At 29.1% G+C, this 57,671-nt stretch carries 48 protein-coding genes and 3 pseudogenes (2 of these 51 cut by a window edge); 44 read left to right on the plus strand and 7 right to left on the minus strand.

The annotated features are described in order from the left end of the window. The 14 genes from CRIB_RS00550 to CRIB_RS00610 all read left to right on the plus strand — a co-directional run. Nucleotides 1-168 carry the final stretch of a DNA polymerase III subunit alpha gene (locus CRIB_RS00550; RefSeq protein ID WP_180702651.1) on the plus strand. The gene continues 3,372 nt to the left of window position 1, outside the view, so only the last 168 of its 3,540 coding nucleotides appear in the window; its start codon lies beyond the left edge, outside the window; the stop codon is at nt 166-168. A gap of 201 nt (nt 169-369) precedes the next feature. Next, the gene (gene pfkA, locus CRIB_RS00555; RefSeq protein ID WP_180702652.1) at nt 370-1,329 is read left to right on the plus strand and encodes a 6-phosphofructokinase; all 960 of its coding nucleotides are present in this window, start codon (nt 370-372) and stop codon (nt 1,327-1,329) included. A gap of 18 nt (nt 1,330-1,347) precedes the next feature. Continuing rightward, nucleotides 1,348-3,108, plus strand: a complete 1,761-nt coding sequence (pyk, locus tag CRIB_RS00560; RefSeq protein ID WP_180702653.1) for a pyruvate kinase — start codon at nt 1,348-1,350, stop codon at nt 3,106-3,108. A gap of 431 nt (nt 3,109-3,539) precedes the next feature. Further along, nucleotides 3,540-4,904 (plus strand): 23S rRNA (uracil(1939)-C(5))-methyltransferase RlmD, encoded by a 1,365-nt coding sequence (rlmD, locus tag CRIB_RS00565; protein WP_180702654.1) that lies wholly within the window; start codon nt 3,540-3,542, stop codon nt 4,902-4,904. A 458-nt stretch (nt 4,905-5,362) separates the two neighbouring features. Further along, nucleotides 5,363-5,614: a hypothetical protein gene (locus CRIB_RS12555; RefSeq protein WP_243633539.1), complete on the plus strand. Its 252-nt coding sequence runs from the start codon at nt 5,363-5,365 to the stop codon at nt 5,612-5,614. A 295-nt stretch (nt 5,615-5,909) separates the two neighbouring features. Then, nucleotides 5,910-6,908 (plus strand): PD-(D/E)XK nuclease family protein, encoded by a 999-nt coding sequence (locus CRIB_RS00575; RefSeq protein WP_079764933.1) that lies wholly within the window; start codon nt 5,910-5,912, stop codon nt 6,906-6,908. 15 nt (nt 6,909-6,923) lie between these two features. Next, nucleotides 6,924-7,778: a nucleotidyltransferase domain-containing protein gene (locus CRIB_RS00580; protein WP_180702655.1), complete on the plus strand. Its 855-nt coding sequence runs from the start codon at nt 6,924-6,926 to the stop codon at nt 7,776-7,778. Then, on the plus strand, nt 7,775-8,515 hold the full coding sequence (locus CRIB_RS00585) for a class I SAM-dependent methyltransferase (RefSeq protein ID WP_032541185.1): 741 nt from the start codon (nt 7,775-7,777) through the stop codon (nt 8,513-8,515). Before CRIB_RS00580 ends, CRIB_RS00585 begins: the two co-directional genes overlap by 4 nt. Nucleotides 8,516-8,552: 37 nt before the next feature. After that, nucleotides 8,553-9,047, plus strand: a complete 495-nt coding sequence (locus CRIB_RS00590; protein WP_180702656.1) for an HD domain-containing protein — start codon at nt 8,553-8,555, stop codon at nt 9,045-9,047. Nucleotides 9,048-9,141: 94 nt separating this feature from the next. Then, complete coding sequence (locus CRIB_RS12560) at nt 9,142-9,279, plus strand: GrpB family protein (RefSeq protein WP_243633540.1); 138 nt, start codon at nt 9,142-9,144, stop codon at nt 9,277-9,279. A gap of 9 nt (nt 9,280-9,288) precedes the next feature. Next, nucleotides 9,289-9,726, plus strand: a complete 438-nt coding sequence (locus tag CRIB_RS00595; protein ID WP_279386153.1) for a GrpB family protein — start codon at nt 9,289-9,291, stop codon at nt 9,724-9,726. 44 nt (nt 9,727-9,770) lie between these two features. Then, nucleotides 9,771-10,265: an AAA family ATPase gene (locus CRIB_RS00600; RefSeq protein WP_074441034.1), complete on the plus strand. Its 495-nt coding sequence runs from the start codon at nt 9,771-9,773 to the stop codon at nt 10,263-10,265. A gap of 636 nt (nt 10,266-10,901) precedes the next feature. Next, nucleotides 10,902-11,222 carry a (2Fe-2S)-binding protein gene (locus CRIB_RS00605; RefSeq protein ID WP_071119106.1) on the plus strand — a complete coding sequence of 107 codons (321 nt, stop codon included), beginning with the start codon at nt 10,902-10,904 and terminating at the stop codon, nt 11,220-11,222. Between the two features lie 183 nt (nt 11,223-11,405). Further along, the gene (locus CRIB_RS00610) at nt 11,406-12,341 is read left to right on the plus strand and encodes a phosphoglycerate dehydrogenase (protein WP_180702657.1); all 936 of its coding nucleotides are present in this window, start codon (nt 11,406-11,408) and stop codon (nt 12,339-12,341) included. Between the two features lie 43 nt (nt 12,342-12,384). Here CRIB_RS00610 and CRIB_RS00615 read toward each other — a convergent pair whose 3' ends face one another. From CRIB_RS00615 to CRIB_RS00630, 4 genes and pseudogenes are all read right to left on the minus strand, one after another. Further along, a complete protein-coding gene (locus CRIB_RS00615; protein ID WP_180702658.1) occupies nt 12,385-13,734 on the minus strand; it encodes an APC family permease in 1,350 nt (449 codons plus the stop codon). A gap of 427 nt (nt 13,735-14,161) precedes the next feature. Further along, nucleotides 14,162-14,419, minus strand: a pseudogene (locus CRIB_RS00620) (amino acid permease); the annotation flags it as partial. Nucleotides 14,420-14,836: 417 nt separating this feature from the next. Beyond that, nucleotides 14,837-16,021 (minus strand): annotated as a pseudogene (locus tag CRIB_RS00625) (APC family permease); the annotation flags it as partial. Nucleotides 16,022-16,047: 26 nt separating this feature from the next. Then, nucleotides 16,048-17,385, minus strand: a complete 1,338-nt coding sequence (locus tag CRIB_RS00630) for an APC family permease (RefSeq protein WP_180702660.1) — start codon at nt 17,383-17,385, stop codon at nt 16,048-16,050. Nucleotides 17,386-17,685: 300 nt separating this feature from the next. On the opposite strand from CRIB_RS00630, the gene ligA reads away from it, so the two are divergent. The 9 genes from ligA (at nt 17,686) to CRIB_RS00675 (ending at nt 30,126) form a co-directional block, all read left to right on the plus strand. Then, nucleotides 17,686-19,707: an NAD-dependent DNA ligase LigA gene (gene ligA, locus CRIB_RS00635; RefSeq protein ID WP_180702661.1), complete on the plus strand. Its 2,022-nt coding sequence runs from the start codon at nt 17,686-17,688 to the stop codon at nt 19,705-19,707. A 198-nt stretch (nt 19,708-19,905) separates the two neighbouring features. Further along, nucleotides 19,906-21,255: a ribonuclease PH gene (rph, locus tag CRIB_RS00640; protein ID WP_180702662.1), complete on the plus strand. Its 1,350-nt coding sequence runs from the start codon at nt 19,906-19,908 to the stop codon at nt 21,253-21,255. After that, entirely contained in the window at nt 21,255-21,725 is a 471-nt protein-coding gene (locus CRIB_RS00645) for a metallophosphoesterase (protein WP_180702663.1), read from the plus strand. The genes rph and CRIB_RS00645 overlap by 1 nt, the downstream gene beginning before the upstream one ends. Before the next feature lie 139 nt (nt 21,726-21,864). Continuing rightward, the gene (gene tig / locus CRIB_RS00650; RefSeq protein ID WP_180702664.1) at nt 21,865-23,151 is read left to right on the plus strand and encodes a trigger factor; all 1,287 of its coding nucleotides are present in this window, start codon (nt 21,865-21,867) and stop codon (nt 23,149-23,151) included. Between the two features lie 70 nt (nt 23,152-23,221). Further along, on the plus strand, nt 23,222-23,806 hold the full coding sequence (gene clpP, locus CRIB_RS00655; protein ID WP_180702665.1) for an ATP-dependent Clp endopeptidase proteolytic subunit ClpP: 585 nt from the start codon (nt 23,222-23,224) through the stop codon (nt 23,804-23,806). Between the two features lie 19 nt (nt 23,807-23,825). Continuing rightward, the gene (gene clpX, locus CRIB_RS00660; RefSeq protein WP_180702666.1) at nt 23,826-25,073 is read left to right on the plus strand and encodes an ATP-dependent Clp protease ATP-binding subunit ClpX; all 1,248 of its coding nucleotides are present in this window, start codon (nt 23,826-23,828) and stop codon (nt 25,071-25,073) included. Between the two features lie 346 nt (nt 25,074-25,419). Beyond that, nucleotides 25,420-27,774, plus strand: a complete 2,355-nt coding sequence (gene lon, locus CRIB_RS00665) for an endopeptidase La (RefSeq protein ID WP_180702667.1) — start codon at nt 25,420-25,422, stop codon at nt 27,772-27,774. Continuing rightward, nucleotides 27,774-28,385 carry a ribosome biogenesis GTP-binding protein YihA/YsxC gene (gene yihA, locus CRIB_RS00670; protein WP_180702668.1) on the plus strand — a complete coding sequence of 204 codons (612 nt, stop codon included), beginning with the start codon at nt 27,774-27,776 and terminating at the stop codon, nt 28,383-28,385. The genes lon and yihA overlap by 1 nt, the downstream gene beginning before the upstream one ends. 385 nt (nt 28,386-28,770) lie before the next feature. Then, a complete protein-coding gene (locus CRIB_RS00675) occupies nt 28,771-30,126 on the plus strand; it encodes an APC family permease (protein WP_180702669.1) in 1,356 nt (451 codons plus the stop codon). A gap of 335 nt (nt 30,127-30,461) precedes the next feature. Here the strand turns inward: CRIB_RS00675 and CRIB_RS12565 are convergent. Next, nucleotides 30,462-30,737: pseudogene (locus CRIB_RS12565) on the minus strand (GNAT family N-acetyltransferase); the annotation flags it as partial. Nucleotides 30,738-30,973: 236 nt separating this feature from the next. Here CRIB_RS12565 and CRIB_RS00685 point away from each other — a divergent pair. From CRIB_RS00685 to htrA, 11 genes are all read left to right on the plus strand, one after another. After that, the gene (locus CRIB_RS00685) at nt 30,974-32,050 is read left to right on the plus strand and encodes an ATP-binding protein (RefSeq protein WP_180702670.1); all 1,077 of its coding nucleotides are present in this window, start codon (nt 30,974-30,976) and stop codon (nt 32,048-32,050) included. A gap of 187 nt (nt 32,051-32,237) precedes the next feature. Beyond that, nucleotides 32,238-32,918: a DUF881 domain-containing protein gene (locus tag CRIB_RS00690; RefSeq protein ID WP_180702671.1), complete on the plus strand. Its 681-nt coding sequence runs from the start codon at nt 32,238-32,240 to the stop codon at nt 32,916-32,918. Continuing rightward, a complete protein-coding gene (locus tag CRIB_RS00695) occupies nt 32,911-34,194 on the plus strand; it encodes a GspE/PulE family protein (protein WP_180702672.1) in 1,284 nt (427 codons plus the stop codon). The genes CRIB_RS00690 and CRIB_RS00695 overlap by 8 nt, the downstream gene beginning before the upstream one ends. Before the next feature lies 1 nt (nt 34,195). Further along, nucleotides 34,196-35,296: a type II secretion system F family protein gene (locus tag CRIB_RS00700; RefSeq protein WP_243633542.1), complete on the plus strand. Its 1,101-nt coding sequence runs from the start codon at nt 34,196-34,198 to the stop codon at nt 35,294-35,296. Nucleotides 35,297-35,329: 33 nt separating this feature from the next. Continuing rightward, the gene (locus CRIB_RS00705; protein ID WP_180702673.1) at nt 35,330-35,761 is read left to right on the plus strand and encodes a type II secretion system protein; all 432 of its coding nucleotides are present in this window, start codon (nt 35,330-35,332) and stop codon (nt 35,759-35,761) included. A 433-nt stretch (nt 35,762-36,194) separates the two neighbouring features. Then, nucleotides 36,195-37,229, plus strand: coding sequence for a YecA family protein (locus CRIB_RS00710; protein WP_180702674.1), 1,035 nt, complete (start codon nt 36,195-36,197; stop codon nt 37,227-37,229). Between the two features lie 234 nt (nt 37,230-37,463). Further along, complete coding sequence (locus CRIB_RS00715; protein WP_180702675.1) at nt 37,464-37,841, plus strand: hypothetical protein; 378 nt, start codon at nt 37,464-37,466, stop codon at nt 37,839-37,841. A gap of 133 nt (nt 37,842-37,974) precedes the next feature. After that, nucleotides 37,975-39,570: an NAD(P)/FAD-dependent oxidoreductase gene (locus CRIB_RS00720; protein WP_180702676.1), complete on the plus strand. Its 1,596-nt coding sequence runs from the start codon at nt 37,975-37,977 to the stop codon at nt 39,568-39,570. Between the two features lie 169 nt (nt 39,571-39,739). After that, nucleotides 39,740-41,344 carry a Na/Pi cotransporter family protein gene (locus tag CRIB_RS00725; protein WP_408638563.1) on the plus strand — a complete coding sequence of 535 codons (1,605 nt, stop codon included), beginning with the start codon at nt 39,740-39,742 and terminating at the stop codon, nt 41,342-41,344. Nucleotides 41,345-41,745: 401 nt separating this feature from the next. Next, nucleotides 41,746-43,092 (plus strand): glucose-6-phosphate isomerase, encoded by a 1,347-nt coding sequence (locus tag CRIB_RS00730; protein ID WP_180702678.1) that lies wholly within the window; start codon nt 41,746-41,748, stop codon nt 43,090-43,092. Nucleotides 43,093-43,448: 356 nt separating this feature from the next. Next, nucleotides 43,449-44,528, plus strand: coding sequence for a serine protease HtrA (gene htrA, locus CRIB_RS00735; protein WP_180702679.1), 1,080 nt, complete (start codon nt 43,449-43,451; stop codon nt 44,526-44,528). 70 nt (nt 44,529-44,598) lie between these two features. Here htrA and feoB read toward each other — a convergent pair whose 3' ends face one another. After that, entirely contained in the window at nt 44,599-46,533 is a 1,935-nt protein-coding gene (gene feoB / locus CRIB_RS00740; protein ID WP_180702680.1) for a ferrous iron transport protein B, read from the minus strand. Nucleotides 46,534-46,549: 16 nt separating this feature from the next. Then, the gene (locus tag CRIB_RS00745) at nt 46,550-46,768 is read right to left on the minus strand and encodes a FeoA family protein (RefSeq protein WP_180702681.1); all 219 of its coding nucleotides are present in this window, start codon (nt 46,766-46,768) and stop codon (nt 46,550-46,552) included. Nucleotides 46,769-47,004: 236 nt separating this feature from the next. On the opposite strand from CRIB_RS00745, the gene CRIB_RS00750 reads away from it, so the two are divergent. The 10 genes from CRIB_RS00750 to CRIB_RS00795 form a co-directional block, all read left to right on the plus strand. Further along, on the plus strand, nt 47,005-47,169 hold the full coding sequence (locus CRIB_RS00750) for an aspartyl-phosphate phosphatase Spo0E family protein (RefSeq protein ID WP_180702682.1): 165 nt from the start codon (nt 47,005-47,007) through the stop codon (nt 47,167-47,169). A gap of 203 nt (nt 47,170-47,372) precedes the next feature. After that, entirely contained in the window at nt 47,373-47,996 is a 624-nt protein-coding gene (locus CRIB_RS00755; RefSeq protein ID WP_279386154.1) for an MgtC/SapB family protein, read from the plus strand. Between the two features lie 152 nt (nt 47,997-48,148). Next, on the plus strand, nt 48,149-49,933 hold the full coding sequence (pepF, locus tag CRIB_RS00760; RefSeq protein ID WP_180702683.1) for an oligoendopeptidase F: 1,785 nt from the start codon (nt 48,149-48,151) through the stop codon (nt 49,931-49,933). Between the two features lie 185 nt (nt 49,934-50,118). Further along, a complete protein-coding gene (locus CRIB_RS00765) occupies nt 50,119-51,090 on the plus strand; it encodes a LacI family DNA-binding transcriptional regulator (protein ID WP_071119134.1) in 972 nt (323 codons plus the stop codon). Nucleotides 51,091-51,258: 168 nt separating this feature from the next. Beyond that, nucleotides 51,259-52,242, plus strand: coding sequence for an ABC transporter permease (locus tag CRIB_RS00770; protein WP_286155190.1), 984 nt, complete (start codon nt 51,259-51,261; stop codon nt 52,240-52,242). A gap of 17 nt (nt 52,243-52,259) precedes the next feature. After that, nucleotides 52,260-53,144, plus strand: a complete 885-nt coding sequence (locus CRIB_RS00775; RefSeq protein WP_180702684.1) for a carbohydrate ABC transporter permease — start codon at nt 52,260-52,262, stop codon at nt 53,142-53,144. A gap of 34 nt (nt 53,145-53,178) precedes the next feature. Beyond that, the gene (locus tag CRIB_RS00780) at nt 53,179-54,804 is read left to right on the plus strand and encodes an ABC transporter substrate-binding protein (protein ID WP_180702685.1); all 1,626 of its coding nucleotides are present in this window, start codon (nt 53,179-53,181) and stop codon (nt 54,802-54,804) included. Nucleotides 54,805-54,873: 69 nt separating this feature from the next. Next, nucleotides 54,874-56,370: a glycoside hydrolase family 32 protein gene (locus CRIB_RS00785; protein WP_207204145.1), complete on the plus strand. Its 1,497-nt coding sequence runs from the start codon at nt 54,874-54,876 to the stop codon at nt 56,368-56,370. Between the two features lies 1 nt (nt 56,371). Next, a complete protein-coding gene (locus CRIB_RS00790; RefSeq protein WP_071119137.1) occupies nt 56,372-57,343 on the plus strand; it encodes a carbohydrate kinase family protein in 972 nt (323 codons plus the stop codon). A gap of 205 nt (nt 57,344-57,548) precedes the next feature. Beyond that, a protein-coding gene (locus CRIB_RS00795; RefSeq protein WP_071119138.1) for a phosphate ABC transporter substrate-binding protein crosses the window boundary here: on the plus strand, nt 57,549-57,671 show its 5' portion. 702 nt of this gene lie beyond the right edge of the window; the window shows 123 of its 825 coding nt (coding positions 1-123); its start codon is at nt 57,549-57,551; its stop codon lies beyond the right edge, outside the window.

Raw genomic sequence — 57,671 nt, forward strand, 5'->3', positions numbered from 1 at the left:
ATATCTAATATATTAAAAAGATATCCAGGAGAAGAAAATATATTTTTATATGTAGAGGATACTAAAAAATTATATAAATATAATGATTTTAGTGTAACTATTTCTGATGAATTAATTATTGAACTAAATAATATACTTCCAGAAGGAAATATAAAGATAAGACAGTAGTAATGAAATAGAAAATTAGGATATTAAAATAAAAATTTTATTATATAATAAATATGAAAAAAATGTAAAAATTATGATATAATATTATAAAATAGATGTTTTAATAGACCTAATTTTTTTACTTATAATGGGATAAAAAAATACAATAGGGACTACAAATGTCCCTGTTATATTAATATATATAATATAGGAGGTAAAGCCATGAAAACTATAGGGATATTGACAAGTGGAGGAGATGCTCCAGGAATGAATGCAGCTATAAGAGCTGTTGTTAGATCAGCAATATACTATGGATGTAAGGTTTATGGTATCAACAGAGGATATAAAGGATTAATAGAAGAGGATATACAAGAAATGAATCTATCTTCTGTTGGTGATATTATACATAGAGGTGGAACAGTATTAAAATCTTCTAGATGCGAAGAGTTTAAAACTGAAGAAGGAAGAGCCATTGGAGTAAAAGTTTTAAAAAAATATGGTATTGATTGTCTAGTTGTTATAGGTGGGGATGGATCATTTAATGGTGCTCAGAAATTGAGTGAATTAGGATTTCCAGCTATAGGTATTCCAGGAACTATTGATAATGATTTAGCTTATACTGACTATACTATAGGATTTGATACAACTCAAAATACAATAATAGATGCTATAGGTAAAATAAGAGATACATCTTCTTCTCATGAGAGGGTTAACATAATCGAAGTAATGGGAAGACACTGTGGAGACTTAGCTTTATATGCTGGTCTTGCCGGGGGGGCAGAAACAGTAATAGTTCCAGAAGTAGACTTCAAAGTAGAAGATGTATGTAATAAATTAAAAACTACTCAAAAAAGAGGCAAAAGACACAGTATAATAGTGTTAGCTGAAGGTGTTGGAAATGCTCAAGACTTAGGAAAAGAAATAATAAAAGAGACTGGAGCAGACTTAAGGGTAACTGTACTTGGACACGTCCAAAGAGGTGGTAGCCCAACAGCATTTGATAGAATATTAGCAAGTAGAATGGGAGTAAGAGCAGTAGAACTATTATTAGATGGTAAAGCTGCTAGAGTAGTAGGTATAAGGGACAATAAAATAATAGATATGGATATACATGAAGCTTTATCAATGAATAAAACATTTGATAAAGATACTTATGAAATGGTAAAAATACTATCTATATAATTTAGGAGGAATATATATATGTTAAAAAACGCTAAGAGGACTAAAATAGTTTGTACATTAGGACCAGCATCAGAGAAAGAAGAAGTACTAACTGCATTAATTGAAAATGGATTAAATGTAACTAGAATGAACTTCTCTCATGGTTCACATGAAGAACATAAGGGAAGAATGGATTTGGTAAAGAAGATTAGAGAGAAGTTAAATAAGCCAGTGGCTATATTATTAGATACAAAAGGTCCAGAAATAAGAACTGGGAACTTTGATCAACCAGAAGTATTATTAGAAGAAGGTCAAAAATTTACTATAACAATGAATGATGTTATAGGAAATAAAGAAATATGTACAGTAAGCTATAAAGGGCTTGCAAACGATGTAGTTACTGGGGATACTATATTAATAGATGACGGTTTAGTTGGTCTTAGAGTTGAAGAAGTAAATGGTGATGACATACTTTGTGTAGTTGAAAACTCAGGAATAGTTAAAAATCACAAAGGTGTAAACGTACCAGGAGTAAAAATAAACTTACCTGCATTAACTGATAAAGATATAAGTGATATAGAATTTGGTATATCTCAAGGAATTGATTTTATAGCAGCATCATTCGTTAGAAAAGTTTCTGACGTATTAGCTATAAGAGAAGTTTTAGAGAGAAATAATGCAACAGATATACAAATAATATCTAAGATAGAAAATCAAGAAGGTGTAGATAATTTAGATGATATAATAGCTGTATCTGATGGTATAATGGTTGCTAGAGGGGACCTTGGAGTTGAAATACCAACAGAAGAAATACCTGTAGTTCAAAAGTTAATGATATCAAAGTGTAATAAAGCAGGAAAGCCAGTAATAACAGCTACTCAAATGTTAGATTCTATGATGAGAAATCCTAGACCAACGAGAGCTGAGGTTACAGACGTTGCTAATGCTATATATGATGGAACAGATGCAATAATGCTATCTGGAGAAACTGCTGCTGGTAAATATCCAGTAGAGGCTGTTAAGACGATGGCTACTATAGCTAAAAGAACTGAAGAAACATTAAATTATGATGATTTATTAGAAAAGAATGTTAGAAATAATTCAACTGTTACAGATGCTATAAGTCATGCTACTTGTACAACAGCAGTTGACCTAGATGCTTCTGCAATAATAACATCAACTTCATCAGGACACACAGCTAGAATGGTGTCTAAGTGTAGACCTAAGTGTCCAATAATAGCTACTACAAATGATGAAAAGGTAATGAGAAGACTTGCTCTTACTTGGGGTGTTTATCCAGTTAAAGCTGAAGTAGCAGGAAATACAGATGAGGTTATAGAGAACTCTATAGAAACATCTAAAAATGCAGGATACATAAATAATGGTGAATTAGTAGTTATAACTGCTGGAGTTCCAGTTGGAATAAGCGGAACTACAAACCTAATAAAAGTTCATGTTATAAGTGAAGAAATAGTAAAAGGTATAGGTGTAGGATCTAAAACTGTAGAAGGTAAAGTTCGTATTGTTAAAGGTGAAGAAGATTGCATAGACTTTAACGAAGGTGATATATTAGTTACAACTATGACTGATATAGAAATGAATCCTTATATAGAAAAGTGTGCAGCTATAATAACTGAAGAAGGTGGAATGACATCTCATGCAGCTATAGTAGGTATAAGCTTAAATAAACCAGTTATAGTATCTGCAACAAATATATTAGAATCTGTTAAAGATGGAGAAATAGTAACAGTAGATGCATCTAGAGGGGTAATATATAGAGGATCAACAAGAGTTTTATAAAAAATACAAATATGATTTAGTATTTTTAGAAAAACTTAGATTATACAAAAATTTTAAAATAATATAATTCTTTTAAGAATATTAAGTTAGTCACTAAGTTTATTCAATAAACTTAGTGACTATTTTACGCTTAAGGATATTATAATGCTTTAAAAGATGCGGATAACTTCTGAATATAACTAATATCAATAAACTGGTTTTAAGCGTAAAAAATTTTGAAATGTCTAGCCTATACAGTAGCTCAAAGAGTTGATTAAGTCATTAGCGACATGAGTGAGGTTAAATTTTTATAAAAATATATATTCGAATTAAAGCAAGTGTATATAACTATTAAAAGTAAAGATTTATTTATGTAAGGGCTTTAAAAGCGCTTATTTTTTTGGTAAAATAAAATATTGTATTAAAAAAATAAATGTACGGAGGACTAACCTATGTTATCAAAAAATAAGGAGTACGTTGTAGATATAGTTGATATAGGTCAAGGTGGAGTTGGAATAGGAAAATATGAAGGATTTACTGTTTTTGTAGAGGGCGGATTAATACAAGATAAAGTAAAAGTAAGAATAAGCAAGTCTAAAAAGAACTATGCAGTAGGAGATATAGTTGAAATACTTGAAAAGTCTCCATTTAGAGTTGATAGAATCTGTAGTGATGATTTAAAAGACTGCGGTGGATGTCAAATACAAGAATTAGATTACAATAAGCAACTTGAGTTAAAAACAAATGAGGTTAAGCAAGTTATATCTAGAATAGGAAAATTAGAAAATGTTGAAATACATGAAACTATAGGAATGCAAAGCCCTTGTAGGTATAGAAATAAGGCTCAATTTCCAATACAAAACATAAATGGTTCAACTGCTATAGGGTTTTACAAAAAAAAGAGTCACGATGTTATACCTACTGATATGTGCGTGATACAACATGATATAAATGATAAAATAATAAAGATAATAAAAACTTATATTCAAGCTTATAATGTAAGTATTTATAATGAGATGACTCATACAGGAGTTTTAAGACATTTAGTTACAAAGGTTGGTTTTACAACTAATGAGGTAATGGTAGTTTTAGTAGCTAATGGAACTAAATTACCACATCTAAATGAATTAGCTTCTGTATTACAAGAAAATATACCAGGATTTAAGACATTGGTTCTTAATATTAATAAGGATAAAACTAATGTGATATTAGGAAAAGAAAATAAAGTTATATATGGAAATGGAAAGATAAATGATTATATAGGAGATTTAGTATTTGAAATCTCTCCATTATCATTCTTCCAAGTTAATCCTGTTCAAACTGAAGTTTTATATAATAAAGCATTAGAATATGCAGAGTTAAAGGAAAATGATACTGTATTTGATATATACTGTGGAATAGGGTCAATATCTCTATTTTTAGCACAAAAAGCTACGAAGGTATATGGTATTGAAATAGTTGAAGATGCTATAAAAGACGCTAAAATTAATGCTAAATTAAACAACTTAAATAATGTGGAATTCTATGTTGGAAAAGCTGAAGAAGTCGTTCCTAAAATGTACAGTGAGGGAAAAACTGCAAATGTAGTTGTAGTAGATCCTCCTAGAAAAGGATGCGATGAAAAGGTATTAGATACGATAGTATCAATGAAACCAGATAGAGTAGTGTATGTTTCATGTAATCCATCTACTTTAGCTAGAGATTTAGCATACTTAGATGAAAGAGGATATAAGTGTGTAGAAATACAACCTGTAGATATGTTCCCTCATACAATGCACGTTGAGTGCTGCGCATTGATGTCAAGGGTTGAGAAGTAGGGGTATTCAAAACACTGATAATTAAAGGGTTTCCAGGAGTGAAGGATTTTCTGCCTGATGTCTGGCAGTGCCTTTTAACCTTGGGAATCCTTATTTTTGTTTATGAGGAAATAGGTCAACTGAAAAAATGTGTGTAGGGTTGAGTTGACAGATTAGATAAATTAACAGGGTTGAGGAGACAGGATAGATGGATAATCAGCTCAATTGGTTTATTTCGTAAAAGGATTTTCTATCATTAGTTATCCAGTTGTTCTGCTCATCCATACGTATGACAATTTTAGCAACATGGATAAGTGATCTATTATCATTGCGATGTAGTAAAGAATCTAACACCTTGCCGGAAATGCAGGGTGTTTTTCATATTACTTCTATGAGTCAATACAAATTAGTATATTAGTATTTATAAAATATAAATTAGTGGTATAATTTTCTATAGAGTAATAGCGGAGGTGTAAACTTTGAGTAAGAGCGTGACCTTTACAGTAGATGCAGATGTGTATGAAAAATTCTGCATCGCATTGAATTTAACAAATGAAACAAAAGATGATGCAGTGGAAAGTTGTATGCGTTGGTATATTGCAAAAACTTTTGAAAAGGCATCACAAGCCTATAACCCAAAAACTGTAGCAAAACAGAATGAAGATACAAACAAGGATTTTTACGGAAAAGCAAATCAACGAATCCCAGTATGGGCTATAAAGCCGAATTAATATAACCACAAAATCATTCGTGCTTATTTTAAGGCAGTGGCTGCCACAGGTCGTGCTACCATAAATATGATGGAGCGTTTATGCAGTGACGAAAACAACCCAGAACTGTATGTGCCCACTTTTAAGAATAATTACTCACAGATGAAGTTGGATGGACCTAAAAGTCACGGTAAAGTATTTGAGGATGACGGTGAAACGGTAACAATTTGGCACGAGGTAGAAGATACACTGATGAAATATAAATCGAGTTTTTGTAATTAAAAGGAGCAAAGAGTAAAGTAAAGGGGGTTTGACTTTGAATATAAACAAAATGAAAGATTTATCATATGATGAACTGCGTTCTTTATACAGAGAATTCTTATATAGCCAGAACATTTCAAAGTTAACAATCAATACTGCTTACACAGACACCTTCTACCTTTGGAGGAAAGGGAGCAAAGACCTGTTCTGGAATACAGTGACTGCTACTGATTTCGAGAATGAGGCGAAGAATTCCTTAATAAAGGCTCTTTCTGAGAATTCGACCGGCAATGTTAAATCACTTGTTAATAGTTACTTGTCTCATCTAAGAAGGTTCCGTTTACTCTTAGCTTCTGATGGAGCTGCCGAGCGATCAACGCCCAAGCATGAAAATACTGCTAATCGTACATATACTCGTAAGAAGAAAATGGATGTTGATGTTCCTGATCCATCAATTGAGCAGGTGGAGTTTTATCTTGCTAAGTGGGATGGCCTTGAGAACTACCACCTGCAGGAGGATGCACTTAATAAACTGTTCTTTGAGCTATGCCCGAAGAATACAGACATAATCGATGTTCTTTTGAAGGCATCAACGCTTAATGATTTTTATAGTACGAATATTTTCTCAATCTATCCAGTAGCTAAGCACATATGCGCTTTGGATATTGATGCGAGGCTTAAGGCTGGTGATGTTACTCTTGTTGGAGATATCCAGTATGTACCTATCGGTGATACAGAGAAGAGTTTTTACTCCTTTGCCACAAAGTATTGTAGCCATCACAATCCACTTGATTATCCGATTTATGACAGCTACGTCGATGAGGTACTTCGCTATTTTAGAAATCGTGATAGCTTCTCAGATTTCCAAGATGGTGATTTGAAAGACTATGTTAAATTCAAAGGTATACTGATTGATTTCCGTGCCTTCTATGGCTTGGATAAATTTAGCCTGAAGCAAATCGACCAGTATGTTTGGCAGCTCGGGAAGGATTACTTCCCGAAGAACTACGGAAAGAAAAAGAGAGGAGACAAGTATTTTGTCTTTAATCGATAAAAGGAGTGTGTTCGTATGGTAGATAATGTAATTCAAATAGTAACAGAGAAATTATCTTCTTTGCCTTGCATAGAAGGCATTGTATTAGGGGGCTCACGTGCAAGAGGCACCCATACAGAGGATTCTGATATAGATATCGGAATCTATTACAATTCAGAATCATTTGACCTGACAGCGATTAATCAAATTGCTACAGAATTGGATGATGAGAATAGAAACGACCTTGTTGTACCTCCCGGAGCGTGGGGTGATTGGGTTAATGGCGGCGGATGGTTAGTTATAAACGGGTATCATGTTGACTTGATTTTACGTGATATAAAACGGGTGGAACAAATAATCAAAGATACGGAGCAAGGAATTGTTACTGCCAATTATCAGACTGGGCACCCCCATGGTTATATAAGTGCTATGTATCGTGGAGAATTGGCGATCAGCAAGATACAATATGCTAAGAATGAAAGCTTATGCGAATTAAAAAATCAGGCAGAAATTTACCCTGGTGCTCTAAAGAAGAGCTTGATAAACTTTTTTATATTTGAAGCAGAGTTCTCTTTAATGTTTGTAAAAGCAAATGCGGGAGCAGAGGATAAATATTATATTGCAGGCCATGTTTTTCGTATTATTTCATGCTTAAATCAAGTACTATTTGCATGCAATAATGCTTATTGCATTAACGAAAAGAAAGCTATAAAACTGCTTGAAACTTTTGAATATAAACCTGAAAAATATGCCGAAAGGGTTAATCATATTTTTGAAGTACTCGGTCTTTCACTTTTTGAATGCTACGATATGACCGAGAAGCTTTATAAAGAAGTGAAAAAAATTGCAACGGAGATAAATAACTTTTTAAACGGAGGGGAATTCAGATGAAAGAAAACAAATATGATGATAATATATTTTTTCAAAAATACAGTCAAATGAGTCGCTCACAGCAGGGACTAGCCGGTGCAGGAGAATGGGAAACATTGAGAAAGCTGCTGCCGGATTTTAAAGATAAGCGTGTGCTTGATTTAGGATGCGGCTATGGATGGCACTGTATTTATGCGATGGAACACGGTGCTTCTTCTGTTGTAGGTGTTGATATTTCTCATAAAATGCTCGAGGTAGCCAAAGAAAAAACACATTTTCCACAGGTTGAATATAAATGCTGTGCTATAGAAGATGTGGAATTCCCAGAGGAGAGTTTTGATGTAATATTAAGTTCACTTGCGTTTCACTATGTAGCAGATTATGAGATTTTAGTAAAAAAGATATATAGAATACTGAAGTCTGGTGGTAAGCTAGTTTTTACGGTTGAACATCCTGTTTTTACTGCCTATGGAACACAAGACTGGCATTATAACGAAAAAGGAGAAATACTGCATTTTCCGGTGGATAATTATTATTATGAGGGCAAACGGACAGCTGTGTTTTTGGGAGAAAAGGTTACAAAATATCATAGAACACTGACCACATATCTAAATACACTGCTTTCAAATGGTTTTATAATAAATCAGATTGTGGAGCCGCAGCCGCCGGAAAACATGATGGATATTCCGGGGATGCAGGATGAAATGCGCCGTCCCATGATGCTGATTGTATCGGCGAACAAAAAAGTGGATAGATAGAACTAAAACACCTATAAGGTATAAATGGGGGTAATTTATGTTTAAAGAAAAAATTATTATAGAGATGAAAGAAGTATTCAAAGAAATTCCTTTTGGCATAGAGCATACTCTCAAAGTTTTGAAAAATGCAGAAGATATAATGAAAGGAGAAAATATCGGAGAGGAAGAAAAAGAATTCATTAGTATTATTGCTATACTACATGATATTGGTGCGGTTGAAGCACAAAAAAAATACGGTTCTATTGATGGTGTCTATCAAGAAAAGGAAGGACCAGCAGTAGCGAAAGAAATATTAAAAAAGGTAGGCTATAACAAAAATATTGATAGAATATGCTTTATAATAGGCAACCATCATACTCCAGCTAAAATTGATGGACTTGATTTTCAAATACAATGGGAAGCTGATTTGCTTGAAAATTTAACGGTTATGGATAAAGAAAAAGAACAGGAAAAGATAAAAAAGTGTATAGATGAAAACTTTAAAACAAACACAGGAAAAAGGATAGCTTATAATCGCTTTATTTTAGATTAGTGGTAGATTATTACAGTTATATATTTTATATCGCAAAGAAAAAATAGTAGTTAAGTTTAACCCTAGATAATAAGCAGCAAAGGAGTGCGATAAGATGATATCTAATAATACCTCCATGCCTACAACGGATGATGAGTTGCAAAAGAATACGGTTGGTGAGCTTAAGCCGCACAATGCACCGATCACTCTTGTTGAATACGATTCAAGTTGGCCTGAATTGTTTGAGCAGTAATCGAACCGGATTCATTCAGTACTCGGCAGCAAAGCGTTGCAAATAGAACATGTGGGCTCAACCTCGGTTCCTGGGCTTTGTGCAAAGCCAATCATCGATATACTGTTGGTTGTTAAGGATTCTGCTGATGAGTCATCCTACGTTCCAGTGTTGGAAGCGGCCGGATATGTGCTACAGATTCGAGAACCTGACTGGTTTGAGCATCGTTTGTTTAAAGGACCGGATACTGATATTAATCTGCATGTGTTCAGTTTGGGCACATCAGAGATTGATAGAATGTTACGCTTCCGTGATTGGTTGCGGACTAATGATACTGATCGGGACAAATATGCACAAGTCAAACGAAGCTTGGCAAAGAATAAATGGAGGCATGTCCAGCACTATGCGAATGCTAAAACATCAATAGTACAGGAAATCATGAAAAGAGCGAATGGTAATAATGCTTAAGGAGAGTGTCATGTTTTCTTGGTTTGTTATAGGAGGTTATATCAATGAAAAATACAGTAGATAATTTGTCAAAAAGTAAAGTTATTTTAATGTGCGGCCCTGCGGGAGCAGGTAAATCAACACTAGCAAAAAAATTTGAAAGTACTGGGATGACAATACTATCTTATGATGAAGAATCATTCAAACGAGGTTTGAAAGAACATCCTTTACCTCAGGAGGTTTTAGAAGATATTAAAACCTATCTTGATGAAAAACTAATTTCACTTATCATGCAAAACATTGATATTGTTCTCGATTATTCATTTTGGTCTAGAGAAATGAGAAATGAATATATTTCATTATTAAAGAAATACGACATAGAACCCAAAATCTATTATATAAAGACACCTAAGGAAGTTGTTATGGAACGTATTCGAAAAAGAAACGGAAATCATCAAAATGATATCATATTGACGGAGCAAACAGCTTCCACTTATTATGATCATTTTCAACCCCCAACTGCTGAAGAAGGTGAAGTTATAGTAGTCGAGGGATATTAATATTGTGGTTTTAGGCATGGAAATTGTACTAGATGATAAGTTTTGTCAAATTTTTTGAAAGATATACTTCCAACAAGGGGATACCAGCTTCAGGTGATATCATTATTGTCATCTCAGAGCAGGGGGTAGTATTGATTCAGCCGGAAGAATAAGTGGCGATGCAATGAAGACGATGAATGCATTATTGAAATTGCAGGAAAAGAACTTACTGAAATACGTTATGTTTATTCTTTTGACAACTCTACTCAATCATGATTATGCAATTAGACACGTTATTTTTTATCATGAATGGATATGTTCCCGTCTACCGATAGTGCTAAAAACGCAGTGGATATGTTTCCGAGAACGAACATACTCAAATGACATTCATTCTGTCCTCTCAAGCCATGTTGAGACTGTAGCTAAACTAAGAAGAATATAATTAATATAAGAACCAACTTAACTATTGAGTTTAATAGTTAAGTTGGTTTTTAGATATATTTTATATAAGTAAACACTTAATATAATAAAACTTTTAATAATTTAATATCTTAATAAATATTATGGTACTAAAGTATAATTAAAAAGTTTCAAAGATTGAAAAATATGGTATATTTATATATGCTACAAAATACTAAATAACAAGGAGATTATAAAATGGCTGGAGATAAAATAATTTGTCATTGTAAACAAGTAAGTTACATAGATATAAGAAAGGCAATGATAGCAGGTGCTCGTACAGTACAAGAAATAAAAGATATGACTGGAGCAGCTACTGGATGTGGAAGATGTGTAGGAGAAATAGAAAAAATATTAGCATCAGTATGTGGATGTAAGGGAGTTTCTCTTGAAGATGTAGTAAATGCAGTTAAAAATGGTGCAGAAACTACAGAAAAAGTTGCTGAAATAACAGGAGCAGGTTCAGCTTGTGGAAGATGTAAAGCTCTTGTTCAAAATGTAATAGATATAAAAAGATAGTATTTAATCTAAACAATTGGATAAAATACTATTAAATAAATGTATCTTACACCTCAGATTAATATCATCATAGTTTGCATACATTTATCTTAAATAGATTAAGTCCTTCAATTTTGAAGGACTTTTTACTTTTATAGTAATAATAGCATTATTAAAAATATATTCTTATATAGGGGTGAAATTATGAAGATTTTATTTACTGAAAATTATGGAAAAGAAAAGTTTGATAAAATAAAGGCATTGGGATATGAAATTATATATTGCAATGAGAATATTGTAACCAATAATGAGGATGTAGACGATGCAGATATACTAGTTACATATAATCCATTTAAGAATTTAGATATAAATAAAATGAATAATTTAAAATATATACAGATAACTAGTATAGGAATAGATCATATACCTATAGATAAAATTTTAAATAGAGATATTTTGATTGCTAATAATAAGGGGAGTTACAGTGCACCAATAGGTGAATGTATAGTTATGTATATACTAGAGATATATAAAAATAGTAAAAGGTTCCATGAGCAACAATTAAATAAAGAATGGAAACAAAATTTTTCTATAAGTGAATTACGCAATAAGAAAATTGGATTTATAGGAACAGGAACATTAGCTACAGAAGCTGCAAAAAGGCTACAAGGATTTGATGTTGAAATATGGGGAGTTAATACAACCGGTCACAATAAAGAATATTTTGATAAATGCTTTGAAAATGATGAAATGGATGAAGTATTTAAAACTTGTGATGTAGTTGTAGTTACAATACCGGCAACAAAAGAAACATTAGGTATTATAAATAAAGATAAATTTGAACTTATGAAGAATGGCTCTGTATTTATAAATGTTGGAAGAGGTAATATTATTAACGAAGAAGATTTAATAAGATATATAAATAAGTTTAGGGGAGTTGCCTTAGATGTATTTGAAAATGAGCCATTAGATAAAAATAGTATGCTATGGGAATTTGATAATGTAATTATAACTCCTCACAATTCATGGGTATCTGATAACAATGAAGAAAGAACTTTTAATATGATTTATAATAATCTAAAAAATTATATTGAGAATAAGCCTTTGAATAATTTAATAGACATATCTAAAGGATATTAAATAAAAAAACTACTCACTTTTGTGAGTAGTTTTTTTATTTATATTAAGCAGCTTTATCTATTCCATCTTTAGAATCAGCATACTTCTTAGTCATGTAAGAATAAACAGGTAAACCTATAAGAGTTACGATAACTCCTCCTACAGACATCATTGTACTCTTAGCACCGGCGAAGAATAATTGGTTTAATACAACGAATAATCCACTAAATATAGCTATTAATGGAACTATAGGATATAGAGGCACCTTGTATGGTCTGTGTAAGTTTGGATGAGTTTTTCTAAGTTTCATAACACCTATGAATGTTAAAACATAGAAAGACCAAACAGCAAACATTGATAAATCACTTAATAAGTTAAATTGTCCTGATAATGCATATAAAGCTGCTAATACAGACATTAATAATGTTGCGTTAGCTGGAACACCATTTTTATTTAATTTACCAAATGATACTGGTATAGATTTTTGTTGTCCTAATGTATAAATTATTCTTGGTCCAGTTAATAGGTATCCATTTATACATCCGAATACAGATATTAATATACCAATAGTTATTATTTTACCACCTATTGGTCCAAATAATTCAGTTGCAACAACTGAAGCAGGAGAAGCATATTGAGCTAATTCGTTAGCTGGTAATACCCAAAGATAAGCTAAGTTTATAACTACATATACTGCCATAACTAAAGATAAACCACCAACTATTGCTTTCGGTAAATCTTTTCCTGGATCCTTCATTTCACCAGCTATAGCACCAACATTTATCCATCCATCGTAAGCGAATAATATAGCAACTAATAATTGGCCGATTACTCCCGTAGGGCTTATACCTTCAGCAACTAAAGGTTGTACTACAGGATTATCTCCTCCACCTTTTATAAATCCAAATACTATTATTAATATAAGAGGGATTAATTTACATATTGTTGATACAGTTTGTATTGCACCACTTGTTTTAGAACCAAAAGTATTTAATACACCTATTAATAATATAACTCCTACTGTCATAGGTATTACTAAAGATTCATTACCTAATAATATAGCAGCTTGTTGACCAAACATAACTGATATAGCAGCTATTGTAGCTGGGAAGAATAATACAGATTGCATCCATCCAGTTAAGAAACCAAGTTTTTTACCGTATATTTCTTCTATATATACCATCATTCCACCTGTTTTAGGTATTGCAGCTGATACTTCTGCTGCAGTAAGTCCAGCAGTTATTGTCATGATACCTGCTAAAACCCATGCTATCATTCCAAGTCCTGGTGCTCCACCAGTTATTTCATAAACTGCTTGTGGTTTAAAAAATACTCCACCACCTATAACCATACCAACAACTGTTGATAAAGCAGCAGCAGCACCTAAGTTTTTTTGAAGTTGTTTATTCTCCATTTATTTAGATTCCTTTCTTTTGTTAAATTTTTATATTTATAAGTATATTATCTATTATAACGCTTTCATGAAAAAATTCAACGTTTTTTCTTCTTTTTACGACAAAAAATACGATATTAAATTCAATATTAAAATAAATTAAATAGAATTTGCTTAAAATAAGCATTTTAAATACTTTAGTATAAAATAAATGTAAAAAATTCCATAATTTTAAATATATAATAATATGCTAAAAATATAATTAATATTAAAAGATATTTTTTGCATATTATAAGTATCTAATAAAAGTATAGATAGAAGTTATAATATTATTTGTAATAATTTTAAAATTATGCATAAAATAGAACATTTCTAAAGAATATTGCTTAATATAAATAAAAAAACTACTCACTTAAGTGAGTAGTTTTTTTATTTATATTAAGCANTTACCGTATATTTCTTCTATATATACCATCATTCCACCTGTTTTAGGTATTGCAGCTGATACTTCTGCTGCAGTAAGTCCAGCAGTTATTGTCATTATACCTGCTAAAACCCATGCTAACATTCCAAGTCCTGGCGCACCACCAGTTATTTCATAAACAGCTTGAGGTTTAAAGAATACTCCACCACCTATAACCATACCAACAACTGTTGATAAAGCAGCAGCAGCACCTAAGTTTTTTTGAAGTTGTTTATTCTCCATTTATTTAGATTCCTTTCTTTTGTTAAATTTTTATATTTATAAGTATATTATCTATTATAACGCTTTCATGAAAAAATTCAACGTTTTTTCTTCTTTTTACGACAAAAAATACGATATTAAATTCAATATTAAAATAAATTAAATAGAATTTGCTTAAAATAAGCATTTTAAATACTTTAGTATAAAATAAATGTAAAAAATTCCATAATTTTAAATATATAATAATATGCTAAAAATATAATTAATATTAAAAGATATTTTTTGCATATTATAAGTATCTAATAAAAGTATAGATAGAAGTTATAATATTATTTGTAATAATTTTAAAATTATGCATAAAATAGAACATTTCTAAAGAATATTGCTTAATATAAATAAAAAAACTACTCACTTAAGTGAGTAGTTTTTTTATTTATATTAAGCAGCTTTTTTTGCTTCTTCTTTATTTTTATTCATATAAGAGTAAACTGGTAAACCTATAAGAGTTATAACTAATCCTCCTAAAGCGATCATAGTATTAGTTATTCCAGATAAGAATAATTGGTTTACTACAACAAATCCCCCAGCCGCTATAGCTATTATTGGAACTATAGGGTATAGAGGTACCTTGTATGGTCTGTGTAAGTTTGGTTGATCTTTTCTAAGTTTTATAACACCTATGAATGTTAATGTATAGAATGCCCAAACTGCGAATACAGCTAAGTCAGTTAATAAGTTAAATTGTCCTGATAATGCATATAAGCATGATAATATTGCCATTGTGAATGTTGCATTAGTTGGAACTCCATTTTTACTTAATTTACCTAATGCTGCAGGTAAATTCTTTTGTTCACCTAAAGTGTAAACTATTCTTGGTCCAGTTAATAAGTATCCATTAAGAGCACCAAATACAGATATTAATATACCTACAGTTATAAATTTACCACCCATTGGTCCAAATAATTGCTCAGCAACTGCTGAAGCAGGAGAAGAGTATTGAGCTAATTGATCAGCTGGTAATACCCAAAGGTAAGCTAAGTTTATAACTACATATACTGCCATAACTAAAGATAAACCACCAACTATTGCTTTTGGTAAATCTTTTCCTGGATCCTTCATTTCACCAGCTAAAGCACCAACGTTTATCCATCCATCGTAAGCAAATAATATAGCAACTAATAATTGTCCGATTACTCCCATAGGGCTTATACCTTCAGCAACCATAGGTTGTACTATAGGGTTATTTCCTTGACCTTTTATAAATCCAAATATCATTATTAGTATAAGAGGAAGTAATTTACCTACTGTTGATATAGTTTGTATTAAACCACTAGTTTTAGAACCAAGAGTATTTAACACAGATATTAATAATATGATTCCTAATGCAATAGGCATTGATAAAGATTCATTACCTAATAATCCAGCAGATTGTTGTCCGAACATAACTGCTAAAGCAGCTATTGTAGCTGGGAAGAATAATACTGATTGCATCCATCCAGTTAAGAAACCAAGTTTTTTACCGTATATTTCTTCTATATATACCATCATTCCACCTGTTTTAGGTATTGCAGCTGATACTTCTGCTGCAGTAAGNTGCTTAATATAAATAAAAAAACTACTCACTTAAGTGAGTAGTTTTTTTATTTATATTAAGCAGCTTTTTTTGCTTCTTCTTTATTTTTATTCATATAAGAGTAAACTGGTAAACCTATAAGAGTTATAACTAATCCTCCTAAAGCGATCATAGTATTAGTTATTCCAGATAAGAATAATTGGTTTACTACAACAAATACACCAGCCGCTATAGCTATTATTGGAACTATAGGGTATAGAGGTACCTTGTATGGTCTGTGTAAGTTTGGTTGATCTTTTCTAAGTTTTATAACACCTATGAATGTTAATGTATAGAATGCCCAAACTGCGAATACAGCTAAGTCAGTTAATAAGTTAAATTGTCCTGATAATGCATATAAGCATGATAATATTGCCATTGTGAATGTTGCATTAGTTGGAACTCCATTTTTACTTAATTTACCTAATGCTGCAGGTAAATTCTTTTGTTCACCTAAAGTGTAAACTATTCTTGGTCCAGTTAATAAGTATCCATTAAGAGCACCAAATACAGATATTAATATACCTACAGTTATAAATTTACCACCCATTGGTCCAAATAATTGCTCAGCAACTGCTGAAGCAGGAGAAGAGTATTGAGCTAATTGATCAGCTGGTAATACCCAAAGGTAAGCTAAGTTTATAACTACATATACTGCCATAACTAAAGATAAACCACCAACTATTGCTTTTGGTAAATCTTTTCCTGGATCCTTCATTTCACCAGCTAAAGCACCAACGTTTATCCATCCATCGTAAGCAAATAATATAGCAACTAATAATTGTCCGATTACTCCCATAGGGCTTATACCTTCAGCAACCATAGGTTGTACTATAGGGTTATTTCCTTGACCTTTTATAAATCCAAATATCATTATTAGTATAAGAGGAAGTAATTTACCTACTGTTGATATAGTTTGTATTAAACCACTAGTTTTAGAACCAAGAGTATTTAACACAGATATTAATAATATGATTCCTAATGCAATAGGCATTGATAAAGATTCATTACCTAATAATCCAGCAGATTGTTGTCCGAACATAACTGCTAAAGCAGCTATTGTAGCTGGGAAGAATAATACTGATTGCATCCATCCAGTTAAGAAACCAAGTTTTTTACCGTATATTTCTTCTATATATACCATCATTCCACCTGTTTTAGGTATTGCAGCTGATACTTCTGCTGCAGTAAGCCCAGCAGCTATTGTTATTATACCTGCTAAAACCCACATTAACATTCCAAGTCCTGGTGCACCACCAGTTAAAGTGTAAACAGCTTGAGGTTTAAAGAATACTCCACCGCCTATAACCATACCAACAACTGTTGATAAAGCAGCGGCAGCACCTAAGCTTTTTTGAAGTTGTTTGTTCTCCATTTTTTGATTCCTTTCTTGGTTAAATTTTTATTTTTTATAATCACATTAACTATTATAACGGTTTCCAGATAAAATTCAATACTTTTTTTCTGCTTTTAGCGACAAAAAAAAACATAAACAAAACGTTTTAGTAAATAAAAATAAGCCAAAGTAGCTTTTAACTTATATTTTAAAAATTTTTAAGATAAGTAGATGTAAAAAATTTCTACAAATCTAAACCTAGAATGATATACTAAAAAATATAATAAAGTAATAAAATGGCAATACTAAAAGAGATCTATAATTATGAGGTGATATAATATGAATGTAGAAAAAATAATCAATGAATTAATAGATAAAATAAATTATCATAATGAAAAATATTACAATGAAGATAGTCCAGAGATATCAGATATAGAATATGATAATTTAGTAAAAGAGTTGATTAAATTAGAGGAAGAAAATCCACAATTTAAGAGGATTGATTCTCCAACTAATAGAGTTGGTGGAAAGGCACTAGAAAAATTTAACCAAATAACACATAAAATACCAATGTTGAGTTTATCTAATGCATATTCATATTCAGACTTAAAAGACTTTGATAAAAGAGTAAGAGATATGGTAAATGAAGATATTGAATATGTAGTTGAATTTAAGATAGATGGTTTATCAGTGGGTATTACATATGATAATGGAGAGTTTCAATATGGAGCAACTAGGGGAAATGGAGTTATAGGAGAGGATATATCTAAAAATCTAATGACTATTAAAAACATACCTCTAAAAATAAATGATAATGATGAGATAGTTGTAAGGGGAGAAGTATACATATCTAAAGAAGATTTTAAAAAGGTAAATGAGCAACAATCAGAACAAGATCTTCAAGGATTTGCAAATCCACGAAATTTAGCAGCAGGATCTCTTAGACAGCTAGATCCAAAATTAACAGCTAAAAGACCATTAGACATATTTATATTTAACTTAGAGTACTCACAAAACAATCAATTTAAAAGTCATAGTGAGTCTTTAGAATTTTTAAGTAAATTAGGATTTTCTGTGAGTCCAAATTATAAAGTATGTAAAAATATAGATGAAGTAATTGAACACATTAAATATTGGACAGAAAATAGAGAAAACTTAGAATTTGAAATAGATGGAATGGTAATAAAAGTAAATAGTTTAAAGCAAAGAGAATCTATGGGATACACAGCAAAAAGTCCAAGATGGGCTATTGCATACAAATTCCCGGCAGAAAAGAAAAAAACAAAAATAATAGATATAATAGTAGAAGTAGGAAGAACAGGTACTATAACTCCTACAGCCGTTTTAGAACCTGTTAGACTAGCTGGAACAAGTGTAAGCAGAGCGACATTACACAATGAAGATTATATAAAAGAAAAAGATATAAAAATTAATGATACAGTATTAGTTCAAAAGGCAGGAGATATAATTCCTCAAGTACTAGAAGTAATAAAAGAAGAGCGTACAGGTGAAGAAGTAGAATTTAATATGCCAGATAAATGCCCAGTTTGCTCAGAGCCAACAGTAAGATTAGAAGGAGAATCTGCTGTAAAATGTATAAATATATCTTGTCCAGCTCAAATAAGAAGAGGAATAATACACTTTGCATCTAGAGATGCTATGAACATAGATGGACTAGGAGAATCTATAATAAGTTTATTATTAAATGAAAATATAATAAATGATATATCAGATCTATATAAAATTAGAAAAGAAGATGTGGTAAACTTAGAAAGAATGGGTGAAAAATCAGCTACTAATCTTATAAATGCAATCAATAAATCAAAAGAAAATGATTTATGGAGATTAATTAATGGGTTGGGTATTAAATTTATAGGAACAAAGGGAGCAAAAATACTTGCTAATAGTTATAAAGATTTAGATAAAATAATGAATACTACAGCAAGTGAACTTGTAAATCTAGAAGAGTTTGGTGAGACTATGGCAAATAGTGTAGTTGAATTCTTTAAAGAAGATAAAAATATAAAAGTAGTAGATAAATTAAAAGAATATGGACTAAATACTAAAGTTATAGAAAATGAAAATAATGATATAAATAAAGTATTTGAAGGAATGAAAATTGTTTTAACAGGTACTCTTCCTACTTTAAAAAGAAATGATGCAAAAGAAATGATAGAGTCAAGAGGAGGAAAGTCAACATCAAGTGTAAGTAAGTCAACAACTTTCGTATTAGCTGGAGAAGAAGCAGGATCAAAGCTTACAAAAGCTAATGAATTAGGTATAAAGGTGATAGATGAAGATACATTTATAGAACTTTGTAAATTATCATCTAAAGAAGACGTAGAAAGTAGATTAAAATAGTATTTAGAAAATATATAGAATATAGACTCAAAATATTAAGAATATTAAATATATATCTAGATGCTTAAATATGGAAAAATCCTAACTACTTATGATAATATTATAACTATAAATATAAATTAAAATTATAAAGTAGTTATAAAAATATATAAATTTAATATATAAAAGTATTAGATAGATTTAAGTGAGGTATTATAAATGGCAAGAATTGATAACAGAAAGAATGACCAAATTAGAGATATAAAAATTACTAGAAATTATACAAAGTATGCAGAAGGGTCTGTGCTTATAGAGATGGGATCAACAAAAGTTATATGTACAGCATCTATTGAAGATAAGGTACCTCCGTTTTTAAGAAATACAGGAACTGGTTGGATAAATGCTGAGTATTCGATGCTTCCAAGATCAACGCATCAAAGGAAGGTAAGAGAATCATCAAGAGGAAAAGTTGATGGTAGAACACAAGAAATACAAAGATTAATAGGTAGAGCAATAAGATCTGTAGTAGATTTAACTAAAATAGGGGAAAGAACTATATGGGTCGACTGTGATGTAATACAGGCCGACGGAGGAACTAGAACTGCATCTATAACAGGAGCTTTTGTAGCGGTAGTAGATGCTATAAATAAGTTATATAAATCAAAAGCAATAAAGCATATGCCAATAACAAATTTTGTATCAGCTATAAGTGTTGGTATAGTTGAAAAAGAACATTTACTAGACTTATGCTATGAGGAAGACTCAAATGCACAAGTAGATATGAACGTAATCATGACTGATAAAGGTGAATTTGTTGAAGTTCAAGGTACAGGAGAAGAAAGACCATTTTCTAGAGAAGATTTAAATAAACTATTAGAGCTTGGAGAAAAAGGAAATAAAGAATTAATAAAAGCTCAAAGAGAAGCTTTAGGTGAGATTGCAGATGAAATACTTGGAGTAGAATATGGTGATGAAATTGTTATAGCTACTAATAATGCTCATAAATTAGAAGAAATAGGGGATATACTTAATGATTTAGATTATAAAATATACTCTTTAAACGATGTAAATTTAGGTGGAATTGAAATTGTTGAAGATGGAAAAACTTTTGAGCATAATGCTTTAATAAAGGCTAGAACTATAGCTAAGAAGACTAAAATGATAGCTATATCTGACGATTCAGGTTTAGAGGTTGATGCTATAGGAAAAAAACCAGGAATATATTCAGCTAGATTTGCTGGAGAGAATGCTACTGATGAAGAAAATAGAGAAAAATTAATTAAATCTTTAAAAAATATACCAATGAGCCAAAGAAGTGCAAGATTCGTATCTGCCATAGCAGTTGTTTTCCCTGATGGAAAAGAATTTGTAGTAAGAGGAACTTGTGAAGGTCATATAGGATTTGAGGAAAAAGGTAAAAATGGATTTGGATATGATTCATTATTTATAGTTGATGGATATAATAAGACATTTGCAGAGATACCATCTTCAGTTAAAAATGCTATAAGCCATAGAGCTAATGCTTTAAAACTTATGAAGATTGAGTTCAAAAAAAGGGTAGCTAAGTAATGAAGATAGGTATATTAAGTGATACACATATGATTAAGGATTGTATTGACAAGACGATACCATACTTAAAAGAGTGCGATTTAATAATTCATGCAGGTGATAATTTTTCGGACTCTAAGTATATACATAATATGACTAAAGTTGGAATTATGGCAGTAAAAGGTAATTGTGATTTTGATAACGTAGAAGATGAACTTATATTTGATGTAGAAGATAAAGTAATATTTTTATGTCATGGTGATAAATATAATGTAAAGTATGGACTTGATGAAATAGAAGCTAAGGCTAAAAGCATAGACGCTGATATTGTTATATTTGGTCATACACATACTCCATTAAACCTTAAGAAAGATAATATTATATATATAAACCCTGGAAGTGTATCTTTACCAAGGGGAGTGGATTATAAAAGTTTTTCTATAATTAACCTTGAAAATAATAATATAAGAATAGAGCAAATAAGATTATAGGAAGTATTGAATTGTCTATGTTTATGAAATTTACCCAGTACTTGTAAATAAAAAAACTTATATGATATAATATGTGCTATAATTAAAGAGTTAAACTATATAAATCATTACATAACAACAATATAGGAGGAATAAACTAATGAAAGCAGAATTAGTAAAAAAAGAAGGTAACAAGGTTACTTTAAAAATAACTGTAGATAATAATAAATTTGAAGAAGCAGTAAATAAAGCATACAATAAAACTAAAGGTAAATATAATATACCAGGATTCAGAAAAGGTAAAGCTCCAAAAGTAGTTATAGAAACTCAATATGGAAAGGGAGTATTCTACAACGATGCTATAGATATGTTATTCCCAGAAGTATATCCAGAGGCTATAAAAGAATTAAACATAGATCCAATAGATAGACCAGACTTAGACATAGAAGAAATAAGCAAAGATAACGGATTAGTTATGGTTGTAAATGTTGAAGTTAAGCCAGAATTCGAATTAGGAGCTTACAAAGGTATAGAAATATCTAAAGTAGACAATACTGTAAGTGAAGAAGATGTAGAAGCAAGATTAAACGAAATGGTAAACAGAAATGCTAGATTAACATCTGTTGAAGGTAAAGCTTTAGAAAATGGAGATACAGCTGTTATAGACTTCGAAGGATTTGAAAATGGAGTAGCTTTCGAAGGTGGAAAAGGTGAAAACTACAACTTAGTTATAGGTTCAAATACTTTCATACCAGGATTTGAAGATCAATTAGTTGGTAAAAAAGCAGGAGAAGAAGTAGAAGTTAACGTTACTTTCCCAGAAACTTACCATGCAGAAAACTTAGCTGGAAAGCCAGTAGTATTCAATGTTAAAGTAAATGATGTAAAGGTTAAAGAAGTTCCAGCTTTAGATGATGAATTCGCTAAAGATACTACTGAATTCGAAACTTTAGCAGAGTTAAGAGCTGACGTAAAAACTAAGTTAGAAGAGCAAGCTAAAAATGCAGCAGATGCTGAAATGAGAAATGCTTTAGTTGAAAAAGTTTCTGCAAATACAGAAGTAGAAGTACCAGAAGCTATGGTTCAACATCAAATAGATAATATGTTAATGGAACTTAACTACCAATTACAATACCAAGGATTAAACTTACAACAGTTATTAGAAATGACTGGAAGAGGTTTAGAAGAGTTAAGAGAAGAAAGAAGAGCAGATGCAGAAAGATTAGTTAAGTCTTCTTTAATATTAGAAGCTATAGCTGAAAAAGAAAATGTAGAAGCAAATGATGCAGATATAGATGCTGAATTAGAAAAAATGGCTGCTATGTACAATATGGAAGTTGAAAAAATAAAATCTTCATTAAGAGAAACTGATATAGAAGATATAAAAGGTCAAATAAAAATAAGAAAAACACTAGACTTATTAGTTGAAAATGCAACAATAGCTTAATATTACAGTAGCCTTTTAGGCTACTGTAAATTATATATAGAATAAATAAGATATTTAGGGGGTATAGCAGATGGCATTAGTACCTGTAGTTGTTGAGCAAACAGGAAGAGGAGAAAGATCTTACGATATATATTCAAAACTTTTAAAGGATAGAATTATATTTTTAGGTGATGAAGTAAATGATGCTACAGCAGGGCTTATAGTAGCACAGTTATTATTTTTAGAATCAGAAGACCCAGATAAAGATATACATTTATATATAAACTCACCAGGAGGAAGTATAACAGCAGGTATGGCTATTTACGATACTATGCAATACATTAAACCTGATGTAAGTACTATATGTATAGGAATGGCAGCATCTATGGGAGCATTCTTATTAGCAGCAGGAGCAAAAGGTAAGAGACTTGCCTTACCAAATAGCGAAATAATGATACACCAACCATTAGGTGGAACAAGAGGTCAAGCGACTGATATAGAAATACATGCTAAAAGAATCTTAAAGATGAAAGATACTTTAAATCAAATACTATCAGAAAGAACAGGTCAACCATTAGAAAAAATTCAAATGGATACTGAACGTGATAACTTCATGTCATCAACAGAAGCTAAAGAATATGGTTTAATAGATGAAGTAATTACAAATAGACCGTAGATAGAAAGAGGTGCCTAATATGTCAAAAAATGAAGACAAAAGACAGTTAAAATGTTCATTCTGCGGCAAGAACCAAGAACAAGTCAAAAGGTTAATTGCGGGTCCAAATGTTTATATATGCGATGAGTGTGTTGAACTTTGTGACGAAATAATACAAGAAGAAATAGAGGAAGTAGTTGAGGAAGATACTACATCTTTACCTAAGCCAAAGGAAATGATGGAGATATTAAATGATTATGTTATAGGTCAAGATCAAGCTAAAAAAGCTTTGTCGGTAGCTGTATACAATCATTATAAAAGAATTTACAATAAAAAAGCTAGTACTAAGGATATAGAGATACAAAAGAGTAATATATTATTATTAGGTCCAACTGGTTCAGGAAAAACTTTACTAGCTCAAACTTTAGCAAAAACATTAAATGTACCTTTTGCTATGGCGGATGCTACATCACTAACAGAAGCTGGATACGTTGGAGAAGATGTTGAAAATATTCTTTTAAAACTTATTCAAGCCGCTGATTTTGATATAGAAAAAGCCGAAAGAGGAATAATATATATAGACGAAATAGATAAAATTGCTAGAAAATCAGAAAACCCATCAATAACAAGAGATGTTAGTGGAGAAGGTGTTCAGCAAGCACTATTAAAGATATTAGAAGGAACTGTTGCTAATGTACCACCTCAAGGTGGAAGAAAACATCCACATCAAGAATTCTTAAAGATAGATACTACTAATGTATTATTTATATTAGGTGGAGCTTTTGATGGAATAGAAAAAATAATCCAAAAACGTGGTGGTGAGAAAACACTTGGTTTTGGAGCTAAAATAGAGAGCAAAAAAGAAATAGATTTAGGAAAGATATATGCACAAGTTCTTCCTGAAGATTTATTAAAGTTTGGTATAATACCAGAATTTATAGGAAGAATACCAGTTGTAGCAACATTAGACTTACTAGACGAAGATGCATTAATGCAAATTCTTAAAGAACCTAAAAATGCTTTAGTAAAACAATATCAAAAATTATTAGAGCTTGATGATGTTGAATTAGAGTTTAGAGATGATGCACTTAGAGCTATAGCTAAAAAGGCGATAGAAAGAAATACTGGTGCAAGAGGTCTTAGAAGTATAGTTGAAAGTACTATGATGGAGTGTATGTATGAAGTTCCTTCTAGAGATGATGTTAAAAAGGTTATAGTAACAAAAGAAGCTGTAGAAGGAAAAGAACAACCTATTTTAGTATCTAAGGATGAAGAAGAAACTGCATAATAAAAAACAGCCTATAAATTAGGCTGTTTTTTATTAGATAATTATGAAATTTAAAATTTTACTATGGAATTAATTGAACATAGATAAGTTTTTATAATAGACAATAATTATAATATAATTTGTAATAAATGATAAAATAGATATATACTATTACTAATAAGCCCTTAAAGGGCTTTATTAATTTGTGAAAATTAAAATATAGTGTATAATAAGGAATGAAGAGTTTATACCTTATAAAATAAGGGCAATATATATTATAGATTATTATTAATGTTGAAAATTAAGAGTTGTAAATATATAATATATAAAGCAATAAAATCTAGCACTTTAATAAGGAGTGATATTGGTGGAACAGAATTATACTAAGATAGAACATGAATTACCGTTAATTCCACTTAGAGGATTAGCGATATTTCCATATATGATATTAAACTTTGATGTAGGTAGAGAAATTTCATTAAAAGCTTTAGATGCAGGGGCTTTAAATGATGATTTAGTATTCTTAACTTCTCAAAAAGAAGCTGAGACAGATGAACCCACTATAGACGATTTCTATCATGTAGGAACAATATGTAAAATAAAACAGATGATTAAATTACCAGGAGATACAGTACGTGTATTAGTAGAAGGTATCTCAAGAGGTAAAATAAAAGAAGTAGGAATGAATGAAGAAGAAGGCTACTTTAAAGCAATTATAGAAGAAGTTGCATATGATGTGGAAAATGCAGATGAAGATGCTGAGGTTGAAGCATTTGTAAGAAATGTTTTTGACGCTTTTGAAGAGTACATAAATATAGGAAATAGAGTTTCTCCAGAAATATTAATATCTTTAGCCGACATAGATAATATAGATCGTTTTATAGATACTATAGCTGCAAACATATACTTAAAACCAAATCAAAAGCAATCAATACTAGAAGAGTTTGATGTTAAGAAAAGATTAGAGTTAATATATACTATATTATTAGAAGAAATAGAAATATTAAAAATAGAAAAGAAAATAACTTTAAGAGTTAAAAAGCAAATGAATAAAGTTCAAAAGGAATATTATTTAAGAGAACAACTAAAAGCGATACAAAAAGAATTAGGAGATGAGGAAGATATAAACTCTGAAGCTGATGAATATAGAGAAAAGCTTAATAAAATAAAAGCTCCTAAGGAAACAAAAGAAAAAATAGCGAAAGAAATAAATAAATTCTCTAAAATATCTCCTATGGCGCCAGATGTTTCTGTTAGTAGAACCTATTTGGACACGGTATTCTCATTACCTTGGAATAAAGAAACTAGGGATAAGATTGACTTAGAAAAAGCTAAAGAAATACTAGATGAGGAACACTATGGTTTAGAAAAAGTTAAAGAAAGAATATTAGAATATTTAGCTATAAGAAAATTATCTAAGTCATTAAAAAGTCCTATTATATGTTTAGTTGGACCTCCAGGTGTTGGTAAAACATCGATAGCTAAATCAATAGCAGATTCTTTAGGAAGAAAATTTGTAAGAATCTCTTTAGGTGGAGTTAGAGATGAAGCTGAAATTAGAGGACATAGAAGAACTTATGTTGGAGCGATACCAGGTAGAATAATAAATGGATTAAAAGAAGCTCAAACTAAAAATCCAGTATTTTTATTAGATGAAATAGATAAAATGTCTTCTGATTATAAAGGTGATCCATCTTCTGCAATGCTAGAAGTATTAGATCCAGGTCAAAACAAGGAGTTTGTAGATCATTATGTAGAAGTACCTTTTGATTTATCGAAAATATTATTTGTTACTACTGCAAATAGCTTAAGTACTATACCGAGACCACTATTAGATAGAATGGAAATAATAGAGGTGTCTGGATATATAGAAGAGGAAAAACTAAACATAGTTAAAAAGTATTTACTTCCAAAACAATTAAAAGAACATGCTTTAGAAGCAGATTTTATAAAAATGGATGATGAAGTTATAAGAGATATAATAGATTCGTATACAAGAGAAGCTGGTGTAAGAAATTTAGAAAGAACTATCGGTAAAATATGCAGAAAAGTAGCTAAAAAATATGTAGAGAATCCTTCTTTAGAAGAAGTGATTGTTACTAAAGCTGATTTAGATGAATATTTAGGAAAAAATAGATATAGACATCAATTAGCAGGTACTAAACCAGAAGTTGGTATTGTTACAGGACTTGCATGGACAGCTGTTGGTGGAGAAACTTTAACTGCAGAGGTTAATGTTTTAAAAGGAAAAGGACAAGTTGTTTTAACAGGTAAGTTAGGAACTGTTATGAAGGAGTCTGCTCAAACTGGTATATCATATATAAGATCTATAGCAGATAGATTTGATATAGAACCTGATTTCTATACTAAAAATGATATACACATACATCTTCCGGAAGGCGCAGTACCAAAAGACGGACCATCAGCAGGTATAACTATGGCCTTAGCAGTACTTTCAGCATTAACTAATATACCAGTAAGAAATAATGTTGCAATGACTGGAGAGATAACTTTAAGAGGAAGAGTATTAGCAGTTGGTGGTATAAAAGAAAAATTATTAGCTGCTCATAGAGCAGGAATAACAAAAGTATTACTTCCAAAAGAATGTGAAGCAGATTTAGAAGAAATACCTCAAAATGTAAAGGAACAAATGGAATTTGTGCTTGTTGAACATATGGATGAAGTGTTAGAACATGCATTATTAAGGAATGGTGAACAATAATGAAAATAAGAAGCTCTGAAATAACAATGAGTGCGATAAATAGATCTCAATATCCAACTGATGGAATGCCTGAAATAGCGTTGGTTGGAAGATCTAATGTAGGAAAATCATCTACAGTAAATACGCTATTAAATAGAAGAAATTTTGCAAGAACTAGTCAAACTCCAGGTAAGACTAGAACTATAAACTTCTATCTTATAAATAAAGAATTCTTCTTTGTAGACCTTCCTGGTTATGGATATGCTAAAATAGCCAAGTCTGAAAAAGACAAATGGGGAGTTATAATGGAAAGATATTTACAAGATAGACCTGAATTATGTGCAATATTCTTACTTGTAGATATAAGACATGAGCCAACCAATGATGATGTTATGATGTATGAGTGGATTAAACACTTTGGATATAACTGCGTTGTAATAGCGACTAAGGCAGATAAAATATCTAGAGGTCAATATCAAAAGCACTTTAGTATCATAAGAAAAAAATTACAATTAGAAAAAGATGAAAAAATAATACCTATATCTTCTTTAAAGAAAACTGGAGTAGAAGAAGTATGGGATGAAATAATAAGACAGTATAGAGAACATGGTTATGAAATAACTGTAGATTAAATTAACAAAGGAGTAGTAATTTACTACTCCTTTATTAATTTAATATTTTGCGCTATCTATCTTACTAAACATATTGAAATTACTATATAAAGTTTTTGAACTATAAAAGTATAGTTTTACTAGGTTCTAGTGTTTTCAATAATAATATTTAACTAGCACAATGAATTAATTTAAATCTGATTATAAAATAGATATAGATTTTTTTATAAACTAAACATAAATAAAAATTATGAATTAAACAATAATAGGATATTGCAAAGCTAAAGTTATTAAAAAACTTAAAAAAAAATATTCAGTATATTGAAAGTTTGCTGATATAATAGTAAAATATGAAAAAATAAGTCAATTAAAGAAATTTATATAAATTTATAAGGGGGTGTATTTAATGAATGAAAATTCAAATCAACAACTAAGAAAAACTATAGGTTTTAATGCAGCACTTTCTACAGTAGTTGGTATCTTAATAGGATCGGGTGTATTTTTCAAACCACAAGCTATATATAGTGCAACTCATGGAGGTCCAGGTTTAGGACTTTTAGCATGGCTAATAGGTGGGCTTATAACTATTGCAGCAGGGTTAACTGCAGCAGAAGTATCAGCAAGTATAATAAAACCAGGTGGTTTAATTGTATATTTAGAAGAAATATATGGAGAACGTATAGGATTTTTAACAGGTTGGATGCAACTAATATTATTCGTACCAGCAATAGTTGCAGCGTTAGGTATTATATTTGCCCAAGAATGTGTTAGTTTATTAGGTTTAAATAATGACTTATATGTTATAGCAATTGCTATAGGAGTAATAGTTTTTATTGTTTTATTAAATTCATTAGGAGCAAAATTTGGCGGAGCGATTCAAACTGCATCTACTATATGTAAATTATTACCCCTAGTAATTATAATTATATGTGGATTAATGAAAGGTGACTCAGCTGCACCTATGATAACTCCTTTAGTAGGAGAAGGATCTAATATTATATCAGTATTATCTCAGGTTCTTATAGCAACTTTATTTGCATATGATGGATGGATATATGTTGGAACATTAGCTGGAGAAATGAAAAATCCATCTAAGCATTTACCAATGGCTATTGTAGGAGGAATATCCTTAGTTATGGCAGTTTATCTTATAATAAATGTAGCGTACTTAAGAGTTGTATCAGCATCTGAGATGGCATTAGTAAGTGCACCAGCAACATTAGTTGCAAGTAAATTATTTGGATCTATAGGAGCAAAATTAATAAGTATAGGAATATTAGTTTCTGTATTTGGAACATTAAATGGATTTATATTAACAGGAGGAAGAATTCCATATACCATGGCAAGTGAAAATAGAATACCTTTCTCTAATATATTTAGTAAATTAAATACTAATGGGGTGCCATTAAATGGAACTTGGTTAATAGTAGGTTTATCAATTTTATACTCATTATCAGGTCAATTTAATTTATTAACTGATTTAGCTATATTTGTTATATGGATATTCTATACAATGTTATTTATGGGTGTTATGAGACTTAGAAAAACTAAACCACAAATGGAAAGACCTTATAAGGTTCCATTATATCCTATAATTCCTATAGTTGCTATTATAGGTGGTTTATTTGTAGTGATAAGTACATTAATAACACAACCTAAGAATTCTATAGTAGGATTAGTAATAACATTAATAGGATTACCTGTTTATGAATATATGAAGAAAAAGAATTCAAATAAAAATAATAATGAAATATCAGCATAGTAAATGGAGTACCTTTTAATATTTTTATATTATAGGTACTCTTTTAAATTAATCTCTAAATATGGACATGATTATTTTATCATAATATTTTCCATCTTTAAAAATTTTATTTTTTAATATACCTTCAACTACAAATCCACATCTTTGAGCAACAGATGTGACCAAAGCGGTAGCGAGTGTCATATTGTTGGCGACATGAGTAAATCGAATTTTTTATAAGATTTTATAGCCCTTTCATTAAATGAAAAAGTACTTAGTCTTATTTTATTTATATTCATATTATTAAATATAAAAGTTACTAAAGTTTTCATAGCATCAGTATCATATCCTTTACCCTAATAGTCTTTATCTCCAATCATTATTCTTACTAAAGCAATTCTAGATAACCAATTTACATTTTGTATTCCACATCTACAAATATACTTGCCTGTTTCTATATCTTCTATAGCAAAATTATATTGACCATTATCATTTGATTTTTGAGATTTTATCCAAGATTCTTCCTCCGAATATGTCATAGGAAATGTGATATTTGTAACCAATAATTTTTTCAATTCTCTATCATTAACAAACTTTGTTGCTAGAGGAAGGTCTTCTTCTTTATAAGCTCTTAAACAAACTCTTTCTCAACAGTATATATAATTCACCCCATATTCAAAATTTATATAATTGTATATGAGAGAAAAATACTAGTAAATAATATTAGCAAAATTTTATAAGTTATTTTTTTATTATAGATAAATAAATTGAAATGATTAATAAATATAAAATAAGAGTAACAAATTGAGATTATATTTAATATTTTAGAATAGATAGAGAATTTAGGAGGTTTATAGGAGGTTTATATATGGAAGGTAAAATAAGAAAGATATTTCCAGGAGCAAATACAGCTAATGGTTCATTTAACTTTTTTGATAATATAATTCAAAATGATATAAATAGAATATTTTGTTTCAAAGGTGGGCCAGGAGTAGGAAAATCATCATTAATGAAAAAGATAGCTCAAGAATTTATTGATAGAGGATATGATGTTGAATTACATCATTGTCCATCGGATCCAAGTTCGTTAGATGCTTTACTAATAAAAAAATTAGGAGTAGTTTTATTAGATGGAACTTCACCTCATATTGTAGATCCTAAAGATCCAGGAGCTATTGATGAAATAGTTAACTTAGGTGAATTTTGGAATGTAGATAATTTGGAAAAAGATAAAGATAAAATAATAGAAGTTGGAAAAGATATTAGTGCATCTTTTAGAAGGGCGTATAAATTTTTAAAATCTGCAGAGCCAATATACCTTGATATAGAAGAGAAATATAAAAATTCTATGAATTTTGGAAAAGTTAATTTATTAGTAGATGAATTTATAGAAAAATTATTTAAAGAAACTTCTAATTCTGGGCAATATAAAAAGGAGAGACATTTATTTGGCACAGCTATAACACCAATTGGTCATATAGATTATACTGATAGTATACTTAGTCAAGTTAAAAAGGTGTACTATTTAGATGGCGAAATAGGTACTGGGAAAACTACATTCTTAAGAAAGATATATGAGAAAGCAGTTCAAAAAGGTATGAGTGTAGAAGTATACCATTATCCATTAATTAAAGAAAAAATAGAAACTATAATAATAAAAGATTTAGATGTAGCTATAACAGTAAGTCATATATTTGAAGATAGAGAAAAGATAGATCTTAATCAATTTATAGATAAAGATAAGTTATCTAAATATCAAGAAGAAATAGAGTTTGATAAAAAGATTTTTAATGAGCTAATAAACTATGCAATATCAAATTTAAAAAAGGCTAAATCTAAACATGATATAATAGAAGCATGCTATGTACCAAATATGAATTTTGATGAGATAGAAAAATTAAGAAAAGAGTTAGTAAAAAGAATATTAAAATATGAAAATAAATAAAAGTAAGAAAATGAATTAAACATATAATAGTTTTATAAAAGGCTATGTTAGATAAATTAGTTACATAGCCTTTTATAAATATAAGTTTATAATAAAGTATAATTCAAATATGAATTTATTCTAATTCTTTCTAGATAATATTTATATTTGAAAAATAGAATAATATAAAATATAAGAGGTATAGAGTATGAAAAGGAATTATATGTCTATAATATTTATTGTATTTATAATAGGCCTATTAATTGGAATTTTAATTAAAGATTATAATAAACAAGTGTCTTTATATGTAAATAAGGACAAGTTTATTAAGAATGAGATAAAAAGTACTCAAAAATCTATTAAAGTTATGGGTAAAGAAAAAGAAAAAATAGAGAAAGAAATAGAAATTTTAAAATCAAAAAATCAGAATTCAAAAGTAGCAAATCAAGTAAATACGTTAAAAGAAATTTTAGGATATATTGACGTAAAAGGAAGTGGTTTACTAATAAATATAGATGCAATTAATGATGAAATGGGAAATATAGCAAACTCTATAGATTATAATAAAATTTTATTAAATATAGTTAATGAAATAAAAGTAAATGGAGGAGAGTACGTATCTATAAATAATCAGAGACTAAATCAATATTCAGAAATTTCTTTAGCAGGAAACCATATAAATATAAATTCTACACCAATAGCACAACCATATAATATTAATGTAATAGGAGACGTTGATAAATTAACTGATTATATTAATAAAAAAAATACATATCTAGATAGCATAGGAAATAATTATCAATTAAGAGTAGAAACTAAAATCGAAAAAAATATAACTATAGAAAAATTGAATATAATAAATAAATTAGAGAATATAGAAGGTGAATAATATTATATTAGAAAAACATACATTGCCTGTTTTAAAAAATGATAAATTTTTAAAGATGAATAAATTATTAACTGGTCAAAAGATTAATAAGAACCTTGAATTAGAACATACCGAAGAATATAAAAGTGTTACTTCAAATTTACATGAAGATTATGCAAGAATTCAATTTAGAGAAATCTTAACAAAAGCTATTTATAAAGGCGCAAGTGATATACACATAGAACCATTTGAGGATGAGATACTGATAAGAATTAGAGTTGATGGTCAATTAAGCAAAATACTGACTATATCTATGGAATCATATTCATTTTTATTAACGGTTATAAAATTGGATTCAAATATGAATATTACAGAGAAAAGATTACCTCAAGATGGTAGGATGGAGAAAAAAATAGATGATATCATAGTAGATATTAGAACATCAACAATACCAACAATATATGGAGAAAAGATAGTTCTTAGAATATTAAATAGGAAATCTCTTATAAAAGAAAAATCTGAATTAGGATTTTCAAAACAAGCTATAGAAAAAATAGAAAATATAATAAATAAGAAATCAGGAATATTATTAGTAACTGGATCAACAGGAAGTGGAAAGACAACTACAGTTTATTCAATATTAAATGATTTATTAAATAGTAAGAAAAATATTATGACAATAGAAGACCCAGTAGAGTATAAAATAAAGGGTATAAATCAAATACAAGTGAATGATAAAATAGGTTTAACATTTGAAGTAGGTCTTAGATCTATACTTAGACAAGATCCTGACATTATAATGATTGGAGAAATTAGAGATGAGGAAACGGCAAAAATAGCAATAAGAGCTGCTTCAACAGGACATTTAGTAATAAGTACGATGCATACCAATAATACTATATCATCAATTAATAGGCTTATGGAAATGAAATTACCACCGTATTTAATAAGTTCAACTCTAATAGGAGTAATATCACAAAAATTAGTAAAAAAGATATGTAATAATTGTAATCATGGTATTGTTATAGAAGATGGTTTATATGACGAAACACATACTAATATGGAATTAGTATGTGATAAATGTGAAGATACGGGATATTATGGAAGGACTGCTATGTATGAAATTTTAGAGATAAATGAAAATCTAAAACAAGATATAAATAATTGGACTAATAATTGGAACATATCGAATAGTACACTGAAAGATGAAATGATAACATTTGAAGATAGTGCCAAATATTTAATTGAAAATCATATAACTACACAAGAAGAATGTAGCCTACTAGAGGGTATATAATATGCAAAAAACTAAATATATGAATAAATATAATATCACAAGTAAATCAAATTTAAACAAATCTAATCAAAAAATAAAATCTAAAGAACTAAAGGTACTATGTAAACAAATGAGCATATTACTAAAATCAGGATGTGAAATCACAAGAATACTACATATACTCCATGGACAATCAAATAAAAAATTGAAAAGGGCAATAGAAGAAGTTTCTATAAATATTCAAAATGGCAATAATATAACCGAATCATTTGAAAAAACAAACTTATTTTCAAGTTTTTTCATAAACATGATACGAGCAGGAGAGTTAAGTGGAAATCTAGACAAGATTATGAATGATTTAGCTAAATACTATGAGAGTGAAGAAAATCTTAAATCTAAGATTGTTAATATATCCATATATCCAATAATTTTAATAATAATGTCTATGGTATCAGGATTTTTTATATTAGTATTTATAATTCCTAATTTTGAAATGATATTTGAAGCTAATGGTATAAATCCACCATTATTAACTAAGATACTTATAGGTACATCAGTTTTTGTTAGAGAAAAATATCTATATATGTTTTTCATATCTTTGATTTCAATATTATCAATTTACTATCTAATCAAATATAACTCAAGAGCAAAGTATATTAAAGATAAATTAAAGTTAAAAATGCCTTTTATAAATCAAATGATGACATTGCTAGTTACAACTAGATTTTGTAGAGCACTAAACATATTAGTTGAAAGTGGTGTTCAAATCGTAGATGCTATAGATATATCATCTAGAGTTGTAGACAACATTCTAGTATATGAAAAACTTTCAATATCAAGAGATTATATAAAAAGAGGAAATGGTATAAGCTACTCTATAAGTAAATCAGAAGTTTTTTCGAATTCATTTATATCAATGTTAAAAATAGGAGAAGAAAGTGGTAGCTTAGATGATACTTTAAGTGTAACTAATGATTTCTATAGTGAGGAATTAAACATAAAAATTGAAAAAACTATGAAATTAGCAGAGCCTATAGTAACAGTAGTCATAGGGCTAGTTATAGGATTATTTATAATTGCTATGGTTATACCGATGTTTGATGCAATAAATTCAATACAATGATATAAAAAATTAAATATTTTGAGGAGAAATTATATGAAGTTTAAAAGTTTACAAAAGAAAAAAAGAGCGGGATTTACGTTAGTAGAGATGGTTATAGTAGTTACTATATTAGGAATTTTATCTGGAATAGGATTTATGCAATTTGGAAATGTACAGGAAACATCAAGAAAAAATGCAGATTATGTAGCAGCAGCTAATCTAGCAACAGCAAGCAGCTTGTATATCAGTGAATATCCTAATGATGTACAATTCAGTAAAGAAGAGGATGTAAAAAATATAGAAGTAAGTACTTTAAAAAATAAAGGATATATAAATTATGAGCCTACATCTCAGAGCGAAAGAAAAAGATTTGATATAAAATTATTAAAAAGTGGCGAAATACAAGTATTATCTAATGGTAAAACATTTTATCCTAAACAAGAAGAAGCAGAAGATAAAGCGAATAATCCAGATGATACGAAATAATTAAATTAACTCGTTGTGCTAGTTAAATATGATTATTGAAAATACTAAAGCCTAATAAACTATACTTTTATAGTTCAAAAACTTTATATAGGAATTTCAATATGTTTAGTAAAATAACTAGTACAATAGATTAAATAATATATATTATAAAAAATAACAAAATCTAATATCAAAAATTATATTAATTATAGTAATTATAAAAAACTATGACATATTTAATCATAATTTATATTAATTTACTGAAAAAAACAAAGAGGATTATAATATCTTAGCATAGAAAGTTTATAATTGAAGTAGAACAAAGCATTATGCCAAAACTTAACACTATACATAAAAATAAGAAAATAATATGATAAATATAGAATCATTTAATAAAAAATGGTATAATAATAAATTGTACTTTTAAATTAAAAACAAAGGAGTGAAACTCACATTGCTAGGGAGAAACGAGTTATGCCCCTGTGGAAGTGGCAAAAAATATAAAAGATGTTGTTTAAATAAAGATGTTGTAGTAGACAGAGCGGGTAGAAAAGTTGGCACAGCTCAAAAACAATATTCAGAATTATATACTAGAATATATGAGTATTCAAGACAAGATAAGTTTAAAGAAGAATATGAAAAAGCTAAAGAAATGTTTTATATAATAGATGATGAAGCATTAAACTCAAAGTTTGATAGATTCTTCAATACTTACTTTATACAAGATCATATAATGGAAAGTAAAAAAGTTATGACAGTTGCTTTCTATGAAGATAATAGAGATAAAGTTAATACAAATGAAGTTAAAATATTAAGAAACTTATTCGAATCATATGTAAGTGTTTATGAAGTTAAGGAAGTACTAGACGGAAAAATACTATTAAAAGATTGTTTAACTGAAAGAGAAGTTTATACAGAAGATGTAAAACTACTAGCAGATTTCAAAGTAGGAAGCTCTATGATAGCTAGAATAGTAGATGTTGAAGATACTAGTATATTAATAGATATAACTATAAGTATATCAGATGCAGTTAAAGATGTTATAGTTAATGATATAAAAACTTTATTTGGTCAATATGAAGATTTATATAAAGATATGAAGACTTTCTTAATACATCATACTCATATACTATATAAATATATGCAACAATTATTAGAACCAAGTATAGCTGAATATTTAAAGAAGCAAAAAGAAGAAAAAATGGATAAATTAGCTGAAGTAGCTATTACTGAAGATGATTGTAAAGTATGTACAGTACTTAGACAAAATGTTGAAGCTGAATATTTAAATTCTTGTATAGATTTCTGGAATGAGTTTAAAGAAGCTAACGGAGAAGTAAAAGGTTCTGAAAATGGATGGGCTGCAGCAGTAGAATATCATATAAAAAAGGTTGCTGGACAAGTTATAACACAAGCTCAAATATCTAAAAAATATGAAATAAGCCCAAGTACTTTAGGAAAGAGATATAAAGATTTAAAAATATCTTAATTTTTACTATGAAATTTAGGAGTTATATATTAATATGATTCCTAAATTTTTTTTATTTAATCTATTTTTGAATTTTAATAAATTATAGTTTATAAATCGATTAAATTTAAAGATATTAAATAAAGTAACGTCATTTTGTAATTAAATTTTATAAAATCTTAAAAAAAGGTTTTAATATATGCGAATAATGTATAAAATAGTAGATATATAAAAAGAATAGAAAGAGGTATAGTTATGAGTCTTAGTTTAGGAAATGCAATAGCGGTATCAACAAACTTTATAAAATCTAATCCAGCAGTGCCGGTATACAAAGGAGAAGAAAATCCAAATAACTTATATGCTGTTATATATCATATAGAAATAGGATATAGTGAAGTAGCATCTCAAAAAACTAAACAATACATAATAATAGATTATAAAGAGTTTAACTTAAATATAGATGAAAAGAATGAATTAATAGATATAGCTAAACAGTATTGTGAATCTAAATATATACCAAATGATGAGCAATTAGAAATAGCTCTTTTAGATAATGAAGAAGCTGAAAATTTCTTAGAAAAAGTATTCAATAATATGAAGGTTATAAGAGGACTTATAACTAAAAAAGACTAATATATAAATTTATGTGAAATTTTGAATGGGTATAAAAAAAGAGAATATAGAGCTGATGTTTATAGAAAGCTAGGTTTATATCCTAGCTTTTATATTGCTTAAAAAATAAAATATGTGCATAAAGGAGAAAAAAATGTTAAGAGTATCAAACTTGAAATTAGGTATAGATGAAGATATTTCTTCATTAAAAAAGCTTATACTAAAGAAACTTAAAATAAAAGAAAATGAACTTATAAAGTATTTTGTATATAAAGAATCTATAGATGCTAGAAAAAGAGGAAAGATAGATTTTGTATATACAGTTGATGTAGAACTTAAAAATGAAAAGAAAATTTTAAAAAATTCTATAAAAGATGTTGTAGAAGTAAAACAACGTAATTATATAAGTATTGAAATGGGAAGTCAAAAACTAAAAAATAGACCTGTAATAATAGGAAGTGGTCCGGCAGGTCTATTTGCAGCTTTATTATTAGCACAAAGAGGATTTAATCCAATAATGCTTGAAAGAGGATTAGATGTAGATAATAGAACTAATGATATAAATGATTTTTGGAATAATAGAAAGTTTAAAAATAATTCAAATGTACAATTTGGAGAAGGTGGTGCAGGTACTTTCTCTGATGGAAAACTTACAACTAGAATAAAAGATATTAGATGTAGAAAGGTATTAGACGAGCTAGTTAATTTTGGTTCTCCAGAAGAAATATTATACTCTCATAAACCTCATGTTGGAACTGATATATTAAAAAATGTAGTTAAAAACATAAGAAATGAAATAATTAGACTTGGTGGAGAGGTTAGATTCAATACATTAGTTACAGATATAATAACTGAAAATGGAAGTATAAAGGGAGTAGTTGTAAATAACAATGAGACTATAGATTCAGAAGTTGTTATATTAGCTATAGGTCATAGTGCTAGAGATACTTATAAAATGCTTTATAATAGAGGGGTGACAATAATTCAAAAACCATTTGCTATAGGTGCTAGAATAGAACATCCCCAAGAGTTAATAAATAAATCTCAATATAAAGAATTTTATAATCATCCAAGACTTGGGGCTGCAGATTATAGATTAATAGAACATACATCAAATCTTAGAACCGCATATACTTTCTGTATGTGTCCAGGAGGAAGCGTTATAGCATCTGCATCAAATGAATTTGAGGTTGTAACAAATGGAATGAGTGAGCATGCTAGGGATAAGGTAAATGCAAATAGTGCATTTTTAGTAAATGTAGTACCTTCTGATTTTGGAAATAAAGATCCACTTGCAGGGGTTCATTTCCAAGAAAAATATGAGAGACTTGCTTATGAATTAGGTGGCAAAAACTATAATGCACCAGTTCAATTAGTAGGAGATTTTTTAAATGATAAAGTATCTACATCTTTAGGAAATGTAGAGCCATCATATAAACCAGGATATACATTTGTTGATTTAAGAGAATGTTTACCAAAATTTGTTACTTCGACTATGAAAGAAGCATTACAAAAGTTAGATAATAAGTTAAATGGATTTGCAATGCACGATGCTGTATTAACTGGAGTTGAGACAAGATCATCAGCTCCGATAAGAATTGTTAGAGATGAAGAAACTTTACAATCTATAAATACTAAGAATTTATATCCTTGTGGAGAAGGTGCTGGATACGCAGGTGGAATTGTTACAGCAGCAGTAGATGGTATAAAGTGTGCAGAGAAGATTATAGAAAAATATTCTAGTCTATAAAGGAAAAATTAAACTAAACTTAATATAATTTTAATGTATTTATAATATTTAACATAATCTTAACACAAAATTTGTAGAAAATTTGTTAAAATACAATAGGACTACATATTAATAAGTTAATCATCGTATATCAAGGAGGATAAGAAAATTGGATATAGCAATAGGTATTATGGGTGGACTTGGTCTATTCTTATATGGTATGAACCTTATGGGAGATGGCCTTCAAAAGTCAGCAGGGTCAAAACTTAAAAGAATAATAGAACTACTTACTAGCAATGTAATAATGGGTGTTTTAGTTGGTATGGTAGTTACTATGGTAATACAAAGTAGTAGTGCTACTACAGTAATGGTAGTTGGATTTGTTAATGCAGGAATAATGAGCTTACCTCAAGCTATAGGTGTTATAATGGGTGCTAATATAGGTACAACTATAACAGCTCAGTTAGTATCATTAGATGTTGACTTCCTTGCTCCAGTGGCATTAGGAATAGGTATAGTTATATATATGTTCTCTAATAAACCAAAACATAAGCATATAGCAGAAATACTTATAGGATTTGGTATATTATTCACTGGTATGGACTTCATGAAAGATGCGGTTAAGCCATTAGCTGGATACCAAGGATTTACAGATATGTTATTAAGCTTTGGGCACCATCCAATATTAGGAGTATTAATGGGATTCGCTATAACAGCAATAGTACAAAGTTCAAGTGCTTCAATGGGTATGTTAATAGCTCTTGCTTCTCAAGGATTAATACCTGTTACAGCAGCGTTACCAATATTATATGGTGAAAATATAGGTACATGTGTAACTTCATTAATTTCTAGTATAGGTGCAAGTAGAAATGCAAGAAGAGCAGCTATAATGCACTTAACGTTCAACGTATTAGGTTCTATTATATTTATGTTTATATTAAGTAAGCCTATAGTAGCTATAGTTACTGCTATAGACCCAACAGATGCAGCTAGACAAATAGCAAATGCACATACATTATTCAATATAATAAATGTTATAATACTATTACCATTTAATAAGTTAATAGTTAAAACTGCATTAAAATTAGTTCCTGAAACTAAAGGTGAACAAGATGATGATGCTAAAGTTGTTAAATATATAGATGATAGAATGATAGAGACTCCATCAATAGCATTAGCTAATATAGTAAAAGAAACTCTAAGAATGGGTGAAAAATCTAAAGAAAGCTTAAATGCAGCTATGGATGGAATTATAGATAAATCTAAAGAAAAGATTGAATTATCATTTAGAAGAGAAAAGCTTATAAATGAATTACAAAAGCTAATATTAAACTACTTACTTAAGTTATCTAAAGCTTCATTAAATGAAGATTCAAGAGATACTGTAGATGCTTTATTCAATACAGTTAATGATATAGAAAGAATAGGAGATCATGCTGAGAATATAGCTGAATTAGCACAAGATATAGCGGACTCAGAAATGTCTTTCTCAGATGTGGGTATAGGCGAACTTAAAGATATGTATAATAAAGTTGTATCGACGTATACATATGCATTAGAAGCTATGAGGACATCAAATGTTGAGTTGGCTTGTAAGGTTATAAAGATGGAAGAGCAAGTAGATATGATGGAAAAATCATGCAGAGCAAACCATATGAATAGATTAAACAGTAGCTCATGTAGCATAGAAAGTGGAGTTATATATTTAGATATAATATCTAACTTAGAAAGAGTATCTGACCATGCTGTTAATATAGCGCAACAAGTTATTGCAGGAAGAATAGTAAATAAATAGTTATAGGATAAAAAGTTGTCTCGTTTGGGACAACTTTTTTTACGCTTAAATATATTATAATACTTAAAAGATATTGATAACTTTGGAATTTAGGTAATATCAAGATGCTATTTTTGAGTATAAAAAAGATTTTAAGTAACAGATAAGCTGTTGATGACATAAAGTGTTTCACCGACATGTTGCTCAAGTGAAGTGAATTTTTTATTTGTATTTGATAAATGATGTATTAATCTTAAAATCAATAAAGACATTTAATTTTAAGATAATTATCTTTTAATAAAAGTGATTGTTAAATAAAAATAAAAAATAAATTAATTAATGAAATCGATTTAATTTTATGATTATATAGTGGAAATTTATGTTATAATTTTCTTATACTAAAGAAGAAAAGAGGTAGGATTATGGGAAGTGTTAAATTTGATTATAGTAAAGCAATAGGTTTTATAAGTCAGAAAGAAATAGATTGTATGCAAGTTTATGTAGATCAAGCTCATAAAATGATTCATGAAAAGACAGGACTAGGAAATGACTTTTTAGGATGGGTAGATCTTCCAAAAAACTATGACAAAGATGAATTTGCTAGAATAAAAAAAGCAGCAGAAAAAGTAAAATCAGATTCAGATGTACTTTTAGTTATCGGTATAGGGGGATCTTATTTAGGGGCAAGAGCTGCTATAGAAATGGCAAGCCATTCATTTAGAAATAATTTATCAAAAGAAGATAGAAAATCTCCAGAAATATACTTTGTAGGACAAAATATAAGCTCTACATATATGATGGATTTATTAGATGTAATAAAAGATAAAGATGTATCTATAAATGTTATATCAAAGTCAGGAACAACAACAGAACCTGCAATTGCATTTAGAATATTTAAAGATTTCTTAGAAAATAAATATGGAAAAGAAGAAGCAAGCAAAAGAATATATGCAACTACAGATTCATCAAAAGGTGCACTTAGAAAATTAGCAGATGAAGAAGGGTATGAAACATTTATAATACCTGATGATGTAGGTGGACGTTTCTCTGTATTAACACCAGTAGGATTATTACCTATAGCTTGTGCAGGTTTAGATATAGATGCGATGATGCAAGGTGCAGCTGATGCTTGTGAAGAATTTAAATCATCAGATTTAAAGACTAATGATAGTTATCAATATGCAGTAGTTAGAAATGCATTACATAGAAAAGGAAAAGATATAGAATTATTAGTAAATTATGAACCTCAATTACATTATGTAGGAGAATGGTGGAAGCAGTTATATGGAGAAAGTGAAGGGAAAGATAATAAAGGTATATTCCCAGCTTCTGTAGATTTCTCAACAGATTTACATTCTATGGGTCAATATATACAAGAAGGTAAGAGAATATTATTCGAAACAGTTTTAAATGTAGAAAATGCTAAGAGAGAAATAACTATAGACGAAGCTGATGTAGATTTAGATGGATTAAACTACTTGGCTGGAAAAACTGTAGATTTTGTTAATAAGAAGGCATTCCAAGGAACTTTATTAGCTCATACAGATGGTAATGTTCCAAACTTAATAGTTAATATTTCAAAATTAGATGAATATAACTTTGGATATCTTGTATACTTCTTTGAAAAAGCTTGCGCATTAAGTGGATATATATTAGGTGTCAATCCATTTGATCAGCCAGGTGTTGAGGCATATAAGAAAAATATGTTTGCTTTATTAGGTAAACCAGGATTTGAGAAGGAAAAAGAAGAATTAGAAAAAAGACTTTAGTAGTTAAGGTTAATTTAAGAATAAGCTAATATAATGAAATCATCAATAAGATAATATATCTAGTTGATGATTTCATTTTTTACGTACAAGGAAATTATGATATGAAATTTTTTCTAGATAACCTATTAACATAAGTAATATCAGTAACTTTATAAACGTAAAAATGACATTTTGAGCAACGGATGTATCCGTAGCGGTAGCAAGGATATATCGTTGGCGACATGAAGTGTTTCGCCGACACGTCGCTCAAGCGAAGCGAATTTTTATTTGTCTAATATTTATTGTTATCAAACAATAAATATTGTAAATAATAAGTAATAATATCTAAGTTAATTAAGTTAATTAGGAGGGTATTTATGGTAAATAAAAGAGGAATTGGTTTAACAGTACTTGTATGTATAATAACAAGTATACTTACTAGTTTACTTACCATAGTAGTTATGAAAAATAATATGGTGAGTAGTAATCAAAGTTCAAGTTCAAAAGAAATAGTAGTAAATGATAGTGGTAAAAGTCAAAATATATACCATGCAGTTAGTGATAAAGCGATGCCTTCTGTTGTAGGGATAACAACAACAACTATAAGTAGCAATAATATATTTGCAATACCAACTCAATCAGAAGGTGTTGGAACAGGTGTTATAGTTGATTCAAAAGGTTACATACTTACAAACTCACATGTTGTATCTGATGGGCAAGCAGTAGATGTAAAAGTACTATTTAACGATGGTAGTACTACACAAGGTAAGGTTTTATGGAATGATGCAAAGTTAGATTTAGCGGTAGTTAAAGTTGATAAAACAGGATTAACAGCTGCTGATTTAGGTGATAGTGACCAGGTAAGAGTAGGGGATATAGCAATAGCAATAGGAAATCCACTTGGTCTTGAATTCCAAAAGTCTGTTACACAAGGTATAATAAGTGGATTAGATAGAACAATTCAAACAGAAAAAGAAACTATGACAGGACTTATGCAAACTGATGCAAGTATAAACCCAGGAAATAGTGGAGGACCATTATTAAATGAAAAGGGTCAAGTAATAGGTATAAATTCAGCTAAGGTATCTTCAGCTGAAGGAATCGGATTCTCAATACCTATAAATACAGCAAAACCTATAATTGAGCAAGTTATAAAATCAGGAAATTTTGAAAAAGTTACTTTAGGTATAAAAGGTTTAGATGTAACTACATTTGAATCTGCAACAGGAACTGATTTAGCAGCAGATAAAGGTGTGTATATAGCTGAAGTTGTATCAGGTACACCAGCTCAAAAAGCAGGTATACAAACAGGAGATGTAATAGTTAAAATAGGAGACAATGAAACTCCAACTATGACAGATCTTAATAAAGCTTTATATAAATATAAATCTGGTGAAAGCACTAAGGTAACTGTAAATAGAAGTGGTAAAGAAGTAACAGTAAATATTACATTCTAATAAATAAAATAAAAGCTCATCTATTAGATTAAAATAATCGATAGATGAGCCTTTTATTTAACTAAAATTATTATTGTGCATCTTTAGATTTTTCTTCTACTTGAATAGAACACGAACTTTGACTACTACAGCTAGAACAATTACTACAACCAGATGATTTTTTATTAAACATTTTTAAAAGTATAATTGTAGCAACTAATAAGATGATGCCTCCTATAGTAAGTTCGGCTAAAGAATTATTGTTACCAGAGAATATAGCACCACCGATAATTCTAACTATAAATGCGCAAATCCAAGCAAGAGTAAATTGATATATAAGTGATATAAACATCATTTTATTTCCATATTCTTTTCTCATAGTAGCAAGTGCTGCTATACATGGAGTATATAATGCACAAAATACTAAGAATCCATAAGCTGTAACACCAGTAAACACTGTTGGTAAAACAGTATCTAAGTTACCATAAAGAACTTGCATAGTAGATATAACTATCTCCTTAGCACCAAGACCAGTTAATATAGAAACCGAACTTCTCCAATCACCAAATCCTAGTGGTGCAAATAAAGGCGTCATAAGTTTTCCTAAGTATGCTAAAAAACTATTATCCATATTTTCTGTAAATCCATTAAAATTAAATGATGATAATAACCATATAGCAACAGACATTGCGAACATAACTGTTACGACTCTTATTAAAAAACCTTTAGACTTATTCCAAGTATTTTTTAATAATGCACTTAATGTAGGTAATTTATATTCAGGTAATTCTAGTATAAATGGTTCTATATCAGTTTTAAAAGATGTTTTATTTAAAACTAAAGCTACTAATATAGCTACTACTATTCCAAGTAAATATAAAGAAGTAGTAACAAGTGCGGCATTTTTAGGGAAGAAGATAGCAACAAATACTGCATATATAGGTAACTTGGCACCACAAGTCATAAGTGGTGAAATAAGTGCTGTTATTTTTCTATCTTTTTCACTTTCTAAGGTTCTTGTAGCCATTATAGCTGGAGATGAGCAACCAAGCCCCATAACCATAGGTATAAATGCCTTACCAGATAAACCAACTTTTCTCATTATATTATCCATTAAGAAAGCAGCTCTAGACATATAACCACTATCTTCAAATAATGATATACCAAAGAATAATGTAAATATTAATGGGAAAAATGGTAAAGTACCACACACACCACCTAATACACCATCAACAATAAGTGACCTAAACCAAGGGCTAGAATTTACTAGTATACCATCAATTGGATTTGATATATAGGTTTCTATTATACCACCTAAGCCATCTTGTAAAGGGCCGCCAACCCAATCAAAGGTAAATTTGAATAATAGTAATAGAGCACCTATAAAAATAGGGTACGCTAAAAATGGGTTTAAAACTATATTATCTATTTTATCACTTAGAGATATTTTTTTATCTGAACTGGTTTTTATACATTTAGATAGTATATCTTCTAATTTTTTATATGTTTGAGTTTCATTTCCAAAATCTATATTATAGTTAGTACTTTTTCCTAATGAGTTCTTTATCTCTGATGATATTTTATCAATTCCATTTTTTTTCTTAGCTATTATAGGAACTACAGTAACTCCAAGTTCCTGTGAAAGTTTATCTGAATCAATAGATATACATTTAGACTCAGCAACATCTAACATATTAAGTAAAATAATAATAGGCTTATTAAATTTCATAAGCTGAGTTGTTAGATAAAGATTTCTAGATAGATTAGATGCATCTACAACATTAACTATAACATCCACATCTCCATTTTCTAAAAACTCTTTTGATACCTTTTCCTCATTAGAAAAAGTATCCATAGCATATATTCCAGGTAAGTCAACTATCTTTATATCATTTCCTAAAAAGCCTTCTTTTTTATCAATAGTAACACCAGGCCAGTTACCTACATATTGGTTTGAGCCAGTAAGTAGATTGAAAACTGTTGTTTTACCAACATTAGGGTTACCAAATAAAGCAACATTAATCATGTCATACCCTCCAATCTTATTTTAGTAGTATATTCTTAGCATCAGATTTTCTAAGAGCAAGATCGAAGCCTCTAAATCTAACTACAATTGGATCTCCTAAAGGAGCAATTTTTTTTATTTCTATTTCTGTATTAGTTATGCATCCTAAAGCTAATAATCTCTTAACTAATTTTTCATTTCCATATATATTATCAATGATACCCTTTTGACCTATTTTTAAATCGCAAACAGTCATAATTGACACCTCCTAATGAAATTCATTATCAAAAAGATTATAACAATAATAAATTTAAGTGTCAATCAATGTCAAGTATAGAACAGATGAGGAGAAGCATATAAATGTATTGGACTCTTAAAATAAAATTATATTTTATAAATATTTATTTTGGAGCTAAGATTATTGACATAGTATGTAAAAGTTTGTTACTATATAAACAAATAAAGAGATAAATTGGTGACCGTGGTGATTATATGGCAAATATTGAATTAGAAATGTTAAAACAGGAAATAGATGCATTGAGAGAACAAATGCATGCATATATGGAATATCCAGAGATTTTTAGAGATGAAATATTAGAATCAAGTATCAAAATTGATATATTAATAAATAAATACATGGTTTTAACCAGTAAATAGTCCGCATTAGTGGACTTTTTTTTATTGAAAGTAAAATTGTAAGGTATAATTTTAGGACTATAAATAGCAATTAAGATTGGTAATATATTATTTATTTAAGCATATAAATTTTATATTAAATACTTCTTTACAAATGAGCTTATATAAATAGATAGGAGGTAATTATTATTATAAGTAATGAGGCTATAATAATAAGATTAATAATTGCTTTAATTATTGGGGGATTGACTGGATTAGAAAGAGAAAAATCGCATCAATTTGCAGGATTTAGAACTCATATATTAGTAGCAGTGGGTTCATGTATAACATCTATAACATCATTATTATTATTTGTTCAATATGGTTCACAAACTAGTATCGATCCAGCTAGATTAACAGCTCAGGTATTATCAGGTATAGGTTTTTTAGGAGCTGGAGCAATTTTGAAAACATCAAATGGTATAAGAGGATTGACTACAGCAGCAGGTATTTGGGCTACAGCTTGTATAGGTATAGCAATAGGATATGGATATTATGTATTAAGTATTTGTGCATGGTCATTGGTAATGATAACTCTTTATATTTTAAAAAATATCGATAAAATAATTTTTAAGAAAAAGCAAACAATATTTATTGTAAAGGTAGATAGTATAAATATTATAACTATGTTATATAATATATTTCAACAATCTCAAATTAGTGTGAAAAATATAGATATAGAAAATACAGAAGGTATATATTGGAAAATAAGTTTTTTTGTAGTATATGATAGAAGAATAATATTAGACGAACTTGTAAATGAACTAAATAACTCAAAAAATATAATTAGTGTAGATTATTTACATTAAAATAATATAAAATAAGATATAGCCATAATTAAATTAGAGGTGCATGAATTAAAAAAGTGTAAAAATTATAAAAGGTTAATCTTGTGATTTACCTAAAGAAGTTATTGAAATGGTAAATCTTGATAATAAAATTGCCTATAAGGAGAGATAATATGGGAATAGATAGAAAAAATATAGATGATAAATACAAATGGAAAATAGATTTAATGTATTCAAGTAAAGAATCTATTGATAAGGATATAGAAAATATAAAATCTTATATAAATGAAATAAAGCAATATAAGGGTAAATTGTCACAAAGCAAAGAAAATCTATACGAAGCACTTAATATATACGAAAAAGCTTCACAACTATTACAAAATTTATATGTGTACACACATATGAAGCAACATGAAGATACTAGGATAAATGAAAATCAAGCGATGGCAACAAAAACAGATATGTTATCTACAGAGCTATCTACAGCATCATCATATATGGTTCCAGAAATAATATCTATAGATGAATCTAAGCTTAAAGAATATTTAGAAGATGAAAAATTATCATTCTACAAGAAATATATAGATGAGATACTAAGGGAAAAGCCTCATACATTATCAGAAAAAGAAGAAGAGATATTAGCTGCAGTTTCAGATTTAACATCAGTCCCTGAAAATGCTTATGATATGCTATCTTATGCTGATATGGAGTTTCCAGAAATAGAAAATGAAGATGGAGAAATTGTTAAATTAACTCACTCTAATTTTTCAACATTTTTAAAGAGTAAAAATAATAGAGTTAGAAAAGATGCATTTGATGCAATGTATAAAACATATGATAAATATAAAAATACTTTTGCATCTATGCTATACGGAGGTATTAAGTCAGAAATTTTTTATTCAAAAGCTAGAAAATATGAATCTGCTTTATACGCATCTTTATTCCAAGATGATATAAGCGTTGATGTTTACAACAACCTTATAAAAGCAGTTGATGAAAATTTAGATACATTAAATAGATATGTAGATATCAAAAAGAAGTTTTTAGGATTAGAGGATATACATATGTATGACTTGTATGTTCCTTTAACTGAAAGCTTTGATATGAAAATACCTTATGAAGAAGCACAAGAAATAGTACTAAATGCATTAAAACCTTTAGGTGAAGAGTATTTAGGATTAATAAAAAGAGCTTTTGAAGAAAATTGGATAGATGTTTACGAAAATGAAGGAAAACAAGGTGGAGCTTATTCTTGGGGAAGTTATGATTCACATCCTTATATATTAATGAATTATAAGGACGACCTAAACTCTTTATTTACATTAATACATGAGTTAGGACATTCTATGCACAGTTATTATTCTAAGAAAACTCAGCCTTATCTATATTCAGGTTATAAAATATTTGTAGCCGAAGTTGCATCTACATTAAATGAATTGCTTTTAATAAATTATTTATTAGAAAAAGCAGATTCAAAAGAAGAAAGAGTATATCTTCTAAATTATTACTTAGAGCAGTTTAGAACAACTGTATATAGACAAACAATGTTTGCTGAGTTTGAAAAATTAACTCATGCTAGTGTAGAGGACGGAAATCCTCTAACAGCTAAAGAATTTAACAATATATACTATGATTTAAATAAAAAATACTATGGAAATTCAACTGTAGTTGATGAACAAATTGCACTAGAATGGGCTAGAATACCTCATTTCTATTCAAATTTCTATGTGTATAAGTATGCTACAGGATTCTCTGCAGCAAGTGCATTAAGTCAAAAGATATTAACAGAAGGTAAAGTAGCTGTTGATAAATATATAGAATTTTTAAAGAGTGGAGGTTCTGATTATCCACTTAATCAATTAAAAGCAGCTGGTGTTGATATGGAAAAGAAAGAATCTGTGGATAAAGCGCTAGAAGTATTTAAAGAATTAGTAGATAAACTAGAAAAAGAATACTAATCAAAAAAATAGCTAAAAGGTTTAAGCATTATACTTGTAGTGACCATTTAAGATTATAAAAAATAGTTGTAAAATATTATTGAATTTGAAATTTATATATTTATAAAAGCTATAATGACATAAATTTACATGTATGTTATATTAATAATATACATGTAAATTTATGAGTAAAGGTAGGAGATAGGATGGCTACAATGAAAGATGTTGCCAAGAAAGCAGGTGTAGGACTAGGAACTGTATCTAGGGTAATAAATAATCATCCTAGTGTAAAAGATGCAACCAGAGTAAAAGTACAGAAAGCTATAAAAGAGTTAGATTATTCACCTAATATAATCGCTAGAAATCTAAAAGTTTCACAGTCAGAAACTATAGCATTAATAATTCCAACGATATGGCATCCATTTTTTTCCGAATTTGCTTACTATGTTGAAGAGAATGTATCTAAAAGAGGATTTAAGCTAGTGTTATGTAACTCAGATAAAAATTATCAAAAAGAAGTAGAATATCTAGAAATGTTAAAACAAAATAAGGTAGCTGGAATCATAGCTATAACTTACAATGATATTGATAATTATGTTTCTAGTAATCTACCAATAGTAAGTGTAGATAGACATTTTAGTGAAGATGTAGTGTATGTTACATCAGATAACTATAATGGTGGTAAAATGGCAGTGAATAAGTTAATCGAAAATGGATGTAAAAAATTAGCATTTATAGGAACGACGTCTACAAGACCAACGGATGTAAAAAATAGAAAAATTGGATTTAAAGATGAGTGTATCAGACAAAGTATTGAATATACTATATTTGACGAAAAAGAGCCAGTTGAAAATTTAGAAAAAAAGATAGAAAATTATATTGATGAAAATAGGGACATAGATGGTATATTTGCTATAAATGATTTTGTGGGTTTAACTATAATAAAAATACTAGGAAGAAAAGGAATTAAAATTCCAGAGGATATAAAGATTATAGGCTATGATGGTGTAAAAATGTCTACAGAACAAGAGTTTTTGATATCAACCATAAGACAACCAGTTGAGAGAATGGCTAAGTGTGCAGTAGATTCAATATTTGATATACTTGAAAATAATATTGAAAATAAAAGAAGAGTATTACCAGTAACTTATGTAAAAGGAAGCACAACAATTATTTAAAATAAAATAAATAATAAGATTAAAATTTATTGACATCGTTTTCTTGTAGTGTTAACATATAAATATAAATGAAACGTTTCCAGGAAATTGAGCTTATTCTAAATTAGAGTGAGCCTTTATTTAACAATTAAATGGAAACGTTTCAAAAAGGGGATTAGGGAGGGAATTATGAACAATACAGTAGAGATGAATTCAAACTTGATAGAAGAAAATGACACCAATGAAAAAAAATTAAAGAAAAAATCTAAATATAAGAGTAAGCTTTCAAAAATAAAAGAACAAAGACAACTATATTTGTTACTTTTACCTGCTTTTATTTTAACTATAGTATTTAAATATATACCTATGTATGGAATACTTATAGGTTTTAAAGATTACAACCCGTTATATGGAATTACAGGTAGTGAATGGGTAGGATTTAAACACTTTATGAAGTTTTTAACATCACCAAATTTTATAGATATATTTATGAATACATTAAAGTTAAGTATATTTAGCTTGATAATAAGCTTTCCAATACCAATTATAATTGCAATAATGTTAAATATGGTTAGAAGTAAGACAAATAAGAAAAATATACAACTTATTTTATACGCACCAAACTTTATATCTGTAGTAGTAGTAGTAGGTATGTTATTTATATTATTATCGCCAACAGGGCCTATTAATCAATTGGTTACTATATTTACTGGTGAACCGATTATGTTTATGTCAGATCCTAAGTATTTTAGAACTATATATATACTAAGTGGTATATGGCAAGGCGCTGGATGGTCTTCAATTATATATGTAGCTGCACTTGCAAATGTAAGTCCAGAGCTTCATGAAGCAGCGCTAATAGATGGTGCAAATATATTCCAAAGAATAAGACATATAGATTTACCAACTTTAAAGCCGTTAATGGTAATATCATTTATATTAGCAGCAGGTGGAATTATGAGTATAGGCTTTGAAAAGGCTTATCTAATGCAAACATCGATGAATATACCAACTTCAGAGATAATAGCTACATATGTATACAAGCAAGGTTTACAAGCCGGTGATTATGGTTATTCAACAGCTATCGGATTATTTAATACAATAATAAATGTTATATTACTACTTACAGTAAATAAAGTTGTAAAACATATAAATGAAGGTGAAGGGTTATAAGAAAGGGGGGAATTTATATGAGAGTATACAATAGTAAATTAGATAGAATTGTATATAAGTTAAATGGAATTTTGATGTGTGGGGTAGTTATATCTATATTATATCCACTTATATACATACTAATAGCATCGTTTACAGATCCAACAACATTACTTAATGAAGGTATTAGTTTTAATTTTTCAGAGTGGACCTTAGAAGGATATATAACTATATTATCAGATCCTGCAATGATTAAAGGGTTTGTAAACTCATTTATATATTCCACATTATTTGCACTTATTAGTGTATCTACATCTATAATGGCAGGATATGCTTTAGCACAAAAAGAGTTAGTAGGAAGACGTTTTATATCGAATATATTTGTAGTTACAATGTTCTTTGGAGGGGGACTAATACCAACCTATCTATTAATAAAGGGCTTAGGGATGTTAGATACTATATGGGCCATAATTTTACCTGGAGCTGTAAATGTATGGAACATAATTCTTTCAAGAACGTATTTCCAAAGTTTACCTAACGAATTAAAGGAGTCAGCTAAAATAGATGGAGCGAATGATTTACAAGCATTTACAAAAATAATATTACCGCTTGCAAAACCTATAATATTAGTTTTAGTATTATATGCATTTGTTGCTCAGTGGAACTCATATTTTGATGCAATGATATATTTAAAAAATGATGATTTAGCACCACTTCAATTAGTGTTAAGAAGGATACTTATACAAAATGAACCAATGCCTGGTATGATATCTGATCAATTAGCTCTAGCAGAGTTAAAGAGATTATCAGAAATGATAAAATATGCAGCAATAGTAATATCGAGTTTACCGCTTATGATAATGTATCCATTTTTCCAAAAGTATTTTGAGGAAGGTGTAATGGTAGGATCGATAAAAGGTTAAGTTTTATATATAAATTATTAGGGGAGTGTTAAAAATGAAAAAACCAAAAAGATTGATAGCTTTAGTATTAGCAACAGGATTAGTAGTAGTTTCATTAACAGGATGTTCTTCATCTAAAACAGGAGATGCTGTAGGTCTTGGAAGTCCAGCCTATAATCTTGAAAATGTAGAATTTCCATTAAAAGAACAAGTAACACTAAATATAATGACTCAAAGTTCACCATTAGCACCACAAGACCCAAATGAAAAATTAATATATAAAAGATTACAAGAAAAAACAAACTTAAAAATCAACTGGACAAATTACACTTGGGATGAGTATGGAGAAAAGAGAAATCTAGATATAGCAGCAGGAGATATACCAGATGCTATACTTCATGCAGGTATGAGTGACTATGATTTACTTAAATATGCTGACCAAGGAGTAATAGTTCCCATAGAAGATTTGATAGATAATTATATGCCTAATTTAAAAAAGGTGCTTGATGAAAATCCAGAATATAGGAAAATGATAACAGCTCCAGATGGTCATATATACTCATTTCCATGGATAGAAGAACTTGGAGATGGTAAAGGAAGTATACAAACTGTAGATTGTACTCCATGGATAAATAAAGCTTGGTTAGATGAATTAGGATTACCAATACCAACTACTACAGAAGAATTACAAACAGCATTAAAAGCATTTAAAGACCAAGATCCTAATAAAAATGGTAAAGCAGATGAGATACCAATGTCATTTATTATAAATGATGGTCAAAATGACCCAGCATATTTATTTGGTTCATTTGGACTTGGAGATAACTGGGATCACACTATAGTTGATAATGATGGAAAGGTAATATTAACAGCAAGAGAAGAAGGATACAAAAATGCTATAAATTATTTACATGGTTTATATAAAGAAGGGTTAATTGATGCTGAAGCATTTGAACAAGATTGGAACACATATCTTGCTAAAGGTAAAGATAAGAGATATGGATTGTATTTTACTTGGGATAAAGCAAATATAACAGGTCCAGGAGATGATTATGTATTATTACCACCACTTAAAGGACCAGATGGAACACAAAATGTAGCTAGAACTAATGGTATAGGATTTGATAGAGGTAGAATGGTTATAACAACAGCTAATAAAAACTTAGAATTAACAGCTAAATGGATAGATGAATTATATAATCCAATACAATCAGTTCAAAATAACTGGGGTACATATGGTGATGATAAACAAGCTAATATATTTGAATATGATGAAGAAAACAACATGTTAAAACATTTAGATTTAAATGGAGCGGCTCCACATGAAGTTAGACAAAAATCAGAAGTTGGAGGACCTTTAGCTATACTAAATGAGTATTATGGAAAAGTTACTACTATGCCAGATGATGCAGCATGGAGATTAGAACAAATAAATACTTTAGTACCGTATATGTATGCAGAGAATATATATCCTAGTGTATTTTTCTCTAAAGAAGAGTTAGATAAGCTATCAACAATACAAACAGACTTATTTGATTATATAAATAGAATGAGAGCTGAATGGATAGTAAATGGAAAAGCAGATAAAGATTGGGACGCATACTTAAAAGAATTAGATAGACTTGGATATAGTCAATGGTTAGAAATAAAACAAGCAGGGTACGATAGAACAGCTAAATAGATAATAAAAATAAGGTCTGATAATTTAGTTTCAGACTTTATTATTTAGAAATGAGGGGGAGAAAATAGAGTGAGTGTAATAGTTAAAGAAGATAAATTAAAACAAGCTAATTCTTATGTCAAAAATAATAGAGAAAAAGTTGATAATACATACAGACAAAAGTACCATATAATGCCACCAATAGGATGGATGAATGATCCTAATGGATTTTCATATTACAATGGAGAATATCATTTGTTTTATCAATATAATCCATACAGTTCAATGTGGGGATCTATACACTGGGCACATGTAAAAAGTAAAGATTTAGTAAATTGGGAATACTTAGATATAGCTATAGCACCAGATGAAGCTTATGATATAAGCGGATGTTTTTCAGGAAGTGCAATAGAAAAAGATGGAAAGCTGTATTTAATGTATACTGGGAATCAAGACCCAGGCGGATTTGAGAACTTAAGACAAGTTCAATGCATAGCAGTATCAGAAGATGGAATAAACTTCACAAAATATGAAAATAACCCTGTAATCGATAGTACAAAGTTACCTAAAGAAGCAATAATACAAGATTTTAGGGACCCTAAAGTATACAAAAAAGGAGATAAATATTATTCTGTAATAGGATCTAGAAACCTTGATGACAGTGGACAAATATTATTATATAGTTCTGATGATTTATTAAATTGGAATTATGAAGGTAATATACTTCAAAGTAACAATGAATTTGCAAAGATGTGGGAGTGTCCAGATTTATTTGAATTAGATAATAAAGATATTCTTATTATGTCACCTCAATTTTTAGAACCTAGAGGAAATAAATATTGGAATCTACATTCAAGTTCATATATGATAGGAAATTTAGATTATAAAAATAATAAATATAACTTAGAAAAAGTTGAAGAAATTGATTATGGATTTGATTTTTATGCACCACAAACATTAATTGACAATAAAGGCAGAAGAATAATGATAGCTTGGATGCAAATGTGGGATAGAAAATTCCCTACTAATGAATTAGGTCATAATTGGGCAGGATGTATGACTATACCAAGAGAGTTAAAATTAGTCGATGACAAGTTATATCAATTACCAGTGGAAGAGCTTAAAGTTTTAAGAAAGAATGAAGTAAGTTATAAAGATATAAATATAAAAGATAATAAGAGCTTAGAGGGAATAAAAGGACAATGTATAGAACTAGAATTAGAAGTTGATATGAAGAACTCTAATGAGTTTGAAATACTTTTAATGAAAGGTAATAATCAAGAAACATCAATAAAATATAATAAAATAGATGAATTATTAGTTTTTGATAGAAGTAAAAATGGTAAGGCTTTAGGTGGAGGCGAAAAGGAAGTAAGAACTTACAGACAAACAGAAGCAAATCTTATTGATAATAAATTAAAGTTAAATATATTTATAGATAGAATGTCTGTTGAAATATTTATAAATGATGGAATAAAAACTATGTCGTCGACAGTTTATCCAGATAAAGATAGTGATAATATAGAATTCTATTGTGATAAAGAAGCTATATTAGATATTAAAAAGTGGGATATGGAGGTTAAGTAACATGCCAAAGGTATTTACTATTGGAGAAGCGCTTATAGACTTTGTTCCCATTGAAAGTGGAAAAGGATTAAAAGATATATCAGGATTTAAAAAATTACCTGGAGGTGCACCAGCAAATGTATCAGCTTGTGTTGCTAAACTTGGAGGAGAAAGTGCATTTATAGGAATGCTTGGAGATGATGGTTTTGGTGATTTTTTAGTTGAAACACTAGCATCTGAGAATGTAGACACAAGCTATATAAAAAGAACTACTAAAGCTAATACAGGTCTTGCATTTGTAGCATTAAGTAGTGAAGGAGAAAGAGAATTTTCTTTTTACAGAAATCCAAGTGCAGATATGTTACTTAGTGAATATGATATAGAAAAGTCTTGGTTTAAGGATGGAGATATACTACATTTTTGTTCAGTGGATTTAATAGAATCTCCTGTTAAGTATGCTCATAAAAAAGCTATAGAGTATGTAAAGTCAGTAGGTGGACTGATATCTTTTGATCCTAATGTTAGAAAAAATCTATGGAATGATTTAGATGAATGTAGAAAAACTATAAATGAATTTATACCATATGCTAATATATTGAAAATTAGTGATGAGGAACTTGAATTTATAACAGAAATGAATAATGTAGAAGAGGCCATAAAGTCATTGTTTGTTGGTGATGTAGAAATTATATTGTATACAAAAGGAAAAGATGGGGTAGATATATACACTAAAGAAAAATATATAAGTGTAGATGGATTTAAAGTTGAGTGTATAGATACAACTGGTGCAGGTGATTCATTTATAGGAGCTTTTTTATATAAATTATCACGAGAAGAAGTAAATCTAAAAAATGATAATCAATTAAAAGATATAGGTATTTTTTCAAATAAAGTAGCAGCACTTACAACTACAAAATTTGGAGCAATAAGTGCTTTACCGAATATAGAAGATGTGAACAATTCAGAATTAGAAGTTAGTTTCTCTTTAAACTAGATTAATACTAAAAGGCTATTATGAGTAAATTAAATTACTTTATAATAGCCTTTTAGTATTCTTATATTTACACAATCTTAACATTATTTACATTCACTTAACCAATTCATAATATTCATTTAACAAAATAATTGTAATATTAAATTGTAAAGATAAGGAATTAAACAATTTGAAATAAATTTTAAATTTAATGGAGGAATGTAATATGTTAAATAAGAGAGTAGCAACACTTTTAATAGGGACTATATTAATGGGATCATTAGCGGTAGGATGTGGTTCATCAGATAGTTCAAATTCAAACAAGATTACAATATCAGGATCAACATCA

Source organism: Romboutsia ilealis (assembly GCF_900015215.1).
In the GTDB taxonomy this organism is placed as follows: domain Bacteria; phylum Bacillota; class Clostridia; order Peptostreptococcales; family Peptostreptococcaceae; genus Romboutsia; species Romboutsia ilealis.

Bases quoted from the DNA above. Each gene is read 5' to 3' on its own strand.
- feoB (WP_180702680.1), bottom strand. From the start codon at position 46,533: ATGATTAATGTTGCTTTATTTGGTAACCCTAATGTTGGTAAAACAACA.
- clpX (WP_180702666.1), top strand. From the start codon at position 23,826: ATGTCAAAAAATGAAGACAAAAGACAGTTAAAATGTTCATTCTGCGGC.
- CRIB_RS00700 (WP_243633542.1), top strand. From the start codon at position 34,196: ATGCAAAAAACTAAATATATGAATAAATATAATATCACAAGTAAATCA.
- CRIB_RS00605 (WP_071119106.1), top strand. From the start codon at position 10,902: ATGGCTGGAGATAAAATAATTTGTCATTGTAAACAAGTAAGTTACATA.
- CRIB_RS00720 (WP_180702676.1), top strand. From the start codon at position 37,975: ATGTTAAGAGTATCAAACTTGAAATTAGGTATAGATGAAGATATTTCT.
- tig (WP_180702664.1), top strand. From the start codon at position 21,865: ATGAAAGCAGAATTAGTAAAAAAAGAAGGTAACAAGGTTACTTTAAAA.
- ligA (WP_180702661.1), top strand. From the start codon at position 17,686: ATGAATGTAGAAAAAATAATCAATGAATTAATAGATAAAATAAATTAT.
- CRIB_RS00580 (WP_180702655.1), top strand. From the start codon at position 6,924: ATGGTAGATAATGTAATTCAAATAGTAACAGAGAAATTATCTTCTTTG.
- CRIB_RS12560 (WP_243633540.1), top strand. From the start codon at position 9,142: ATGATATCTAATAATACCTCCATGCCTACAACGGATGATGAGTTGCAA.
- CRIB_RS00725 (WP_408638563.1), top strand. From the start codon at position 39,740: ATGGGTGGACTTGGTCTATTCTTATATGGTATGAACCTTATGGGAGAT.
- CRIB_RS00615 (WP_180702658.1), bottom strand. From the start codon at position 13,734: ATGGAGAATAAACAACTTCAAAAAAACTTAGGTGCTGCTGCTGCTTTA.
- rlmD (WP_180702654.1), top strand. From the start codon at position 3,540: ATGTTATCAAAAAATAAGGAGTACGTTGTAGATATAGTTGATATAGGT.
- CRIB_RS00690 (WP_180702671.1), top strand. From the start codon at position 32,238: ATGAAAAGGAATTATATGTCTATAATATTTATTGTATTTATAATAGGC.
- CRIB_RS00685 (WP_180702670.1), top strand. From the start codon at position 30,974: ATGGAAGGTAAAATAAGAAAGATATTTCCAGGAGCAAATACAGCTAAT.
- CRIB_RS00750 (WP_180702682.1), top strand. From the start codon at position 47,005: ATGGCAAATATTGAATTAGAAATGTTAAAACAGGAAATAGATGCATTG.
- pepF (WP_180702683.1), top strand. From the start codon at position 48,149: ATGGGAATAGATAGAAAAAATATAGATGATAAATACAAATGGAAAATA.
- CRIB_RS00775 (WP_180702684.1), top strand. From the start codon at position 52,260: ATGAGAGTATACAATAGTAAATTAGATAGAATTGTATATAAGTTAAAT.
- rph (WP_180702662.1), top strand. From the start codon at position 19,906: ATGGCAAGAATTGATAACAGAAAGAATGACCAAATTAGAGATATAAAA.
- CRIB_RS00600 (WP_074441034.1), top strand. From the start codon at position 9,771: ATGAAAAATACAGTAGATAATTTGTCAAAAAGTAAAGTTATTTTAATG.
- CRIB_RS00730 (WP_180702678.1), top strand. From the start codon at position 41,746: ATGGGAAGTGTTAAATTTGATTATAGTAAAGCAATAGGTTTTATAAGT.
- CRIB_RS00770 (WP_286155190.1), top strand. From the start codon at position 51,259: ATGAACAATACAGTAGAGATGAATTCAAACTTGATAGAAGAAAATGAC.
- pfkA (WP_180702652.1), top strand. From the start codon at position 370: ATGAAAACTATAGGGATATTGACAAGTGGAGGAGATGCTCCAGGAATG.
- CRIB_RS00715 (WP_180702675.1), top strand. From the start codon at position 37,464: ATGAGTCTTAGTTTAGGAAATGCAATAGCGGTATCAACAAACTTTATA.
- htrA (WP_180702679.1), top strand. From the start codon at position 43,449: ATGGTAAATAAAAGAGGAATTGGTTTAACAGTACTTGTATGTATAATA.
- CRIB_RS00590 (WP_180702656.1), top strand. From the start codon at position 8,553: ATGTTTAAAGAAAAAATTATTATAGAGATGAAAGAAGTATTCAAAGAA.
- CRIB_RS00645 (WP_180702663.1), top strand. From the start codon at position 21,255: ATGAAGATAGGTATATTAAGTGATACACATATGATTAAGGATTGTATT.
- CRIB_RS00790 (WP_071119137.1), top strand. From the start codon at position 56,372: ATGCCAAAGGTATTTACTATTGGAGAAGCGCTTATAGACTTTGTTCCC.
- pyk (WP_180702653.1), top strand. From the start codon at position 1,348: ATGTTAAAAAACGCTAAGAGGACTAAAATAGTTTGTACATTAGGACCA.
- CRIB_RS00745 (WP_180702681.1), bottom strand. From the start codon at position 46,768: ATGACTGTTTGCGATTTAAAAATAGGTCAAAAGGGTATCATTGATAAT.
- CRIB_RS00610 (WP_180702657.1), top strand. From the start codon at position 11,406: ATGAAGATTTTATTTACTGAAAATTATGGAAAAGAAAAGTTTGATAAA.
- yihA (WP_180702668.1), top strand. From the start codon at position 27,774: ATGAAAATAAGAAGCTCTGAAATAACAATGAGTGCGATAAATAGATCT.
- CRIB_RS00675 (WP_180702669.1), top strand. From the start codon at position 28,771: ATGAATGAAAATTCAAATCAACAACTAAGAAAAACTATAGGTTTTAAT.
- CRIB_RS00585 (WP_032541185.1), top strand. From the start codon at position 7,775: ATGAAAGAAAACAAATATGATGATAATATATTTTTTCAAAAATACAGT.
- clpP (WP_180702665.1), top strand. From the start codon at position 23,222: ATGGCATTAGTACCTGTAGTTGTTGAGCAAACAGGAAGAGGAGAAAGA.
- CRIB_RS00780 (WP_180702685.1), top strand. From the start codon at position 53,179: ATGAAAAAACCAAAAAGATTGATAGCTTTAGTATTAGCAACAGGATTA.
- CRIB_RS00765 (WP_071119134.1), top strand. From the start codon at position 50,119: ATGGCTACAATGAAAGATGTTGCCAAGAAAGCAGGTGTAGGACTAGGA.
- CRIB_RS00630 (WP_180702660.1), bottom strand. From the start codon at position 17,385: ATGGAGAACAAACAACTTCAAAAAAGCTTAGGTGCTGCCGCTGCTTTA.
- CRIB_RS00705 (WP_180702673.1), top strand. From the start codon at position 35,330: ATGAAGTTTAAAAGTTTACAAAAGAAAAAAAGAGCGGGATTTACGTTA.